Annotated in this window: 49 protein-coding genes and 3 tRNA genes (2 of these 52 cut by a window edge); 30 read left to right on the top strand and 22 right to left on the bottom strand. The window is 44.1% G+C overall.

Annotated elements, in window-relative coordinates; translation table 11 throughout:
• Both RAH45_RS09500 and RAH45_RS09495 read right to left on the bottom strand, forming a co-directional pair.
• On the bottom strand, positions 1 to 543 hold the 5' end (the start) of the coding sequence (locus RAH45_RS09500) for an efflux RND transporter periplasmic adaptor subunit (protein ID WP_306495209.1). It extends 852 nt beyond the left edge of the window; only the first 543 of its 1,395 coding nucleotides appear in the window; the start codon lies at positions 541 to 543; its stop codon lies off the left edge, out of view.
• Between the two features lie 681 nt (positions 544 to 1,224).
• The gene (locus tag RAH45_RS09495; RefSeq protein ID WP_198328746.1) at positions 1,225 to 2,154 is read right to left on the bottom strand and encodes a polyprenyl synthetase family protein; all 930 of its coding nucleotides are present in this window, start codon (positions 2,152 to 2,154) and stop codon (positions 1,225 to 1,227) included.
• A 743-nt stretch (positions 2,155 to 2,897) separates the two neighbouring features.
• Here RAH45_RS09495 and rplU point away from each other — a divergent pair.
• The 3 genes from rplU (at position 2,898) to lolA (ending at position 4,601) form a co-directional block, all read left to right on the top strand.
• Positions 2,898 to 3,209 carry a 50S ribosomal protein L21 gene (gene rplU / locus RAH45_RS09490; protein WP_144297745.1) on the top strand — a complete coding sequence of 104 codons (312 nt, stop codon included), beginning with the start codon at positions 2,898 to 2,900 and terminating at the stop codon, positions 3,207 to 3,209.
• 91 nt (positions 3,210 to 3,300) lie between these two features.
• The gene (gene rpmA / locus RAH45_RS09485) at positions 3,301 to 3,558 is read left to right on the top strand and encodes a 50S ribosomal protein L27 (RefSeq protein ID WP_055123782.1); all 258 of its coding nucleotides are present in this window, start codon (positions 3,301 to 3,303) and stop codon (positions 3,556 to 3,558) included.
• Between the two features lie 341 nt (positions 3,559 to 3,899).
• Positions 3,900 to 4,601: an outer membrane lipoprotein periplasmic chaperone LolA gene (gene lolA, locus RAH45_RS09480; RefSeq protein WP_198328735.1), complete on the top strand. Its 702-nt coding sequence runs from the start codon at positions 3,900 to 3,902 to the stop codon at positions 4,599 to 4,601.
• 119 nt (positions 4,602 to 4,720) lie between these two features.
• Here lolA and scpB read toward each other — a convergent pair whose 3' ends face one another.
• From scpB to mrdA, 8 genes are all read right to left on the bottom strand, one after another.
• Positions 4,721 to 5,266: an SMC-Scp complex subunit ScpB gene (gene scpB / locus RAH45_RS09475; protein ID WP_191689741.1), complete on the bottom strand. Its 546-nt coding sequence runs from the start codon at positions 5,264 to 5,266 to the stop codon at positions 4,721 to 4,723.
• Positions 5,267 to 5,290: 24 nt separating this feature from the next.
• Entirely contained in the window at positions 5,291 to 6,139 is an 849-nt protein-coding gene (locus RAH45_RS09470; RefSeq protein ID WP_306495940.1) for a segregation and condensation protein A, read from the bottom strand.
• A gap of 126 nt (positions 6,140 to 6,265) precedes the next feature.
• A complete protein-coding gene (gene trpS / locus RAH45_RS09465) occupies positions 6,266 to 7,345 on the bottom strand; it encodes a tryptophan--tRNA ligase (RefSeq protein WP_191689739.1) in 1,080 nt (359 codons plus the stop codon).
• 158 nt (positions 7,346 to 7,503) lie between these two features.
• Complete coding sequence (locus RAH45_RS09460) at positions 7,504 to 8,607, bottom strand: LpxL/LpxP family acyltransferase (protein WP_191689737.1); 1,104 nt, start codon at positions 8,605 to 8,607, stop codon at positions 7,504 to 7,506.
• 416 nt (positions 8,608 to 9,023) lie between these two features.
• Positions 9,024 to 9,410: a 30S ribosomal protein S9 gene (gene rpsI / locus RAH45_RS09455; protein ID WP_191689735.1), complete on the bottom strand. Its 387-nt coding sequence runs from the start codon at positions 9,408 to 9,410 to the stop codon at positions 9,024 to 9,026.
• Between the two features lie 10 nt (positions 9,411 to 9,420).
• The gene (gene rplM / locus RAH45_RS09450; protein WP_068407459.1) at positions 9,421 to 9,849 is read right to left on the bottom strand and encodes a 50S ribosomal protein L13; all 429 of its coding nucleotides are present in this window, start codon (positions 9,847 to 9,849) and stop codon (positions 9,421 to 9,423) included.
• A gap of 211 nt (positions 9,850 to 10,060) precedes the next feature.
• Positions 10,061 to 10,747, bottom strand: coding sequence for a 16S rRNA (guanine(966)-N(2))-methyltransferase RsmD (rsmD, locus tag RAH45_RS09445; RefSeq protein WP_198328736.1), 687 nt, complete (start codon positions 10,745 to 10,747; stop codon positions 10,061 to 10,063).
• 79 nt (positions 10,748 to 10,826) lie between these two features.
• On the bottom strand, positions 10,827 to 12,818 hold the full coding sequence (gene mrdA, locus RAH45_RS09440; RefSeq protein ID WP_198328737.1) for a penicillin-binding protein 2: 1,992 nt from the start codon (positions 12,816 to 12,818) through the stop codon (positions 10,827 to 10,829).
• Between the two features lie 592 nt (positions 12,819 to 13,410).
• Between mrdA and RAH45_RS09435 the strand changes: the two genes are divergently transcribed.
• The 6 genes from RAH45_RS09435 to adk all read left to right on the top strand — a co-directional run bounded on the left by RAH45_RS09435 (position 13,411) and on the right by adk (position 20,477).
• On the top strand, positions 13,411 to 14,745 hold the full coding sequence (locus RAH45_RS09435; RefSeq protein ID WP_068407450.1) for a DUF445 domain-containing protein: 1,335 nt from the start codon (positions 13,411 to 13,413) through the stop codon (positions 14,743 to 14,745).
• A 249-nt stretch (positions 14,746 to 14,994) separates the two neighbouring features.
• The gene (locus RAH45_RS09430) at positions 14,995 to 17,004 is read left to right on the top strand and encodes a heme lyase CcmF/NrfE family subunit (RefSeq protein WP_102077370.1); all 2,010 of its coding nucleotides are present in this window, start codon (positions 14,995 to 14,997) and stop codon (positions 17,002 to 17,004) included.
• Between the two features lies 1 nt (position 17,005).
• Entirely contained in the window at positions 17,006 to 17,674 is a 669-nt protein-coding gene (locus tag RAH45_RS09425) for a DsbE family thiol:disulfide interchange protein (RefSeq protein WP_102077371.1), read from the top strand.
• Positions 17,675 to 17,778: 104 nt separating this feature from the next.
• A complete protein-coding gene (locus RAH45_RS09420; protein ID WP_227697963.1) occupies positions 17,779 to 18,315 on the top strand; it encodes a cytochrome c-type biogenesis protein in 537 nt (178 codons plus the stop codon).
• Positions 18,312 to 19,592, top strand: coding sequence for a c-type cytochrome biogenesis protein CcmI (gene ccmI, locus RAH45_RS09415; RefSeq protein ID WP_068407443.1), 1,281 nt, complete (start codon positions 18,312 to 18,314; stop codon positions 19,590 to 19,592). Before RAH45_RS09420 ends, ccmI begins: the two co-directional genes overlap by 4 nt.
• A 228-nt stretch (positions 19,593 to 19,820) precedes the next feature.
• Positions 19,821 to 20,477, top strand: coding sequence for an adenylate kinase (gene adk, locus RAH45_RS09410; RefSeq protein WP_068407441.1), 657 nt, complete (start codon positions 19,821 to 19,823; stop codon positions 20,475 to 20,477).
• A 207-nt stretch (positions 20,478 to 20,684) separates the two neighbouring features.
• On the opposite strand, the gene secB is transcribed toward adk, so the two are convergent.
• The 4 genes from secB to rsgA all read right to left on the bottom strand — a co-directional run bounded on the left by secB (position 20,685) and on the right by rsgA (position 23,622).
• On the bottom strand, positions 20,685 to 21,137 hold the full coding sequence (secB, locus tag RAH45_RS09405; protein ID WP_068407439.1) for a protein-export chaperone SecB: 453 nt from the start codon (positions 21,135 to 21,137) through the stop codon (positions 20,685 to 20,687).
• A gap of 204 nt (positions 21,138 to 21,341) precedes the next feature.
• Positions 21,342 to 21,605, bottom strand: a complete 264-nt coding sequence (gene grxC / locus RAH45_RS09400; RefSeq protein ID WP_068407436.1) for a glutaredoxin 3 — start codon at positions 21,603 to 21,605, stop codon at positions 21,342 to 21,344.
• A gap of 293 nt (positions 21,606 to 21,898) precedes the next feature.
• Entirely contained in the window at positions 21,899 to 22,354 is a 456-nt protein-coding gene (locus tag RAH45_RS09395; RefSeq protein WP_068407433.1) for a rhodanese-like domain-containing protein, read from the bottom strand.
• 164 nt (positions 22,355 to 22,518) lie between these two features.
• A complete protein-coding gene (rsgA, locus tag RAH45_RS09390) occupies positions 22,519 to 23,622 on the bottom strand; it encodes a ribosome small subunit-dependent GTPase A (protein WP_068407430.1) in 1,104 nt (367 codons plus the stop codon).
• A 227-nt stretch (positions 23,623 to 23,849) separates the two neighbouring features.
• Here rsgA and orn point away from each other — a divergent pair, with 227 nt between their 5' ends.
• The gene (gene orn / locus RAH45_RS09385) at positions 23,850 to 24,437 is read left to right on the top strand and encodes an oligoribonuclease (protein WP_068407427.1); all 588 of its coding nucleotides are present in this window, start codon (positions 23,850 to 23,852) and stop codon (positions 24,435 to 24,437) included.
• A 174-nt stretch (positions 24,438 to 24,611) separates the two neighbouring features.
• On the opposite strand, the gene RAH45_RS09380 is transcribed toward orn, so the two are convergent.
• On the bottom strand, positions 24,612 to 25,091 hold the full coding sequence (locus RAH45_RS09380) for a hemerythrin domain-containing protein (protein ID WP_068407424.1): 480 nt from the start codon (positions 25,089 to 25,091) through the stop codon (positions 24,612 to 24,614).
• A 60-nt stretch (positions 25,092 to 25,151) separates the two neighbouring features.
• Here RAH45_RS09380 and RAH45_RS09375 point away from each other — a divergent pair, with 60 nt between their 5' ends.
• Entirely contained in the window at positions 25,152 to 25,589 is a 438-nt protein-coding gene (locus tag RAH45_RS09375) for a CopD family protein (protein ID WP_068407421.1), read from the top strand.
• A gap of 146 nt (positions 25,590 to 25,735) precedes the next feature.
• On the opposite strand, the gene RAH45_RS09370 is transcribed toward RAH45_RS09375, so the two are convergent.
• A tRNA-Asp gene (locus RAH45_RS09370) sits at positions 25,736 to 25,812 on the bottom strand.
• Positions 25,813 to 25,863: 51 nt separating this feature from the next.
• Positions 25,864 to 25,939: transfer RNA gene (locus RAH45_RS09365), tRNA-Val, on the bottom strand.
• A gap of 291 nt (positions 25,940 to 26,230) precedes the next feature.
• On the opposite strand from RAH45_RS09365, the gene RAH45_RS09360 reads away from it, so the two are divergent.
• From RAH45_RS09360 to RAH45_RS09330, 7 genes are all read left to right on the top strand, one after another.
• On the top strand, positions 26,231 to 27,883 hold the full coding sequence (locus RAH45_RS09360) for a cardiolipin synthase (RefSeq protein ID WP_369811337.1): 1,653 nt from the start codon (positions 26,231 to 26,233) through the stop codon (positions 27,881 to 27,883).
• A 113-nt stretch (positions 27,884 to 27,996) separates the two neighbouring features.
• Positions 27,997 to 29,475, top strand: coding sequence for a tetratricopeptide repeat protein (locus RAH45_RS09355; RefSeq protein WP_198328739.1), 1,479 nt, complete (start codon positions 27,997 to 27,999; stop codon positions 29,473 to 29,475).
• A gap of 187 nt (positions 29,476 to 29,662) precedes the next feature.
• Positions 29,663 to 31,273: a 3-deoxy-D-manno-octulosonic acid transferase gene (locus RAH45_RS09350; RefSeq protein WP_198328740.1), complete on the top strand. Its 1,611-nt coding sequence runs from the start codon at positions 29,663 to 29,665 to the stop codon at positions 31,271 to 31,273.
• A 20-nt stretch (positions 31,274 to 31,293) separates the two neighbouring features.
• Positions 31,294 to 32,055, top strand: a complete 762-nt coding sequence (locus RAH45_RS09345) for a 16S rRNA (uracil(1498)-N(3))-methyltransferase (protein ID WP_305936145.1) — start codon at positions 31,294 to 31,296, stop codon at positions 32,053 to 32,055.
• Positions 32,056 to 32,272: 217 nt separating this feature from the next.
• Positions 32,273 to 33,412 (top strand): Fe(3+) ABC transporter substrate-binding protein, encoded by a 1,140-nt coding sequence (locus RAH45_RS09340; RefSeq protein ID WP_198328742.1) that lies wholly within the window; start codon positions 32,273 to 32,275, stop codon positions 33,410 to 33,412.
• A 97-nt stretch (positions 33,413 to 33,509) separates the two neighbouring features.
• A complete protein-coding gene (locus tag RAH45_RS09335) occupies positions 33,510 to 35,192 on the top strand; it encodes an ABC transporter permease (RefSeq protein ID WP_306495208.1) in 1,683 nt (560 codons plus the stop codon).
• 153 nt (positions 35,193 to 35,345) lie between these two features.
• On the top strand, positions 35,346 to 36,815 hold the full coding sequence (locus RAH45_RS09330) for an ABC transporter ATP-binding protein (protein WP_305936144.1): 1,470 nt from the start codon (positions 35,346 to 35,348) through the stop codon (positions 36,813 to 36,815).
• Between the two features lie 46 nt (positions 36,816 to 36,861).
• Here RAH45_RS09330 and RAH45_RS09325 read toward each other — a convergent pair whose 3' ends face one another.
• Positions 36,862 to 37,755, bottom strand: coding sequence for a methyltransferase domain-containing protein (locus RAH45_RS09325; protein ID WP_198328744.1), 894 nt, complete (start codon positions 37,753 to 37,755; stop codon positions 36,862 to 36,864).
• 191 nt (positions 37,756 to 37,946) lie between these two features.
• On the opposite strand from RAH45_RS09325, the gene RAH45_RS09320 reads away from it, so the two are divergent.
• From RAH45_RS09320 to RAH45_RS09290, 7 genes are all read left to right on the top strand, one after another.
• Positions 37,947 to 39,647 carry an alpha/beta hydrolase family protein gene (locus RAH45_RS09320; RefSeq protein ID WP_198328745.1) on the top strand — a complete coding sequence of 567 codons (1,701 nt, stop codon included), beginning with the start codon at positions 37,947 to 37,949 and terminating at the stop codon, positions 39,645 to 39,647.
• A gap of 416 nt (positions 39,648 to 40,063) precedes the next feature.
• Positions 40,064 to 42,829: a DNA gyrase subunit A gene (gene gyrA, locus RAH45_RS09315; protein WP_306495207.1), complete on the top strand. Its 2,766-nt coding sequence runs from the start codon at positions 40,064 to 40,066 to the stop codon at positions 42,827 to 42,829.
• Between the two features lie 196 nt (positions 42,830 to 43,025).
• Complete coding sequence (gene rarD, locus RAH45_RS09310; protein WP_198328094.1) at positions 43,026 to 44,096, top strand: EamA family transporter RarD; 1,071 nt, start codon at positions 43,026 to 43,028, stop codon at positions 44,094 to 44,096.
• Between the two features lie 374 nt (positions 44,097 to 44,470).
• On the top strand, positions 44,471 to 45,541 hold the full coding sequence (gene rarD / locus RAH45_RS09305) for an EamA family transporter RarD (protein WP_306495206.1): 1,071 nt from the start codon (positions 44,471 to 44,473) through the stop codon (positions 45,539 to 45,541).
• A gap of 255 nt (positions 45,542 to 45,796) precedes the next feature.
• On the top strand, positions 45,797 to 46,465 hold the full coding sequence (locus RAH45_RS09300) for a glutathione S-transferase (RefSeq protein WP_068404592.1): 669 nt from the start codon (positions 45,797 to 45,799) through the stop codon (positions 46,463 to 46,465).
• Positions 46,466 to 46,557: 92 nt separating this feature from the next.
• The gene (locus RAH45_RS09295) at positions 46,558 to 46,821 is read left to right on the top strand and encodes a hypothetical protein (RefSeq protein ID WP_068404591.1); all 264 of its coding nucleotides are present in this window, start codon (positions 46,558 to 46,560) and stop codon (positions 46,819 to 46,821) included.
• Between the two features lie 68 nt (positions 46,822 to 46,889).
• On the top strand, positions 46,890 to 48,011 hold the full coding sequence (locus tag RAH45_RS09290; RefSeq protein ID WP_306495205.1) for a ribonuclease Z: 1,122 nt from the start codon (positions 46,890 to 46,892) through the stop codon (positions 48,009 to 48,011).
• 13 nt (positions 48,012 to 48,024) lie between these two features.
• Here the strand turns inward: RAH45_RS09290 and RAH45_RS09285 are convergent, their stop codons facing one another.
• Positions 48,025 to 48,990, bottom strand: coding sequence for an ATP-binding protein (locus RAH45_RS09285; protein WP_082894271.1), 966 nt, complete (start codon positions 48,988 to 48,990; stop codon positions 48,025 to 48,027).
• A gap of 96 nt (positions 48,991 to 49,086) precedes the next feature.
• Here RAH45_RS09285 and RAH45_RS09280 point away from each other — a divergent pair, with 96 nt between their 5' ends.
• Positions 49,087 to 50,109, top strand: a complete 1,023-nt coding sequence (locus RAH45_RS09280; protein ID WP_068404586.1) for a serine/threonine-protein kinase — start codon at positions 49,087 to 49,089, stop codon at positions 50,107 to 50,109.
• 82 nt (positions 50,110 to 50,191) lie between these two features.
• Here RAH45_RS09280 and RAH45_RS09275 read toward each other — a convergent pair.
• From RAH45_RS09275 to RAH45_RS09265, 3 genes are all read right to left on the bottom strand, one after another.
• Positions 50,192 to 50,276: transfer RNA gene (locus RAH45_RS09275), tRNA-Leu, on the bottom strand.
• 220 nt (positions 50,277 to 50,496) lie between these two features.
• Positions 50,497 to 52,143: a sigma 54-interacting transcriptional regulator gene (locus RAH45_RS09270; RefSeq protein ID WP_068404582.1), complete on the bottom strand. Its 1,647-nt coding sequence runs from the start codon at positions 52,141 to 52,143 to the stop codon at positions 50,497 to 50,499.
• Positions 52,144 to 52,247: 104 nt separating this feature from the next.
• A complete protein-coding gene (locus tag RAH45_RS09265) occupies positions 52,248 to 53,600 on the bottom strand; it encodes a two-component system sensor histidine kinase NtrB (RefSeq protein WP_191689711.1) in 1,353 nt (450 codons plus the stop codon).
• A gap of 135 nt (positions 53,601 to 53,735) precedes the next feature.
• On the opposite strand from RAH45_RS09265, the gene rimO reads away from it, so the two are divergent.
• The 4 genes from rimO to uppS form a co-directional block, all read left to right on the top strand.
• Positions 53,736 to 55,358 carry a 30S ribosomal protein S12 methylthiotransferase RimO gene (gene rimO / locus RAH45_RS09260; RefSeq protein ID WP_068404578.1) on the top strand — a complete coding sequence of 541 codons (1,623 nt, stop codon included), beginning with the start codon at positions 53,736 to 53,738 and terminating at the stop codon, positions 55,356 to 55,358.
• A gap of 206 nt (positions 55,359 to 55,564) precedes the next feature.
• The gene (pyrH, locus tag RAH45_RS09255; protein WP_068404576.1) at positions 55,565 to 56,290 is read left to right on the top strand and encodes a UMP kinase; all 726 of its coding nucleotides are present in this window, start codon (positions 55,565 to 55,567) and stop codon (positions 56,288 to 56,290) included.
• A 150-nt stretch (positions 56,291 to 56,440) separates the two neighbouring features.
• On the top strand, positions 56,441 to 56,995 hold the full coding sequence (gene frr / locus RAH45_RS09250; protein WP_068404574.1) for a ribosome recycling factor: 555 nt from the start codon (positions 56,441 to 56,443) through the stop codon (positions 56,993 to 56,995).
• Positions 56,996 to 57,268: 273 nt separating this feature from the next.
• Positions 57,269 to 57,671: the 5' portion of a polyprenyl diphosphate synthase gene (uppS, locus tag RAH45_RS09245; RefSeq protein ID WP_306495204.1), read on the top strand. Its footprint extends 356 nt past the window's final position; the window shows 403 of its 759 coding nt (coding positions 1-403); its start codon is at positions 57,269 to 57,271; its stop codon lies beyond the right edge, outside the window.

Here is a 57,671-nt window from a genome sequence, read left to right as displayed (position 1 = left end):
TTCGACTGCTGCTTGCGCCGTACGAACTTGGGTAACCGCTTGGTCGTATTGCTGCTTTGAGATGGCATCAATTTCGATCAAGCCTTGCAAACGATTTAAGTCATTTTGTGCTTGTGATAAAGACGCTTGGCGACTGACCAGCTCAGCTTTGGCATTGGCATTGTTTGCCAACGCCGTCTGATAGTTGGCTTCAGCTTGTTGAATGGCCGCCTGCCCACTGGTGATAGACGTCGCGTAGTTATCGGTATTGATACGGTATAAAGGTTGATCTTTTTTAACGTTGCTGCCTTCACGGAACAACACCTCATCAATAATCCCGTTTACTTGTGGGCGAACGTCGGCGGTTTGGTAAGCGGCAGTACGTCCAGCAAAGGTTTGTACTTGCGGTACGGTATCTAGAGTGACAGTCTGAACGTTGACGACGGCAGGTGGCATCTGCTGCTGCGCCGCTGCCCCAGCTGCGTCCTCATTTTTATCACAGCCGACCAATACAGCGCCAGATAGTACAGATGCTATTACAAGCGCAAGAGTAGAGTGCTTCATCAATGTCCTCGGCAATATAAATATCATATAATAATTACAGTTTAAAAAGTTTATGGATAAATCTTAACGAAGTAAATATGAAACGTAATATGTCTTTACCGCTGTTAGAGTTCATTACTAAATAGATAATATAATAACTAAACAAAGAACAATCGGCTAAGCAGATTTAAAGTAATGCATGATTATAAACTATAGGGTATACCCCACAGTCAAGATGCAAAAAAATCTTCATCTACCTTGTGATAAGCTCATTTCTCAATAAATATCTAACAAACATTGATAATACAAGCGTAACCTTCTAAATACTTTGTAAGATTGATAATCAATACAGCGACAAAATATTGTTAAATTTTGTTTTTTTAAATACGATTCAGAGATAGTAGCAAGAAAACCATATAAAAATACAGTAGAAAATGGCATGTACAGAAAAACGGTGTTTTAGCAATACTTAAGTGTGAACGCTAAAATCTCAGGGAAAAATAAGAACAATTGAACGAAGAAAGCGATGGGTAATGAAAAAGCTGCGTGTATAGCAACCTTATTCTCTCATTTTATTTATTTCATTATTATAAAGTACAACTTAACTAAAAATTAAATGGTCACATACTTTTTTATTGATGCCTAAACGTTTTAAGCATTAATAATATTTTTAAGCATCTATAATATATAGGCTAGCAATATTTACACTAACCGCGCGCTGGCAAGTTCAGTCAGCTGATATAGCCCTTGACGGTAGCGGTTGTCAGGTAAGCTGCTTAGCGCTTGCTGAGCCAGTTTGGTTTCTTCCAAAGCACGCTTTTTACAGTATTCAAGCGAACCTGACTGACGGACGAGCTCGATAAGCTGCTCAGCGTTTGGCGTTTTACCCGTTTGCACTGCAAGTCGTAATTGCTTATAGCCTGCTTTATCGCTGTCTTTTAATAATTCAAGCGCCTTGATGGTTGGCAATGTAGGTTTACCTTCTGCCAAATCATCGCCCAAATTCTTGCCCATCACTTCACTATCGCCACTGTAGTCGAGTACATCATCGACGATTTGAAAAGCGTTACCGAAGTGTTGACCAAAATCAGCCAATGCTTGCAAGTGCTCGGTTTTATTTTGCAAAATAGCCGCGCCTTGGGTCGCCATCATAAATAAGCGCGAGGTTTTGCCATCGATAATATTGAGGTAGTCTTGTTCAGTGGCTGCAGGGTTATGCTGATGCTGTAGCTGTAAGACTTCGCCCTCAGCAATATCACAGGTGCCATCGGAGAAGACCTGCAATAACGGCAAGCTTTGAAAACCAACCAACAGATTAAAAGCGCGAGCAATCAAATAGTCGCCGACCAGCACAGCAGTGGCGTTGTCCCAAGTGGCATTAGCCGTTGGTTTGCCTCGGCGTTGACCTGACTCATCAATCACATCATCATGTACCAAGGTTGCCGTATGCAGCATCTCAGTAATCGCCGCCAGATGCATCGCTTGCTGCGATGGCTCGTCGTTAAACATACGGGCGCACAATAAGGTAATCAGCGGGCGCATACGTTTGCCACCAGCATTGATTACATGCTGCGAGACGCTCATTACCAGTTGCACTTTAGAATTCAAACTGCCAAAGACTTGCTTATCCATAATCTCAAAATCGTTAGCAACGATACTTTGGATATTAGCATAGCTTAGCGTATCAGCAGAGCTTGGCGTACTGGTTAGAACGTTTAATGGCGTGGTCGAGGGTGCGGCGGCGTTCGATAAAGAATTACTGGTCATAATAAGTCGTCATACTAATGAAAAATGGGTTTAGATAGCGGTCTATTTATAATAATGCTTGCAGCAAATAATAGTTAGGCTAGCGTTTGACGCATAATAGCATAGCTGTTTAGGTCAATGGTTGATTTAAGTATAGCAGAAAGTAAGTTAGGACTTTTAATATAGCGACGTGTTGTCCTTTTGATTTCTATCATTTTTAAAAGTTAACTGGTTAGATTTTTTTAATGAGCCACTTACATTAGCAATATTTTATTAATAATAGTCGTTAATAAGGTTTATATTTACAAAAAACTGTAAGTTACTGATTATATAAGCTATAATAGCGGCTGTTGGATTTTAACCCATTCGCGTTTGATATAGTGTATCTACATAGAGCGGTTTATCTTAACATCGGTAGTCACTACCTTTGCCAGTGAAATCTATCGCTTTTTTAGAGACGTATATCAATCGCTATGATTGTTATTACCACCTTGCAAAAACAAGAGGCGCGGCTTGCTTTTATGAGCAAAAAGCCGTAAAATCTTGCCTTTAATTTTTCCCTGTCGTGTTCGTTATTGAAGCGTTGATATAATATCAGCCACGGCACACGGGTTAAACGGAGTCAGACAATGTACGCAGTAATCAAAACTGGTGGTAAACAGCACCGTGTTGTGGTCGATGAGCTTTTAAAAGTTGAATTACTAAAAGCAGAAAAAGGCGAAACAATCAAATTTGAAGACGTATTGATGGTTGTTGACGGTGAAACTGTCAAAATCGGTCAGCCTGTCGTTGAAGGCGCTAGCGTAGAAGTTGAAGTGGTTGAGCATGGTCGCGGCGAAAAAATCCGTATCATCAAGCACAACCGTCGTAAGCATTATCACAAAGAGCAAGGTCACCGCCAATGGTATACCTTGTTAAAAATCAAAGCCATTAATGCCTAATTATTCACTTAGCAATTACTGCTAAATAGCGCACTAAATGCTTAAGAGTTGTCGCATTAGCGATAAGTCACATTAACAAGGAGATTTTCTCATGGCACATAAAAAAGCTGCCGGTTCGAGCCGTAATGGTCGTGATTCAAACCCAAAAATGCTAGGCGTTAAAATCTTTGGTGGCCAAGCTATCACAGCTGGTAACATCATCGTACGTCAACGTGGTACAGAATTCCACGCAGGCGAAGGCGTTGGCATGGGTCGTGACCATACTTTATTTGCACTAAATGACGGTGTGGTAAAGTTTGCGACCAAAGGTAAATTCAACCGTCGTTATGTTATGGTTGAAAGCGCATAATTGCCCATCTAGGTTATGTAGTTATTCACTACAATAATTCGATGACTAAAAAAGCCCTTATTACCCTTTGGTAGTAAGGGCTTTTTTATGGCGCTCATTTATACGAAAAGTAAAGAATAAACAGCGCCATATGCCGTGTAACGCTATCGGTTACAAGCGTGTATGGCAGCGGTAGTAATGATTGCAAATCATGACTAGGCGTGTAATAAAAAAACTGGCACACTGTCTGCATTGTTTACTGACGTCGATTTTTTGGCGCGAGATAAGCACTTATTGAAAACAAAAAATTTAATTAACACGTATTATTTTTATGCAACTTTGCATTTGAGAGAGGATTTATAATGACTGTATTAACGAAAAAGCCACTTACTAAAAAGATCACTTTAAAACAAAAATTAATGGGCGGTGCTTTAACGGGCGTATTGATGACTGCACTTGGGGTGGCAGCGCCGATGGTAGCATTGACCCAAACAGCAAGCGCTGCTCCTGCGGATAATTTAACGGCTGCTAAACGCTTAAATAAGCTACTAAGCAACACCAAAAGCATGTCTGCTAATTTTAGCCAAACCACCAAAGGTGCGAATAGCGGTACTTTTAGTGGCACCATGAGTGTTCAGCGTCCAAATAACTTCCGCTGGGAAACCAAATCACCGTCAGAGCAGCTTATTGTAGCGAATGGCAGCTCAATGTGGGTTTATGACAAAGACTTGGAACAAGCGACCAAGCAAAATGTCGATAGCCAAGTAGGTAACACGCCAGCGTTATTGTTATCAGGTGACCCAAGTAAGATTGATAAAAACTTTAAAATCACCCAACCTTATGCCAATAAAAACTACTATGTGCTCTATCCAAAATCAGATAGCGCCAGCTTTAAGAGCTTATCGATGAGCTTTAGTGGTGGCAAACCTGTGATGATGGTGCTGAATGATACGCTAGGACAGACCACGACGATTAAGTTTAGCGGTATTAAAATGAACCCAAGTATCAATAGCAGTCAGTTTAAATTCACGCCGCCAAAGGGCGTTGATATTATTAATCAATAATTCTTTTACTGATTAAGCCTATAAAAAAAGGACACGCTTATAAAGCCTGTCCTTTTTTATTGCTATAAGTCCAAGATATACAGATTTTACTTTAATCAATAGGAAATAACGACTTGGTACTAAGACAAAGCTTTGATGGCTTCCATATCGGGCAGTGGCGGTAGCTCATCTAAATTGGTCAATCCAAACGCATCTAAAAATTGCGCTGTGGTATGTAGCAATGCAGGGCGTCCCAAGGTTTCTTTATAACCTTTCTCTTCAATCCAGCCTTTATCAAACAGTTGACGCAAGATATTACTTGATAGCGTCACACCGCGCACATGCTCGATGTCACTACGGGTCACCGGCTGCTTATAGGCGATGACACTCAAGGTTTCAAGCAGGGCTTGGCTCAGGCGCTCTTGACGCTGAGGAAAGACACGCTGGATTAATGCACTATAGTCGTCGGCAACTTGCAGTCGATAGCCGCTAGCCGTTTCATGTAAGGTCAGCACACCAGTATCTAAACGTTGTTGTAATAGCGCTAACGCTTGCGTAAGCTCTTTAGTGTTTAATGACAGATATTTTTTTAAAATACTGGCAGTCAGAGGCGCTTCTGAAGCGTGCAGGAGTACTTCGATATGCTTGCTGATTTCTTCTAAATCTTGATTTTGCTTATCTGTCATTGCACGTATTCTCTGTTAAAACCATTAAGCTAGCCACTGTAACGTTAATTGTCCTATATGGCGGTCTGCTGCGGTTTCATTATGGGCAGCTGATTGGCTTTCTGGGTTATTATTCACGACACCAACCAACTGCCGTTTCATTAGCTCAAGTACCGCGACAAAACTGACTACGACGCCTACTTTACCTTGGGATTTATCCAGTAGCTCATAAAACGAGCGCGCACCATACGTGCTTAGTTGTCTGCTAATACTGGCGATACGATCAGAAAGGGGTACGGCATCAACTTTAATGGTATGCATTTGATAGTCGGGCTGTAGCTGCATTTTAAATAAGCTATCAATCAAAAGGTTTGGCGAATAATTGGGTAATTCGGCATTCATAACGTCTTGACTTGGCATACTGACCAGCGCTAAAAATACATCGCGCTCAAGACGCACGAGATTGTCCAAACGCTGACTGGCCACTTTGATTTGCGCATACTCTTCAAGGCGTTCAATCAGCTCAGCTTTTGGGTCGCGCTCATCGCTTGGCGTTTCAGGCTTTGGTAGCAGCAGCTCGGTTTTAATGGCAATCAAGGTCGACGCCATCAGCAGATAGTCACCGGCCAATTCAAAATGTTCGGTATCCAGCTCACCGATATAAGCCAAATACTGCTCAGTAATCGGCAATATCGGCATTTGGGTGAGATCGACATTGTTCTTTTTGACCAGATATAATAAAAAATCTAAGGGTCCAGCAAATTGCTCAAGCCAAATGGCAAAGGCTTGCGGTGGTACATAGAGATCTTCTGGTAGATGCTGCACCGGCGTCTGATAAATACGCAGCGCCATATCATTATTGATTGAAATACGATGTTTGCTATTGTTATCCATAAACTTAGCGTTTTCATCCACGCTTACGGAAAATGCGGCCTTTGGTAAAGCCGCTGTTTTATTTTTCAATACTGTCTGCACCTTTAGCATCCGCCCTGATTACTGTGAGTAAAAGCAATCAAAGACTTACTTAAGCTTAGCGAGGGGGCGAATGCCAATAGCACGGCGAGTTTTATCGAGCTGTTTACGGCTATGGCGACGGGCTTTTTCTGCGCCCATTTGTAAGATTTCTTCTAGCTCTTTTGGATTGGCCATTAGCGCTTCGTAACGAGCACGGAATGGGGCAATCTCGCTATTGATTTTATCAAACAATGCTTGCTTGGCATCACCCCAGCCAATGCCAGCTGCATATTGATCACGCATATCAATAATCTCTGCAGGCGTCGCAAAAGCTTTATAAATCTCAAAGAGGGCAGAATCATCAGGGTCTTTTGGCTCAGCAGGCAACTGCGAGTTAGTCACAATTTTCATGATGGCTTTATACATCTGCTTTTCAGGGCTGACTTGCGGATTAGGCTCACCAAATAAAGGAATGGTATTGCCATAGCTCTTACTCATTTTACGGCCATCAAGCCCTGTTAATAGTGGGATATCTTCATCAACAACCGCTGACGGTAACGTAAAGAGAGGTTTATAACGATGGTTAAATGTACCAGCGATATCACGTGCCATCTCGATATGCTGTACTTGGTCACGACCGACGGGTACATGAGTCGCATTGAACATCAAGATATCAGCCGCCATCAGCACTGGATAGCCAAATAGACCCATATTAATACCTTGATCTGGATCAACGTCGGCTTTTTCGGTATTGATATCGACTGCCGCCTTATAAGCGTGCGCGCGGTTCATCAGCCCTTTGGCGCATGAGCAATTTAAAATCCAAGCCAATTCTGGAATCTCTGGCACATCTGACTGACGATAAAAGGTCACACGTTCAGGGTCAAGACCGCAAGCAATCCAAGTCGCGGCAATGATTTTGGTCGATTCATGAATGACAGCAGGGTCATAACAGCCGATAATGCCATGATAATCGGCCAAAAAGAAAAACGCCTCATCATTACTATCTTGAATAGATTGAATGGCTGGGCGAATAGCACCAACGTAATTACCTAAATGAGGAATGCCCGTCGGTTTGATGCCGGTTAGGATACGTTTACTTTCTTGTTTAGAACTGTCTACAGCTGCGTCAGTTTGAGTACTCATGAAAAATCCGTTATTTTATTTCTCACATCGTTATTTATGCAGATGAGTTATTGATATGAGTGAGTTATTAATAAGTTATCGAGGTAAGTAATAGGGCTGATAAAATACCAGCTGCAAAGTATAGCAAATTTCGCAGCTATTTTTTGGGGAATCAAAACCTACTTATAAATATCGGTACGACCGTTAGGGCCGTTTTTAAAGCGACGATGGAACCACATCCATTGGGTAGGATCGATACGAATCAAGCCTTCTAGCACCTCATTAACGCGGGTCGCGTCAGCAACCTCATCATCGCTTGGATAATTGTCTAGCTCTGGTGTGATGGTCAGATGATAATGCGGACGTTTGCCTTTGGGCAGGTTATCAGGTGTTTGCCGATAAGTATGCAGCGCCATGAGTGCGGGTGGGTTTTGCTTGTCACCCAATTTTGCCATCCGCCGAGATGCGGTAATAGTAGCAGCGGGCACACCAAAGAACGGCGCCATGACACCTTGTTTTAAACCATAATCTTGGTCAGGTGAGTACCAAATCACGTGCTTAGCTTTAATAGAATTAACAAGGCTACGCATGTCACGGCTGGCAATCTGCTTGCCAAAAATCTTAGTACGTCCGTTATAAATGAACCAATCAAGAAGCGGATTGTTTTGCGGGCGGTACATACAATCGGTGGCAAAAAACTGCGTACAGAGCATGCCGCCAAGATCGAGCATTGTATAATGCGCCCCAAGTAAAATCACTGGACGACCTTGGTTTTGGGCATTCACTAGGTGCTGTAAGCCCGAGATAGACACCGTACGGGTAAAAATATTGGGACGATACCAAGCGCACAAGGTTTCAAACACACCGATACCTTGATTGACAAACACTTGCTTTGCCATCAACTCGCGCTCAGCTTCGGTCTTTTCTGGAAAAGCCAATCTTAAATTAATTAAGGTATCACGTCTGCGCGAGCCGGCCAGTTTATAGATTGAAATACCCAGTTTACGACCCAACCAAAACTGCCAACGCAGCGGCAGATATATCATCGGCATGATAATTGCCAATAACAGCCAGATGCCCCAATATTGCGGCAATAAAAACTGCCACTGAAAGGGTTTTTTTTCTGCTTGCGCTGTTTGCTTATGCGTTTGCGTAATTGTAGGCATGCCAGCAGGAATGGCGGGCGACTTAACCATGTCGTTTTGTTTATCATGCTTACCTGTAGGCGGCGGCATACCCATTTTTGATGGGTTACTAGGATCGTATTGTTCGGGGGCTTTCATAATGAGCACAGTGTAATAAAAGTTATTATTATGATGGGGGAGCGCGTCCAAGTTTGCAAGCAAGTTTTAATAAACTAACGACAACGAGAGCTAAGGACTTTTAAACTATTAGGCATTTAAACAATATAGTCAAAATATCCTAAAAACACTACGGTACTGCTGATATCAATTTTTTTTAGCCTCTGTCTGCGCAGGCACAGCAAGCAAGAAAAATTGATATCAGCAGGGCATGATGTATCGATATTACTTTTCACTCACTATAGAATTAAAACAGCAGCGCTAAAAAACAGCCATAAAAAAACCTTATAAACTGTGACCAGCTTATAAGGTTTTGCAAATCTACTCTTTTGCTTAATACGGCTGCAGCGACTCTGAGAAAAAGACGCCAGCAGTAAAAGCCAAAGAGATAGCTTTGATTAACGTTTTGAGAATTGTGGACGTTTACGTGCTTTACGTAGACCCAATTTCTTACGTTCAACTTGACGTGAGTCACGAGTAACAAAGCCAGCTGCTTTTAGAGCAGGTTTGTTGGCTTCGTCAAGCTCAATCAATGCACGCGTGATGCCGTGACGGATTGCGCCCGCTTGACCACTGATACCGCCACCTTTTACAGTGATGTATAGGTCATAAGCAGTAGGTGATTCAAGGAGTTCTAAAGGCTGACGAACAACCATGCGCGATGTTTCGCGGCTGAAGTACTCATCAAGTGGTTTGCCGTTAACAACGATAGTACCAGTACCTTTCGCTAAAAAGACACGAGCGGTAGAAGTTTTGCGACGACCAGTTCCGTAATTGCGTTCCATAAGTATATCCTTAGATGTCTAGTTCTTTAGGTTGCTGAGCTTCATGTGGATGTTCTGTACCCGCATATAGTTTCAGCTTTTTGATCATCGCGTAGCCAAGAGGACCTTTTGGAAGCATACCCTTAACCGCTTTATGTAGAACATCTTCAGGCTTATGTGCAATCAGCTTGGTGAAGTTGGTTTCTTTAATACCACCTGGGTAACCACTGTGACGATAGTACTTTTTGTCTTGCGCTTTTTTGCCCGTTACCGCGATTTTTTCTGCGTTGATAACAACGATAAAATCACCAGTATCTACGTGCGGCGTATAACAAGTCTTGTGCTTGCCACGTAAGCGACTAGCGATTTCAGTAGCTAAGCGACCAAGGGTTTTGCCGTCAGCATCTACGACATACCAGTCATGGGTCACTTCAGCTGGTTTTGCACTAAGTGTTTTCATGATAAAACCTTAAAATTAGAATTCGTTGAGAGTTTAGCTGGGAACGGGGCTCTCAAAAAACAGACTGCACATTATAAGCAGTAGCGCCTACGCTTGCAAGCTGCATTGGGGTTTATTTTCGCCTTATATACATTAAACTGCAGCGTTGGCCAGTTTTTTAGCGGTTTTAAACATTGATGAAATTTGTTAATGGCTTTTATTAACCCGACAATTATGATGCTGAAAGCTGATAAAGTCCAGCGACAACTTGCCCAACTTTGGTTTGTTTTAGGCACTCAAAACGTATCAAGCCTTGCGTTATCTCTATTTGCGGCTCAGCGCTTTCGTTGATACTTGCTACCAATTGATCCAGTTGCAGGGTTAAATCTTTATCCGCCTCTAAATAAATCAGCGTTTTTGTGTTGATTAAAGACTGTTTAATAAGTGCTGTCAAAATCGGCTGCCATAAATCTTGCGCATACGGCGGGTCGATAAAGACGATATCAAAATGCTGCTTTATCGTTTGGTTTTGCGTCAGTACTTGCTCGGCGGTGCCTTGAATAATCTGATAGTTACGGGCGTCTAAGCGTAAGTTCTCCGCACTTTTGCGCAGCATAGTGACTTGCGCCGAACTTACTTCGATAAAGGTAGCGTGCGCGGCGCCACGTGATAACGCTTCAAAGCCTAAAACGCCGCTACCAGCGCAGCTATCAAGTACTTGAGCGTCATGAATATCGGCAATCAACCAATTAAACAAGGTCTCACGCAGGCGATCTGGTGTCGGGCGCAAACCTTCGGCATCGATAAAACTCACAATGCGGCGTTTAAACTGCCCGCCAATGATACGTACGTCGCCTGCTGCGGCCTGTTTCGCATGATGGTTGTTTTTTTGCTCACGATGTTTTGAAGATTTTTTCATAATGTTTTTTAGGTATTGCCTTTTGTTCATTTATTCTGAAGTATTTTATTGCTGAACTTTTTATTGTTTAGCTTTGTCATTACTCAGCAGTGGCAGCGCCGGTTGTGGCTGCCGCGCTTTGCGCTTCTTTTTGCTCAGCGAGTGCTTGTTCTTTATCACGTAGGGCGTCACGCATGGCTTTTTCAAAGGCCTTTTGGCGCTTGATAGCTCTTAACTCATCGGCGGTTGGCGGCAAAATAGGGTCGGTTTTACGCTGTAGCATCCAATAATCAAATAAGGCACGACCAATAGGCGCGGCGACAGCACTACCGCCGCCACCATTTTCGACCAGTACCGACAGGGCGATTTCTGGCTCTTCTACAGGCGCAAAACCATTAAACCAAGCGTGATCCCAGTGACGTTTATCGAGGGCCGCTTTATTATAGCTTTTACCTTGGGCAATTGATTTGACCTGTGCGGTACCGGTTTTACCAGCGATGCGATAGCGCGGGGTATAAATGCCACGCCCTGTACCCGCCTTGATCGTTTGTTCCATCGCATCGTGCATACGCGTCCAGTCAGAAGGTTTGCCATTGTAGTCAATTTTGCCATCAGGCTTGCTAATCACGTTAACGGCCGCCGCGCCATCGCTGCTTTTTAATAAATGCGGGGTGATGTGATAGCCTTTATTGGCGGTCATGGCGGTGGCATTGGCAATCTGTAATGGCGTCGCTAAAAAATACCCTTGGCCGATACTGACAGAGATGGTTTCACCCGGTAACCAGCCTTTATCATAGGTGTCTCTTTTCCATTTTGGTGACGGCATAACGCCTGGTTTTTCATTGGGTAAGTCAATACCGGTCTGCTCACCAAAACCAAAGCGCACCATCCAGTCATGAAGGCGCTGAATGCCCATCTCATACGCCAACTTATAATAATAGGTATCGACCGACATCATGATGGATTTCTTTAAATCTACCGTACCGTGGCCACCGCGTTTCCAATCGCGAAAACGGTGCGAATCGCCGGGTAGACTGAAATAACCCGGGTCATAAATGGTCGTTTCCCAATCTCGTAGGCCGTAATGAATACCGCCCAAACCCTCAAAAGGTTTAATGGTCGAGCCGGGCGGATACGTCCCTTGTAGCGCGCGGTTATAAAGAGGCTGATCAAGGTCATCACGCAGAGCGCCGTAGTCCTTAAAAGAGATGCCCGAAATAAAAGGATTGGGATCGTAGCTTGGGTTACTAACAAAAGCCAAAACATCGCCGTTTTTTGGGTCGATAGCGACGATCGCGCCGCGGCGACCATCAAGCTGCTGCTGCGCAATGGTTTGTAAGCCATAATCTAGACTAAGCGTGATGTCATTGCCCGCAATGGGCGCTTTGGTATCAAGTTGACGTAGAATATTGCCATGGGCATCGGTTTCTACCGACTGATAACCGGGCTGTCCGAGCAAGATATCTTCATAAAAATCTTCAATACCAATCTTACCGATAAGATCGGTGCCCGCGTAGCGATCCTTATTAATTTGCTTGGATTCTTTATCGTTAATACGTCCGACATAGCCAATCACGTGGGCAAATAGCTCATCGTAAGGGTACGAGCGCGTGAGTTTACTCTGAATACTGATACCACGAAAAAAAGGCTGACGCTCACTAAACTGCGCCAATTGCGCTTCGGTCAAATCAATTTTGATGGTCACCGGGTCGTTTTTGGTTTTGCTAACCCGTGCCAAAATATCGGTAATGTCTTTTTCGGTAAGATCAAAAATGGGCGCGAGCAGATTTAGCGTGCGCTCTGGATCTTCGACTTCGTCAGGGCTGAGCATAGCGGTAAATACGGGCTGATTGTCAGCGAGAATCACACCGTTACGGTCGTAAATATAACCGCGACTGGGCGGCGCAGAGATGAGCTTGATGCGATTGTTATCGGCTTGGGTAGTGTACTTATCATGAGCATACACTTGCAGATAACCGTACCGCGCGATCAAACCCAACAAGCCCACAAACATAAACAGCCCAAGGATAATAATGCGGCTGGTAAAAATACGATTGACCTGTTCAGTATCGGACGCGAGCGGTTTGTTCATATAAAGTCAGTACCCAGACGATCAGTAAAACGGTCGTTGATAAAGTGATGGTTGATTAAGCACAGATAAATAAAGCCAAGAAAGATACAGTCATTTTTTTGTTTATCTAAAGCGGGGTGAGCATAAAGGATAAGACAAAGTATTTCAATAACATAGCGCGATGATTTATCAATAAAAAGGTCAAATAATTTACTTACCGTCTTCAGCTAGCCAGTAGCATTAAGCAACCGCAAATTATAACAGAACAAACACTTGCGCGCAGTAGGCAGTCGTCTATTTTGTGAGGATCGTTATTGCCATGATCGACAGTGTTCTTTAGCCATTTTTAACATCATTAAATGATAGTAAAGGTTTAGGGTGGTGAGTAGGGCGCAAAACGTGTCATCGCTAGTCACAACTTGCCAAGGCTTGATATGTGCTAATAAATAGCAAGTATGCTAAAATCAGGCGATTTATTTTAGCCACTTATCGCATCTATAGCGTTATTTAATTTAGTGGTTATTGAGGATAGAGCGTTTTTATTGAGCGTTCTTAATCGACTAAGGATATTTGCTTAACAACGACCATCATCACCTCAAGGATAATTAGAGTCATGGATGCAAATTCATTGTGGCAGACGATAGCGGAACACCCCGAGTTTTTTGCTATGTTGACCATTCCACCAGTGACTGCATTTGTCACTTGGATACACGTGTGGATGGCACTCAAGATGCTATTTTATCCGATTAAATTTTGGGGTATTCGGATTCCAAACTTTCCATTCTTTGGTTTGCCGGGATTGGGTTGGCAAGGGATTGTGCCACGTAAGGCAGGCAAGATATCGGGCGTGATTGTTGATCAGACGCTCTCAAAGCTGGGTTCGCTCGATGAGTTTTTTCAGGCGATGGAGCCAGAACAGATGGCGGTATTTATCACCGATACGGTCGATGAAAACCTTGAGAGTTTGATTGATGAGATTATGCTTGACCATTCGCCAGCGCTGTGGGGCAATCTGCCTTATGCGTTAAAGCGCCGCGTCTATGCCCAAGCGCATCAAGAGTTGCCAAATATCATGCAATCCTTGGTGACCGATTTGACCTATCACGTCGAAGATTTGGTCGATATGCGCAAAATGATTGTCAATAAAATGGAAAGTGACCGGCGTTTGATGGTCAATATGTTTTTAAAAGTTGGGCAAAAAGAGATTGATTTTATCTGGCATATCAGTGCTTTGATTGGCCTTGTATTCGGTATTATCCAAATGTTTATATTTTTGGTGGTACCGCAGCATTGGACGGTACCGTTTTTTGCCGCTATTTGGGGATTTTTGACCAACTGGATTGCGATTTGGATGGTGTTTAACCCAGTTGAGCCACGTTTTATTCCGTATGTGAAGTTTTTTGTGCTACAAAGCCGTTTCCCATTTATTAAGCCGCAACTGCCGCATATCGCGCAGTACCGTTTCCAAGGCGGTTTTATGAAGCGCCAAGAGGAAGTGTCTGAGGTTTTTGCTGAGATTGTGGTCAAAGATTTGGTCACTTTAGAAAACATCATGAATGAGATGATGTATGGTGACCGCGCCGCCGAAACGCGTGAGTTGATGAAATCGCATTTGTATAAAGTGTTAGAATCGCCGGTCATTAGTACCACATTGCGGGTTGGACTGGGTCGCCGCGAGTTTGGGCAATTGAAAAATACCATTATCGACAAATCCATCGTCGCGACTATGGTGCCACTGCGAGACCCTGAACTTAATGAAAGCCGTGCCAGTAAAATATTTGGGCTATTTCGCGATCGTATTCGCGCGCTATCCCCTGATGAGTTTCAAAACCTATTGCGTCCCGCTTTTCGCGAAGATGAGATGACGCTGATTATACTCGGCGGTTTGACAGGTTTCTTGGCAGGTTGGTTGCATCTGGTCTTGGTGTTTTTCCCTGCCATGCAGTGAGAAAGGGTTTTTATGTTCTTTACACATATCGCCTACAGAGTGGATACAGAAACGTGACAAGTTGACGCTAATGTACCATGCTGTAAGTCTTCTAAGCTACAATGGCTGATAGCTACAGATGCAGAAAAAAGCATGACAATGACGGCGTAATGTCTAAAAGTAACGACTATTGACTATTCTCAGACGCATTAAAAATACTGCTTTCTAAAATAAACAATGACCGTATTAAGGTAAACAAGGTTAGACCGTATGTTAATCACAGAATTGGGTTATTTTGCCTTGCTGGCCGCCTTTGTATTGGCGATTTTGCAGGTGGTATTACCAACCATGGGTGTCATGAACGACCACGTTGCCTGGCAGCGCCTTGCTCCGAGTTTAGCGTGGGCGCAGTTTGCGGCCATGATTGTCTCGTTTGGGTCATTGATGGCAGGCTTTTATTTTAATGATTTTAGCTTGGTTTATGTCACCCAGCACTCTAATACCTTGTTACCTTGGTATTATAAATTGTCGGCGACGTGGGGCGGACATGAAGGTTCGCTGCTACTATGGATGACCATTATGGCCACTTGGTGTGCGCTGGTCTCCTACTTTAGCCGTGGCTTACCATTGACCATGCGCGCCCGCGTACTGGTAATATTGGCTGGCGTGCAAGTGATGATGCTGGCGATGTTAATCTTTACCTCATCACCGTTTGATCGCACTTTACCAAATTTACCCGTCGATGGCGCCGATTTAAACCCTCTGCTACAGGATTTTGGTTTGGTTATCCACCCGCCGATGCTGTATATGGGCTATGTGGGTATGGCTGTGCCATTTGCATTTTGTATGGCAGCATTATGGGAAGGACGTTTGGACGCTGTCTGGACCCGCTGGTCGCGTCCATGGGCACTGGCTGCATGGGGCTTTTTGACCGTTGGTATCGCACTTGGTTCTTGGTGGGCTTATTATGAGCTTGGCTGGGGCGGTTGGTGGTTTTGGGATCCAGTAGAGAACGCCTCATTGATGCCTTGGTTAGCTGGCTTAGCTTTACTGCATTCATTAGCCGTGACCGAAAAGCGCGGGGTCTTTAAAGCGTGGACCATTATGCTGGCCATTTTTGCTTTTGCCTTGAGTCTTTTGGGCACCTTCCTTGTGCGCTCAGGCGTCATTACTTCGGTGCATTCGTTCGCTGCCGACCCAACGCGCGGTCTGGTTATTTTAGTCATTCTGGGTATTATCGTCGGTGGCGGGCTGTTGATGTTTGCCGTACGCGGTTGGCGTCTGACGGTTGAAAGTCAGTATCAGCTGATATCGCGTGAATCATTTTTAGTCATTAATAACGTGATTATTTTAATCTCAACCTTAGTCGTACTGCTTGGTACGCTATATCCTATCATCGCTGACTCCTTTAATTTAGGTCAGGTCTCTGTTGGTCCTCCGTACTTTAATGCGCTATTTGTACCTTTGGCTTGGCTGTTATTAGTAGCGATGGGCATGGGTTCTAATATTCGCTGGAAAAAAGACAGCCGTCCGCTCTTAGGCGCCGGTATGGTCATTGCGGTCAGCAGTTTATTATTAGCAGCGATTATTGCCTACTTTGTTAGCCCGTCTGATATGTTAAATATTGGCGTGACGCTGGCGGTTAGCTTTTGGGTTTTACTTTGGATGGCAGTCGATTTTAAAGACAAAACCAAAAACGCCCCAAGTTTCTTTAAAGGACTACGTCAGCTACGTTTGAGCTACTGGGGGCAGCAAACTGCTCATATTGGCGTAATCGTCGCCGTCATCGGGGTGGCGTTTACCAGCACCTTGAGTGTCGAGCGCGATGTGGCATTGGGTGAAAATGAAACTGTGCACGTACAAGGCTACGACTTTGAGGTCAAAGATTTTCATGAAGTCAGGGGCAGCAATTTTGATGGTATGCAAGCACAGGTTGAGGTGACCAAAGAAGGTCGCGCGGTGACAACTTTGTATCCGGAAAAACGTACTTATATTATTAGTGGTATGCCAATGACCGAGGCGGCAATTGATGCCAGTCTCATGCGTGATGTCTATGTAGCGCTGGGCGAGCCTATCGCAGAAGACAGTAATAAGTGGGCGGTACGTATTTATGTCAAGCCGCTGGTGCGCTGGATATGGCTTGGGGCGATTATCATGGCCTTAGGCGGTCTGCTAAGTATGCTCGATAGCCGTTATCGTTTTAAAAAGGCTAAGGCATCAACGCAAACGGCAGCCAACAAAGCAGGATTTATTACCGAAGCTCACGTAGGGGAGAAGTAACATGAGTCAGTCAAATAATTCTTCCCAAAAAGCGCCTGACAATAAAGGTGATGCAAACCACAAAACGACCAAGACCATGAAAAAAAGCCAAATAAAGATATGGTTTTTGATTCCGCTGATTGTGTTTGTTGGTTTTATTATTATGCTGTACCTGCGTTTGGGTCAGCCGACGGATATCGTCACCAATACTGCGCTTGAGCGGCCGGTACCGTCATTTGAGTTGCCATTATTGTCCGATACTAGCCGTATGATGACCAATGACAATTTGCCCGAACAACCATTTTTGATGAATATTTGGGGCTCGTGGTGTCCAACTTGTATCATTGAGCATCCTTTTTTAATGCAATTAGAGGAACGCGGGGTCAATTTGGTTGGCGTTAATTACAAAGATGACATCGGTGATGCGCTAGGATATTTAAATCGTGGCGGCGATCCATTCTCCATGTCTATTCAGGATTTATCTGGGCAATTTGCTTTAGATTTAGGCTTAACTGGCGCGCCTGAAACCTTTGTGGTTGATGGGCAAGGTATTATTCGTCAGCATATTGTTGGTGAGATTAATGAAAGCAACTGGCAAAGCCGCATCATGCCCTGTCTGATGGTGCTCAATGAAGCGGATAAGAAAAATGTCAGTCCCGATCCTAGTCAGGTTCAGGAGGTGTGTAAATGAACGCCATACCTTTAACAGTGATGTCATCAAAAAGCACGTCATCAAAAAGCCTGTCAGCACAAAGCATAAAACCAGCAAATTTTATAATAAAGTTAGCCGGCTTAATGCTTGCGTGCTTGCTTAGTTTTATCCTCAGTTTCAGTGCGCATGCTGCCATTGACGTTTATGACTTCGATTCGCCGCAGCAAGAAGCGCAGTATCGCGGACTTATCGAGGAGCTGCGTTGCCCCAAATGCCAAAACCAAAATTTGGCAGGTTCTGATGCGCCCATCGCACAAGATTTAAAGCAAAAAACGTACGACATGATCAAAGAGGGTCGTAGTGATGCTGAGATACGCGCTTATATGCAAGAGCGTTATGGCGACTTTATTACTTACAAGCCGCCTGTGCGCCCATCGACTTGGATACTGTGGTTTTTTCCGCCATTATTATTGATTGTGCTAATCATTGGCTGGTTTTGGCAAAGTAAACGTAGCCAGCGCGTGGCGCGCGGTGAAAGTGCGATTAATATAGACAGCGCCGCAGCGTTATCGGCGGCAGAAAAAGCGGAGCTTGATCGTTTATTGTCGCGTAGCAATAGCAATAGCAATAGCAATGCTAAAAGCGAAGCTGTTATCACCAGTACAGAGGACAAAAAATGACCCTATCTTCTACTTTTGGCTTATTTATTGCCCTAAGCTTATTTATTGCGCTGCTACTGGCCGTTATCGCTATCATGCCATGGCTACGCGCCTCACGCTTGCGCGACAAGCCCGTTGACAACCAACTGCTAGACATCAACGTTGCCGTATTCCGTGAGCGTCTAACAGAGCTGCAAACCGATAAAGACAGCGGCACCATCGATGACGTCCATTACCGCAATCAAAAGCTCGAGCTTGAGCGCCAATTACTGGACGCGCAGCGCACAGTCACGCCCATGGTAGCGCCAAGTTACAAAAGTCGTTTGATTATCATGATATGGGTGCCGGTATTGGCAGGATTGGCTTATTTTTTAATCAGTGACCGTACGTCAGTATTTGACTTATGGGTGGCTGAAGATAAAGTCGGACAAGTGGCAGATGACTTATTGACTGGTAAAATCGATCAGCCGCCTGCTTGGGCGATTGAAGACGGTACGCAGCTTATCAGTGCCATGCAGACCAACGTCTATCGTCATGCTGATGATCCTGATCGCTGGATGCGTCTGTCTGAGCTGTTTTTATCATTAGAAGCAACCGACTCAGCGCTTGAAGCCTTATCGCGTGCTTATCGTTTGTCGCCAGGCAATGAAGAGATCGCCACCACTTATGCGCAAATCAGCTTTTTTGCCAATAAAGGCCAGCTCGATGCCAATAGCCGCCGCGTCTTACAAGACGTACTGGCAAAAAATCCACAGCATGAAGGCGCCCAAATGCTGATGGCAATGGGTGAGGCGCGTGGCAATAATTTTGAGCAAGCACAAGGATGGATTAAGCGTTTGCGCGCCAGTATTGCCGCCAAACCGGGCGACCATAGCCAAGCGCTGGCAAGCCTTGATGAATTGAGCGCCAATGTCAGCGCTCAGCAGCAGCAGGCATCTGAGGGCGTTGAGGTTACGGTCTCTATTAATGCAAGTTTGCTACCATTAGTAAAAGCAGACGATGTGTTATTTGTCGCTATTCGTGATGTCAAAGGTGGGCCACCGTTCGCTGCCAAGCGTTTACCGATTAGCGTCATTAAACAGGGAGAGGCGACTATTAGCCTAAGTGATTTAGACGCCATGATGCCTGAACGTACGCTTGCGTCTGCTCGAGGCGATAAAGTCCAGCTTGCTGTCATTGCGCGTATTAGCCATAGCGGCACCGCCGATGCTGAATCCGGTGATTTAACCGGTAATCCTGTTGTCATTAGCGCTGACCAAAATCAGGTCAATGTGGCGATTAATCAACAAGTTCCTTGATAGATATATTGTAAAAATTGAATACTTAGTAAATGTGCGCCGTCATACTTTTGGCGGCGCACAACCCGCACAATCTTATCTGATGAACAGATAAGTCATCGTAACTTGCCGCATCAAGACTAAAAATACTTGAGCTTTTGAAAGCCACAAGGTAAGGTAAGCTCTGCAACCCACCAATCCCTAAGTTTTATTAGTCCCAAAATCCTATCTATTAAGGAGAGTCGTATAATGATGCGTATTATTTTGCTAGGTCCACCAGGCGCCGGTAAAGGTACCCAAGCCCAGTTCATCTCTAAAGAGTATGATATCCCGCAAATCTCAACAGGTGATATGCTACGTGCCGCCATCAAAGAAGGTACTGAACTTGGCAAACAAGCAAAAGATGTGATGAACGCTGGTGGTTTGGTTTCTGATGATCTTATCATTAACCTCGTGCAAGAACGCATCGCCAAGCCTGATTGTGTCAACGGCTGTATTTTAGATGGTTTTCCGCGTACCATTCCACAAGCCCAAGCGCTTGCTGATGCCAACGTAGCGATTGACCATGTGATTGAAATCAGCGTGCCTGATGATGAAATCGTTAAGCGCCTATCAGGCCGTCGTCAGCATGCTGGTTCTGGTCGTGTTTATCATATCGACCACAATCCACCTAAGGTCGAAGGTATCGATGATGTGACGGGCGAGCCGTTGATTCAACGCGAGGACGATAAAGAAGCGACCATTCGTGATCGTTTAGCGACCTATCAACAGCAGACCTCTGCTTTGGTTGGTTACTATCAAGAAAAAGCAGCTGAGGGCGGCGATGCTCCTAAATATGACAAATTCGATGGCACCCAAGGCATTGATGATGTTAAGCAGCAAATATTATCGGCACTAAAAGGCTAAAGTTTTTTAAACGTCGCCGATAGACGTGTTGATTAACCGTTATATTCAAAACCCTGCCGCTTGTTATTAATAGCAGCAGGGTTTTTTAGTGCGTAAAAGCAAATACTAAAAAACGTCCATAAAAAAGCCGCTTACTTAAATTCAGTAAACGGCTTTTAGATACTATTGTTTAAATGCAGCTTAGCTCATACTTTAGCAGATTAAAACTTACGCGTTACCTTGGGCATCAACTTGCGCTTGCTGCTGGCTTTGCGCGTATGCTTGGTCAAAGTTGACTGGTGCAAGCAATAACTGCGGGAAGCTACCACGCGTAACGATGTCGCTAATCACTTCGCGTGCATATGGGAACAATACATTCGGGCAATAAGCACCCAAGATTTGACCGATTTGGTCTTCTGGAATGTCTTTTAATAAGAAAATGCCCGCTTGATGCACTTCGGCGATAAATGCCGCTTCTTCAGCGTTTTTGGCGTTGACACTGACCGTCAATACTACTTGATAATGATCGTCATCAAGCTTTTCAGCGTTGCTTGATAGATTGATATCAAGCTCAGGGTTCCATTCTTTAGTAAATACAGCGGCGCCTGGGACTTCAAGTGACATGTCTTTTACATAAATGCGTTCTAGTGCCAATTGTGGTTGTGCTTGTTCTTCAGCCATGGTCATTCCTCTAAAAGTTAATCAAATAATGGGGCAGATTGTCATTGTAACAACATATCATTGTAATATAAATGCAGACTAAGGTTTGAGATTTATCTCAAGGTCTTTTACGCAGTTTTTTTAAATGTTTTTTATCACAACGCTTTATTCTTAACGCTGTCTATTTTTACACAATAAAAATAGACAGAAAAGGACAATAGCAAATTAACCGGCTAATAGCTCGTCAAGCTTGCCTTGTTGGTTCATTTGGTTAAGCTCGTCAAAACCACCGACAAAGGTATCACCGATGAAAATTTGCGGCACAGTGCGATAGTTATTGGTCTTTTGCATCAAAGCTTGGCGCTCTTCGCGGCTGATGTCATGCATGCCGATTTCTTCGTAATCAACGCCTTTAGATTGTAATAATTGCTTAGCGTTTGAGCAGTATGGGCACATTGGAGTGGTATAAACTTGCACAGAAACAGTCATGGTCATTCCTTATTTATAAATTTATGGGGGAGCAATTTTGTTATAAGTAATAGGATAAATAGTAAGATAAAAAAATTATAGGGTAGTCATTAATATAATCCGTTATCAATACGTAAATAACCCCTATATTTGCTGCTGCTCCGTATAAAATGGGGATGGCTATGGCAAATTCAAGCAGTGTTGGTTAAAAAGTGCTGACGGTAGCATAGTTAGCGTATAAAAAAAGACACCTGATAAAGAGGTGTCTTTTTAATTGGTACTGCTGGTCAATAAGACCAGCTATTAATATTGTCTTACTTATGCAAACTTGGCTTGGCTTTGCCTTTGTTTTTAGACTTAGTATCTTTTAACCCAACCAATGGCATACCAGCGCCTTGCCAGCCGCCGATACCGCCCTCTAGGCGATAGACATTGTCTTTGCCAATCATTTGGACAGCAGCACCTGCTTGGATACCCATATCACAGACGATGATGACTGGCTGCTCAATCGCACGAATTTCCTCAATGCGGTCTTTGAGTTCAGTAAAAGGTATGTTGCGGCTGCCTTGGATATAACCAGTTTCAAATTTCTTTTTGGCGCGAATATCGATCAGCTGCGCATTTTGCGAGTTGACCATCATACCCAAGGTGTTGGGCGATATTTTTCTGCCACTACGTTTGTTTTCAATAGCAAAAAACAGCACGGCAAGCACGGCTAATATACCAAATAAAAACGGGTGGTTGCCCACAAATTCCAGCGCACGATCCAAACCATACCTCCAAAAATATAAGTGTTCGGTCAAACTGAGATAACAGCCCAACGATGGTGAACAAGGCGCTATTATACCGATAAGGTCATCTATAGTAAACGGGCGATGGCTTCGTCGTTACTTTATCTCGTCGTTCCTTTATCAGTAACCTTTAGACATATCTGCTAATAAGGCTTAGTATCCGCCTCTTCTGTTAGCGTGACAAGGTTTTCGACCCGGCGCTGCAACACTTCGCCGTCCGCAACCGCTTGCCACAAGGCGCAGCCTTTACTGTTATGGGTATGGCGACAATCGCGGAACTGGCAATCACCTGCCAGTGGCGCAAGCTCGATAAAGCCTGAGATAATATCATCAGGCGTTAAATGCCAAATACCGTACTCACGAATACCAGGGGTGTCGACAATGCCGCCTTGGGTTAAGTCATCTGGATTAAATGGTAATAAGCGACTGGTGGTGGTGGTATGTTGACCGAGCTTTGAGTTTTCAGAGATAATATTGACGCTTTGTGCTGATTCAGGTAATAAGGCATTAATTAAGCTGCTTTTACCGACGCCTGACTGACCAGCAAAAATAACCAGTTTTTTATCGATATAGCGCTTTAGCTCATCAAGCCCTTTTTGCTCGTCACTATCAGCGATGTTTTCAGGGCATGCAACCGAGGTCAGTACGCTCTCGTAACCAAGCGCCGCGTATTGTGCCAATAATTCACTGGTATCGACGCCGTTTTCTTGCGCCAGTAGATCAGCTTTATTAAGTACCAATAGTGGCTTTACGCCCGCATGATGACAAACGACCAAATAGCGATCAATCAATGTCGGCGCAGCGGCAGGCAAGGGTGCAAATACAATGGCCAAAATATCAACATTGGCGGCGACAGGTTTGAGCTTATGATAACGGTCAGGACGCGAAACGAGCGAGGTGCGGGGCTTGACGGATTCGATACGTCCAAAGCCGGTATTAGGGTCTGCAGTCCAGCGTACTTGGTCGCCCGCTGCTAGCATGGGCAGATTGGTACGCACATGACAGCGCCAAATATCGCCTAACGTTAATTCCTGCCAAAACGGCTCAGGATCATCAGGCGCAATCTCCGGCTGCACAGGAATTACTGCCGGCAAGCTGGTCACTTGTACTTCTAGCTGCTTACCATAATGCGCCATGACCACGCCATCCATCAAACTGTCATCGATGCTGTCTTGGCTATCAAGCTGTTGTTTGTCGATGCGACGAATCTGTTGTTTAGTCAGTTTGCGTTGCCGGATTAATGCCATGGGTTGTGACCTATTAGAAAAATATTGCTAAGTGTAGCGTGAAAATTTGCTAACATACAGCCTAAAGCGCCGCTAGCAGATAGTGGTTTTGTAATGTTTTCGTTTTATTAGGCATTATAGCCAACCAAGTGCAAAGCATATGATTTTAGCCTGACCATTTAGAGTCAGTTTAATTGATTAACAAGGCTCATAAGTTGTGCCAAAGTTTATTGACCATAGGATATTTTATGAGTACCGACGACCATCCCAATAAAATTAAAATCAAAAACCAAGGTAAAAAAGGGTTGGTGTGGATTGACCTAGAAATGACCGGACTTGATACCTTAAATGATGAGATTATCGAGATTGCGACCGTAGTGACCGATGAGGATTTAAACGTCCTTGCCGAAGGACCTGTTTTCGCAATCAAGGTATCCGATCAAGTGTTAAATAAAATGGATGACTGGAATACCAAGCAGCATGGCCAGTCAGGCTTGGTCGACCGCGTGCGCCGTAGTACCGTGACCTTAGCAGAAGCAGAAGCGGAAACCATTAAGTTTTTGAATAAATGGGTCGATAGTGGCAAGTCGCCGATGTGTGGTAACTCAATCTGCCAAGATCGCCGCTTTTTAGCCCGCCAAATGCCCGAGCTTGAGCGCTTCTTCCATTATCGCAACCTTGATGTGTCGTCGATTAAAGAGCTGTGTTTCCGCTGGCGTCCAGATATTTTAAGGAACTTTGAAAAAGGCGGCAGCCATTTAGCCTTAGATGATATTCGCGATTCTATTCGCGAACTAAAACATTATCGTCAGCATTTCTTTAAGTTGATGCCTTAACGTCATGTTTAAAGATTGGTGCCTTAAAAATCAATCTTTAGAAATAACCATTTAAGAACAAGTAAAAAGCCCGTTAACGAAACGAAAGCCGAAATATGGCTCGTTTCTTTGCGGGCTTTTTGTTTCAATGATACTTTGAATGAAAGCTTATTGGGATAATCCTTTAAGAGTATATTAGCGACTCTCATCAGGTCGCTTAATGCTATCAGGGCTGGCTTCATAAACCGCATCTAATTCTGCTTCCGACAAATATTTTTCTACCGTCGGGTATAACTCGCGCTCTTCAAAGCGAATATGGTCGTATAATAGGGTGCCAAGCTCATGAACTTGTGCCACGCTGACCTCTTTATTGCCAGATTTTTGCGATTGTTCGACCATATTTATCAGTTGATGTAATTGCTTATGCTGTCCATCAAGGGTATTGAGTACTGACGCCACATCGGATTCAGTAGCGCGGTACGGCTCTAGCGCATTAGCAATTAAATTGTCTTCAATTTGGAAGTGATAAGCCATATCGTTAATATAAGAGGTGAGATTGTCCCAATGTTTGGCAATTTCTTTGGGTTCATCCAAGCTTTCTTTGGCATGGCGAGACAGATTAAGCCCAAGATGGTGTTGGCGTGACAGCGGCTGCAATTGATTGGCGCGTTTCATAATTAAATACCTTAATGCTTCGAGAAGTGATGATTGATTAATTATTTGGAGTAATACTCTATGTTCAACTATCTTTTAATTTTGCATTTACTCGGGGCTGCAATTTGGACAGGTGGTCATTTAATACTAGCATTAGTGGTGTTGCCAAAAGTGCTATCTTCACGTAATTTAGACGCATTGTTACAATTTGAGGGGCAGTTTGAAAAAATTGGTATGCCGGCATTAGCCATTCAAATCATCACTGGATTATGGATGGTATATAAGATATTACCTAACATAGAGATGTGGTTTGCCTTTGATAATGACATCAGTGTCTTGATTGGTATAAAGCTGAGTTTGTTATTACTGACGGCACTAGTCGCGATGCATGCGCGCTTTTGGGTCATACCACGCTTATCCGCTAATAATTTGAATGGGTTTGCCATCAATATTATTCTGGTGACGTTATTTTCAGTGGCGTTCGTCGTGGTTGGTACGCTGTTCCGTACGGGATTTTAAAGAGAAGTTTTTAGATAAAATGATATAGGCTAAGTAGCAATTAATAGCTAATACAAATCAACAAACACAAAAAAACCTCAAGTAAATGAATACTTGAGGTTGAAACTTTGTACTTAATAATGCAATTAAAAACCAAGTTTTAAATATGGCGCAGCGGACGGGACTCGAACCCGCGACCCCCGGCGTGACAGGCCGGTATTCTAACCAACTGAACTACCGCTGCTTAGGTCGTCTTTAGCATGTCGTCTTCTAAAAGACCCACTCGCTAAATGAGTGGTGGGTGATGACGGATTCGAACCGCCGACATTCTGCGTGTAAGGCAGACGCTCTACCAACTGAGCTAATCACCCTTGCTGTGGGTGTGTATTATATACATTTACACATGGCTGTCAAATATTATTTTAAGTATTTTTAAAATTATGGCTAATAAATTTTATTAACCGTCACATTAAGCCGTAATTAGGGTGTTTATAGACCATATAACCGCTACATAGTTGGCTATTGCGTGCTCGCTAAAAGCCACTATACTGATAAAGCTTTTTGCATCTAACGAACAATACGTCTACTTATAGGGCGTCTACTTAATAAAACAGCGGGCTAATAACTAATTAATAGATGAATGATTTGAGTGATATAGGGTCATGGAGGTGAGCATAGATAATTTTAATATAGAAGCTCTGTCTATTGAAGACTACTTTACGACATGGTCGGTAGGAGACTTTGCGGGATTGGGTTTGATATTGCACGTGATTTTGATGATCGTCATGACCCTGCGTATCGTCTCGGTACAGCGCAATATCGGGGTATCGATTGCTTGGGTTGCCGTGCTTTATACTTTGCCTTTGGTTGGCTTTATTGCTTATATCTTATTGGGTGAGCCGATGATTGGGCGGCGTTATCGTGCGCGTATGAATCAGGCGCGGCTACTAATGAATGATATGGCTAAGCGTGAGCAAATGGTGTTTGATGAAGGTCAAGAGCTGCTACCCGATAATTATCGTGGGGTCAGTAAAATCGGTACGCGCTGGACAGGTTTTGGGGTGTTTCCCGGCCATCAAATGCAATTATTGACCACACCGAGTGCGATCTTTGGGCGCTTGATTGAAGATATTAATGCCGCTCAGCGCATTATCCTGATGGAGTTTTATATTATTTATCCAAAAGGTCAGATACTCGACGTCATGGATGCGCTGATGGCAGCGGCGCGGCGCGGCATAGAGTGCCATATTTTGGCGGATAGTGTGGGCAGTTTTAGCTTTTTTAATAGTAAACAGCATCGCATGTTAGAAGAAGCCGGGGTTTTTGTGCATCAGTCGCTACCGGTTGGTTTGTTTAAAACCCTATTTAAACGCTCAGATTTGCGTAATCATCGCAAAATTATCGTCATTGACGAACATATAGGCTATATCGGTAGCTTTAACTTGGTAGATCCAAAGTTTTTTAAACAAAATAAAAATGTCGGTCAATGGATTGATGTGGCGATACGCAGCGTCAGTCAAGAGCCGATAAATATTGCCACAGCGATGGCAAAAGTAGTGGTCACCGATATTGGCGCAGAAAATAAAGACAATCTCGATGCGCTCAATCACCGCGTGAATAACTATACGCGTAAGCTTTATGTCATGAGTCCGACTATTAATGATATCAATAGCCGCGTTAAAGTATTAGACGAGATTAGCGATACAGATGAGCTACCCGAGATTGGGTCGACATCGATTGTGATACCGCGTATGCCAGTCGTTGAGAATGTGTTAGCGCAGCTGATACCTTCGGCGCCGCAAGTGACGGCGCACGTGATTTATAATACCTTGGTGACGGTGATTCATCGCGCCAATAAACGCATTCGCATTACCACGCCGTATTTTGTCCCCGATGAAGCCTTGTCAGGGGCGTTGACTACGGCGGCTAAACGTGGGGTTGAGGTGACGATTATTGTGCCCGAAAAGGTAGATTCATTTTTGGTGCAGCATGCCTCGCAAGCGTATTATCAAGAGCTACTCGAAGCCGGGGTAACCATTGCTTTATTTAAAGGTGGACTGCTGCATGCTAAAACCGTGGTTATTGACGATGATTATTGTCTGTTTGGTACGGTAAATATTGATATGCGCAGTTTTTATTTAAATATGGAGGTCAGCTTAGCGATTTATACGCCAGAAATGGTCGCGCAGGTTGCTGATTGCCAAGAAGTTTACTTGCAGAGTTGTCGGTTTTTAAGCTTAGAAGAATGGCAAGAGCGCCACGGGGCAGAGCGCTTATTTGATAATGTGGTGCGCTTATTTAGTCCTTTATTGTAGCGCTTTTGATTTTAGGTTAAGGTAAACTACTTATTTTTATTACCATCTTATTTTTATTATGATTTGAAATGTTGGTTTTCAAAACGCTCAACTTTAAAAGATAGGCTCGCCTTATGTCTGCATCGCCCTTAACACCGCTTGATTACATCGCAGCAGGCTATTGGCAAGATTTTTTAGCTGGCCGTTTTGTTGCCGGCGGCATGGCTTATGAAACGGAATTGCATCGATGCACACTCGATGAGTCGCTGGCAAGTTTACAGCGCGTAGATACTTTGCTGTCGCAGATACGCCGCGATATGGTTAGGTCGGGCAGCTGGGATGAAGCGGCGCTATTAATAGATGAGCGCTATCGTAATTTTATGGTATTTTTGGCATTTTATGCCGGGCGCGTATTGGCACAGCAATGGCAAAATACGCCGCATTGGTTCGGTGAGTTTGAGCTACGTAAGCGCTATCCGGCCTTACCGCTACTGACCGATGATTTTTATCAGCATATGGCCGTAGTTTATCGCGATGATGGTGAGGTTAATAATCAGTTTAATATGACTGACTCGCTATTTTTTGCTTTAGAGCCGATAGGACTGCGGCTGTTTGGTCATATTGATAGAGCGTTTCAAGCAGTGCAAGGTGGTCAAGTGGCAAGCGGGCTATATCAAGCAGTGAGTGCAAGACTACCAAACGCCATTGATAATACCCATATATTACCCGTAGACAGCGCACCACCTGCTGATAAAAACGTGACTGAAGTAGGAACGACTCAGCATAACAGACAAGACATTTATACAAATCGTGTTAATAGTAATGCTGATAACGGGCTGCAAACAATACCTGAAGTTGTCCAAACAGAGGCGGTATCAGCAAAGCCTAATTTATCGACCGCTTCATTAGAAAGCTCCACTGTACAAACTATAACGGCAGAAACTGCGTCAGTAGCATCTTCACAAGCAGCGTTAAAAGAAGTTGCAGTAAAACCAACAGTAAAACCCGCACCAACTCCAGAACTTTTTACTCAATTGCTGATAGAGCTTGATGAAATAGACGTCGCCCAAAGCGCTGGCAAGACAGAGTATGAGCAAGCCCGTAAAGTTTTAGATCAATTTGAGCAGCATATTGCTAAGCAAGAGAAACCGCGCGCGCAAGTTATGTTTTCAGCAAAGCATTTGGTAGCAAAGCAGCAAGCCCTAACAAGATTGCAAGACGCTGCCCATGCAGGTAATAGCGCGGCGATGCTACGTTTGGCGATGTATGAGCTGCTTAGTGAAGGAATAAATACGGATAAAGTGGCTGGTATGGAAGTAGGCGTAGAATGGGTTCAGAAAGCCGCGAGCAAAAACGACAGCCGTGCCCAGCGCCTATTAAGTAAGCTCTACTATCAAGGATTTGGCGTGCCGCAAGATATGACTAATGGGAAATACTGGCTTGAGCAAGCGGCCAAAAATGGTCATCCAGAAGCGGCCAGTTTGATGAGCCAATGGCGGCAAGCGCAAACGTTAATCAGCACACAAAAACAAGAGCAGCATAGCCTCAAACGTTATCAGCTATTGTTTGCGGTAATCATTGTTATTGCTATATTAATCTTCATTATTGTCTAAATACTTATTTTAAATTCTAGCTCTTAAATCCTCGTTTTTAAATCTTTGTTTCTGATAGCAAGTGCTTTAAAACTATTGTTTAGCATTAAATTCAGGTAGAATTGGCGCGTTTTTTATTGGCATTTTTTATTGTCATTTTATAACGTCACCTCCTATCGTCCGATCCATTACTAATCTGGGCTTCTTCATGCCATCTTCTGATAATTCCTTACCCTCTTTTGATAAGTCGACTCAGCCGATACAAAGCCGAGCTGTTTATAAGCCGCCTGTTTATTACCAAGTAACGATTGGGTTGCTAAAACCGCTCTATCGTCTGCAAGTATGGCGCCGCTCGCATAAGCGTGATAATTATCAGCAAGAAGTCGAGCAGCGTTTTGGTAAGCGCTATCCTGCGCCGCCTGTACCTAATGCCAAAGTTAAACCTAATGCGACTGCCAACGAAAATGGCAATCTTAAAGAGAGCAATGGCAAAAAAGTCATTTGGTGCCATGCGGTCTCTTTAGGCGAGACCAATACTGTCGCGCCTTTGCTGGATGCGCTATTGGCAAAAGGCTATCAGATATGGTTGACCAATACCACGCAGACTGGATATGCGCGCGGTGCCAGCCGCTTTGCCGATGATATTGCCCAAGGTCGCTTAAGCCATAGCTATGTTCCTGTCGATAGCCCTGCGGTGATTGAGACATTTTTAGGACATGTACAACCCGTCGCCGCCCTGTTTGTAGAAACCGAGCTTTGGGCCAATATCTTAACCAAACTGTCCGAGCATCATATTCCAAGTGTTTTGGTCAATGGACGGCTGTCGGCGTCTTCTTTTAAAAGCTATCAAAAAATTGGCGCTGTCAGTGCCAGTATGATGAAGAATTTGAGTTTGATTATTGCGCAGGATAATGAATCGGCAAAACGCTTTCGGCAATTGGGCGCTCATAGCGCGCAAATTCGGGTGGCAGGTTCGCTAAAATGGGTAATCAATACGCCAAAGCCAAAAAATGACAATAACAATGACGATAATATAAAAACAGCTGAAATAATAAACGATGGCGCAGACTTGGACTTAGATTTAGGCATAGCAGATCGTCCGATTTGGGTGGCAGCAAGCACCCATAGCGGTGAGGAAGAGATCGTATTATCATGGCAGCAGCAAATCCTATCTAACCCTTTATTAGCTAATAGTTTGCTGATTATCGTGCCAAGACATCCAGAGCGTTTTGATGAAGTGGCAGAGCTGATTGAAAAATCAGGATTGGCGATGGCGCGGCGTAGTGCTGAAGATGCCATTAGCGCAAATACTCAAGTCTATCTCGCTGATAGTATGGGTGAGTTGATGCGCTGGTATGCGCTTGCCGATGTGGCATTGGTAGGCGGCTCATTAGTCGATATTGGCGGACATAATCCCGTTGAGCCGGCAAGCGTAGCAACGCCAGTATTGATGGGTGCTTATACCCAATCTTGTCAAAGTGTGGTTGATAAGCTTGCTAGCGTTGGAGCGTTATATCAACCAAATAATGTGTTTTATAGCGCGATTAGTGCGAATGGCCAAGTATCTCAGCCGCTATTACAGCCGCATCGCTCTGAGAGTAAACAATCTTCTTCAGATGATGATGACAATCTTCTTTATCAGCAGCTAAAGTATTGGCTCAGTCATCTATCCTTAGCAAAACAGGCAGGGCGAGCGGGTGCAGCAATGACCGAGCAGCAGCAAGCAGTCTTGCATCGGCAGCTATCGATGATTGAAGGTGTTATTGAACAATACGCTCAACCATCTTTTGAGCAAGACCTGAGCCAAGACGTGAATTAACAGCGGATATAAGTGACGCTATGAACTGTATATTATTACCAGCGACCAACTTTCAACATGATAACGCGTCTGCGTATATCAATGATTTGGCGCAAATTGCTCATGTGAATAAAGTGCTAAATGCCCAAGTAGGCGATAGGTTGAAAATTGGTCAGCTTGGTGGTCAGCTTGGTAGCGCTATCATTAAAAATATTACGCCTGACAGTATTCAGCTAAGTGATATAAAGCTGATCATCAATCCGCCACCAAAGCTTAATCTTACGGTGGTGTTGGCATTGCCACGGCCAAAGGTGTTACGCCGCCTAATCATGGATATGACCGCACTCGGCGTTAACGATATTATTCTTATCAATAGCTACCGTACGCAAAAAAGCTATTGGCAAAGTCCAATGCTAGCTCGCCTTGACGAGTTTGTGTTAGAAGGGTTGCAACAAGGCGTGGACACAATTGCGCCGCGCATTAGCCTGCAAAAACGCTTTAAACCCTTTGTCGAAGATAAGCTTGCAAGTTTAATCACCAATCGCGCTATCGTTGCTCATCCTTATAGCGCGCTGTCATTTGCGCAATATGTCCAGCAACCACTGGCAAAACCTAAGACAGCTCATGAATCGGTTTTACCAAGTATGGTATTTATCGGTGCTGAAGGTGGCTGGAATGATTATGAGATTGAGTTGCTTGCTGAGCAAGGATGTACGCTAGTTAATATCGGGCCACGCATCTTACGTACCGAAGCGGCGGTCAATGTCATTTTGGGACAATGGCTGCTACAAGGTCGAGATTAAGCTCAGGCAGATACATAAATCATTGATATCTTGTTAAAAATTAGACCAGTTTATCGGCACAGCAGGGCCAGATAAATGTATTGATAATTAATCTCATTTCTATTAGTATAATGTGTCTTAGATATTAAGGTCTTATTAATCCCGCTGTTTAATCATTTTCTAATGATTTTAATGTCGTCTTATCTCACTTATCCGTAGCACCATTATGGGGAATGCCATGTCATTAACTGCTATCAGTGCAAATCTATCTTCTAGTAAGCTTACTTTACCTATTGCTGTATTTAGCATGATGTTGGGTCTTGCGGGCTGTAGTAACTCATCGACGCCAGAAGAAAACGTAGATGCTGACACTACAACCACTGCTGAACAATCTGGCACTGAGCAAGAAGTGGCGAAAAATGATGACGCAACGGCCGCTGGTGGGCAAACCGTTACTATTTACTCATCACGTAATGAGCAGTTGATTAAACCGTTATTGGATAAATATACCGAAAAAACAGGCGTTAAAATTGAGCTGGTCACCGATAAAACCGGCCCATTGATGGCGCGTCTGCAAGCGGAAGGTAAAAACACGCCTGCGGATATGTTATTAACCGTTGACGCGGGTAATTTATGGCAAGCAGCGGAGCAGGGCTTATTGCAACCTGTGTCTTCTACTATTTTAGAAACCAATGTTCCTGCTAAATACCGTGATCCAAAAGGTCAGTGGACAGGTCTGTCTTTGCGCGCGCGTACAATTTTTTATGATCCAAGCAAAGTTAGCGCCGACCAACTATCTACTTATGCAGATTTGGCCGATCCAAAATGGAAAGGCAAACTTTGTCTGCGTTCATCAAAAGCTGTTTATAACCAATCATTGGTTGCAAGCATGATGGAAAATCTGGGCGAAGAAAAAACAGAAGAAATTATTCGTGGTTGGGTAGCTAACTTAGCAACAGACGTCTTTAGTGATGATACCAGTATGTTAGAGGCGATTGCCGCTGGTCAGTGTGAAGTGGGTATTGCTAACAGCTATTATTATGGTCGCCTGCTTGATGAAAAACCAAATTTCCCTGTAAAAATATTTTGGGCGAACCAAGGTACGACTGGTACTCATGTCAACATCTCTGGCGCTGGGGTTATCGCTAACTCAGACAATCCAAATGGTGCGCTTAAATTGATGGAGTGGTTATCTTCTGATGAGGCGCAAGGTCTTTATGCCAGTTCTGATAAAGAGTATCCTGTAAAAGTAGGTATCGATGAGTCAGAGCTACTCAGATCTTGGGGTCCGTTTAAACAAGACAGTATCAGCGTGCAGAAGTTTGGTGAGCTACAAACCCAAGCCATTCAAATGATGGATAAAGCGGGTTATAAATAACAGGCTACAAGTCGCTGAGCGGTTGGTTTTTAGCGATTAGATGTTTAGTCATCTAGCATCTAATCGCGTCATTATGCGTATGACTCGGTAACAATTTATGATAACAATGCCAGAAGCGTCTGCTAAACAAGACAATACTGTCAATGAAGCTAATAACGACAATAATAGCCCGTCTATCAGTCAAGACCATGTCGTCCGCAAACGTATTATCTCGAAATCAGTCTTAGGACTGATTTCGTTGTTTATGCTAGTACCGATTTTAATCGTACTATTATCGTGGACGCAGCCGGTCGCTGATATTTGGACCCACATGCGTCAATATGTGTTGCCGCAAGTGTTAAAAAATACCGTCATTTTATTGCTGATGGTGACACTGATTTCTGGCATTATCGGCACGGCACTTGCGTGGGTGACCAGTATGTACCGCTTCCCGGGACAGCGGTTTTTTGCGTGGGCGCTGATGCTGCCATTAGCGATGCCCGCTTATGTCTTAGCATTTGTCACTGTCGGTATCGTTGACTTTAGTGGACCGCTGCAAACGGCGTTAAGGGAGTTTGGTTTTACCACCGCTATTCCCTCGGTACGTAATGTTTGGGGCGCAGGTTTGGTATTGTCGTTGGCATTTTATCCTTATGTCTATTTGCTGGCACGCCAAGCGTTTTTATCGCAAGGCAGGCGCGCGATTGAAGCGGGGCAGATGCTTGGCTTAACTCGTAGTAAGGTGTTTTTTCGGCTGGCATTACCACAGGCGCTGCCTTGGGTCATTGGTGGTTTGCTGCTTGCTAGCATGGAAACGCTGGCAGATTTTGGTGCGGTATCGGTCTTTAATGTCGATACTTTTACCACGGCGATTTATAAAGCATGGTTTGGATTTTTTAGTCTAACCACTGCCGCGCAGTTGGCCGCATTATTAATCGGCGTGGTTTTTATCGTCGTCTTGTTTGAGCAGTATTGGCAAACCAAGCGTGGTAATACGGTGACGCAAGGTAGTAGCCAGCGTTTTGAAGCCAGTAAACCTGCGAAGTGGGGCATGGCGCTACTTTGTACGCTGGTATTTTTAATAGCGTTTTTGATTCCATTTTTGCAGCTGCTTTATTGGACCGCTTTAAACTTCCAGCAAGACTTTGACGCGCGTTATATTGATTTTGTTAGCAATAGTCTTATGGTTGCCAGTATGACGACGATATTTATCGCATTTTTGGCGATTATTATTGCGTGGGTCAAGCGTCAATATCCGGATAAATCGACCAAACTCATGACTACTTTAGCCAATTTGGGCTATGTGGTGCCGGGTACGGTCTTGGCGGTTGGGATATTTATTCCGATTGCGTGGCTTGATAATCAGCTGATAGCTTTTGGTATTACCTCAACGCAGTTTTTTTCTGGCAGCGTGATTGTGATGCTGCTCGCCTTGTCGACACGCTTTATGACAGTAAGCTTTCAGCCGGTCGACCGTCAGCTACAACGCTTGACCGTCAATCAAGAAGCGGCAGCGAAATTACTCAGTGATAGCCCATATCAGCGCTGGCGGCAAGTGATGCTACCCGTACTTAGCCCTGGGGTGTTAACTGGGTTATTAATGGGTTTTGTCGAAGTTATGAAAGAGATGCCGATTACTTTGATGACGCGGCGACAAGGCTGGGATACACTGGCAGTACGAGTGTTTGAGATGACCAGTGAAGGCATGTGGGGACGCGCCGCCTTGCCAAGTTTGTTGATTGTACTGGTTGGTCTTATTCCTGTTTGGTTATTGCTGCGTCAAAGTGATAAACAAGGTTAAACGCCTTTATCATTAAGCAACCATAATCGAAGCGCTATAATCAAAGAGCCTTAATCAAAAAGCCCTAGTTAAAAAAGAAGTATTTTAAAAAAGCCATACCAAATACCGCGTCAATGATGGGTTTTATTCACTAATAGCTTACTGGTACCGTCTATGTATACTAACTTGATGAACGATTCAACCAATCCAGCAGCGCCTAAATCCGTCAAGGTGGGCGGCAAGCCAAGACCGGAGCATGTGAAAAAACCACCGACGACTTTATTAACCAAAGCTCAAGTAGCAAAGCTGCAAGCAGATAGAAGCTTGCCTAAAAATACAGCAAAACAAAATATATTAAAACAAAGCATATCAAAACAAGGTACTTTAAATCAAAGCGTTATAAATCAGACTGTCTCAAATCAAGAAGCAGCAGAACAGAGCCAATCGCAAGATAACCAAGCTATTAAAGCATCGACTAACAACACCAGCGCTGATGACGCTTACTTTAGCGTCCAAGATTTAATCGTTGGCTATAACGATACGATTATCGTTAATGGTTTGACGCTCGATTTACAGCAAGGTGAAATAGGCTGTTTTTTAGGTTATAGCGGCTGCGGTAAAACCACGGCGTTAAGGGCAATTGCTGGTTTAGAGCAAAGCCGCGGTGGCAAAATTCGCTTAAGTAATCAACGTCTGACCGAGCAGACAGCGCGCACCACCTTTGCGGTCGCGCCAGCCAAGCGCGGTATGGGCATGGTCTTTCAAGATTATGCGTTATTTGGCCATTTAAGCGTGGCAAAGAATATCGCTTTCGGTCTTAATAAATGGTCGGCTGCTGACAAAAAAGCGCGTGTTAAAGAAATGCTAGCACTTGTCGAATTGACGGAACATGCCGATAAACGTCCTAATGAGCTATCGGGTGGTCAGCAGCAGCGGGTGGCATTAGCACGTGCGTTGGCACCAAAGCCTAAACTCTTGCTACTTGATGAACCGTTTTCTAATTTAGATGTGGTACTACGTGAATCACTGGCGATGAGCGTGCGTGATATCCTTAAACGTACCAATACCACCGCTATTTTGGTCACCCATGATCAAAACGAAGCCTTTGCTTTAGCGGATAAAGTCGGGGTCATGGATAAAGGTAAATTGGTCCAGTGGGCCACGCCAAGTGAGCTATATCATGAGCCAATCAGCCCATTTGTCGCTGAGTTTGTCGGCGAAGGGGCAATGATAGACGGCATTATCAAAGAAGGTCATGTCGAAACCGCACTTGGTGATATTTATCGGCGCATGGAAGTCTATGACGAGTTAGGGCAGCCACTATATTGCGAGTACGACTATCCGAACGGCACACCGATTAAAGTATTGGTACGTCCTGATGATATCGTCCATGACGATGAAAGTGCGCAGACGGCTTTAGTCGTCGGACGCGTATTCCGCGGGGCAAACTATCTATATCGCTTACAGCTTGCTGACGGTCAAACCGTATTGTCCTTAGTTGCCAGTCATCATAACCATGAGATTGGCTCGCAAATTGGTATCTTGCCTATCTTAGAGCATGTAGTAGTGTTTGATGAAAAAGACATCAATGCCACCACCTGGTCAGAGTATGATAGATCCGAGCGCGTGGAAGAAATCAGATAGTTATCAGTTTTAAAGTTAACGCTGCTCTTTAAGCGTAGCGAGAGCCTTAAACTTGGCGCGTTGCCAATATATGCAGATAACGTCCCAGCCATTTATACGGCTCGAGTTGTGAGTAGCGTAGCTCCATACGTATTACCGCATCAGGGTCATTATGACCGCCACGTTTGAGCGGCGCATAATCGTGAAATACGCGCAAGCCACTGGCAAGTATGGTTTGATACTCATGCGTCTTTAGCCACGATTCTACTTCTTCTTTAGCGACCGGATGATTGGGTGTGAGGCTTTTTTTATTGTCCGCTTTATACTCTGTATTATCTAATAAGTTAAAATTACCCATAATAAGATTGCGATAATCAAAACTTGCCGGATTATAAAAGCACAGCGATAGCGCGCCATGTTCAGTTAAGTGCTTATCAAAAAAATCCATCACAGCGGCCGGTTCTGCCAACCATTCAAGCAGCGCATGACACATAATCAAATCAAACTTTTCCGTGTTACTCGCGAGCTTTTCTTCAAGCGCTTGATACGGACAAATATACCACCTAATATCTAAATCCTTTTCGACGCTTTCAGCGTTTGCTTGCGCTTTCTCCAGCATATTGGCTGAAATATCATTGATCACCAACTTATGTCCCTGAGCCGCAAGCTCAATGGCGATTTGCGCCAGACCTGCGCCGACATCTAGAATACGTAACGGTCGCCCAAGCATTTGGCTCATCTGCGTACAATAGATAAAAATATCACGGCGCAATACGGCCAAACGAATGTCGCCCTTTAAGCCGCCATAAACCTTTTTTTCAAAATGATCGGCAATCGCGTCAAAGCTGCGGTCTGTGCGCGTATCAGATTGTGCAATGGGCGGTATGATAGCTTGTTTGCTTGGCTGGCTAGTTGCGTGATGAATGGATGGACTGCTTGCTTGGCTCTCTTTTTGTTTCATAAAGTGCTCTGTTTTATCTAAAGTATTTGCAAGGGTTGTTTATAACTTTTATTGGATTTTAATAGGGTTTTAGCGTATAAATAGTACGGTTGAAGTATAGTTTTTTATTAAAGTATCTAAACTAAACTACACTTGTCCATTGCCTAGGATTTCAGGCAATTTTCTGTTTATCACTGCTAAGGATAGCAATCATGGTCTTACCCAATTCATCCATTATAAACAAACCCGCCATGACGCGTGGTCTATTATCGATCGCCATTGCCAGTAGCTTATTGCTCGTTGGTTGTAATGACGATAATGATAAGATTGGTTTTAATAATACGCCCCAACATATCGCCTCTTTTACTGCTGCTCAAATAGATCAAGAGTTGGAAGAAGCCTCAGAAATAGGTAAAGCAGTAACACCAGATGCTATTTGCGGTGTAACCGTAGAAAAAATTAGCTACCAAACTAAAGGGTCAGCAGGTGAGGCAACCAATGCAACGGCTGCTTTGATGCTACCCAGTGGTAGTGCTGATAAGTGTCAAGGTGACCGTCCTGTATTATTACATGCCCACGGTACAGCGACTGAAAAAAACTATGATTTCACGCAAGTGGGTAATACTGATAATCCAGCAGGTGTTAGAGCCACGCTGATGGCCGCGAACTTCGCAGCGCAAGGTTATATTGTAGTCGTACCAAACTATGCAGGGTACGATACCTCTACTTTAGATTATCATCCCTACTTAAATGCAAAGCAGCAATCAGAGGAGATGGTCACTGCACTAGATACGGCGCGTGCGCTTATTAAACAACAGCAAACTGCCAATAATGCTAACTATGTCAAGGTCAAAGATTCTGGTAAGTTATTCATAACCGGCTATTCACAAGGCGGGCACGTAGCTATGGCGACGGCTCGTTTATTACAGGATCAAAATAGAGTTGTTACCGCCATTGCACCATCATCAGGGCCTTATGCCCTAGCTGCTTTTGGTGATGCTATAGTTTCAGGTAATGTGAATGCTGGCGCCACTGCCTTCGTTCCGTTATTAGCTGTGAGTTTGCAAAAAGTAGATAATAAAATTTATCGCAATCCAACGGAAATTTTTTCCAAACAGTATGCGGATACTAAGCTACCAACAACATCAAGTTTTGAAGACTTGATAAAGACTGGTAAATTACCAAAGACCGCTTTATTTCAGTCAGCACCGACAGAAATACCTCAGCTTGACCCTGTTTCACCCAGTGATAAATTTGGTTTTGCAGAAGAAAACTATTTGATTCAAACCAGTTTTCGTGCCGCTTACCTAGCAGATGTTCGGTCAAATCCTGATGGTTTAGTGGGAGGGAATGGTTTACTACCAGCGGCTAGCCCGCAAAATGAATTGCGTAAAGCTCTAAAAGATAATGATTTGCGTGACTTCATTCCTCAAATGCCTACGCTTATCTGTGGTGGTAATCAAGATCCAACTGTATTTTTTGATCTGAATAGTGGCTCAATGGCTGCCATATTACAACAAGCAAACGCTGATTCTGCGAATAAACTTAACGTTACAGTTCTAGATGTTGATACTACTAACAATGATGATCGTGTACAAAATCCAATAACCCCGATCGGTTCAGCACTAGATAACCCATGGATGCTCACCTCAGCAATAACTGATGTCCAAACTAAATTTACAGGTACGGTTGATCAAGTCTCTACAACGGCTTATACAAAAGCTTACACCAATGCTTATCAAAAAGCGCTTGCCGACGGTAAAACAGCCGCTCAGGCTGATCTATTGGCTGTTAAAGTGGGCGAAGATGCTGCGCAATTTACTGTAGCTAGTACTTACCACGCTGGTCTGGTCAGCACTGCTTGTACACAAGCCACCCGTAAGTTCTTTGAGCAAAATTTTAATCAATCGTAAGATTGTTTAAGTTTGAGTCTAATATTCATACTAATAAAAAAAACTGTATCCTTTGGATGCAGTTTTTTTATGAAATAGCCTTTAAAAACAGCAAAGGCAATGCCCAATTATTAAAGTCGTTTTTATCCTTATCGCTAAAGATAAAAACGAGCGCTAATCAGCTGTTTTGCTTGATTTTAATAGCATCTACAATCCCCTAAATAGACAAAAATGTGTTAAAATAGCTTCTTCAATTAAACGTTATTTCTAACAAAAACCGTATCGCCATTTTCCTATTGTTTAGCCTGTTTGATAACGCTTTTTATAGTCTGTATATCATGGATAATGACGCTTTTTAGCGCCTTTATTTTTGTACAACTATCAGCATTTTTAACCGAGCCAAATACTAGAAAAAGAATGTGAATAAAGGAGTGTATATGAGCGACTCGATCAGTCCTATTGCCATCGTGGATGAATTAAAGCAGTCCTATCTGGATTATGCGATGAGCGTGATCGTCTCGCGCGCGCTGCCTGATGTGCGTGATGGGTTTAAGCCAGTGCACCGCCGTGTGATGTACGCGATGCATGTGTTGTCCAATGATTATAACAAACCTTATAAGAAATCAGCACGTGTGGTCGGTGATGTCATCGGTAAATATCACCCGCATGGTGATATTGCGGTCTATGATGCAATTGTACGGATGGCACAGGACTTTAGCTTGCGTTATCCGATGGTTGATGGGCAAGGAAACTTTGGTTCGATTGACGATGATCCACCGGCGGCGATGCGTTATACCGAAGTGCGTATGACCAAGCTGACTCACCAAATGCTAGCGGATTTGGATAAAGATACGGTCGATTGGGAAGACAACTACGATGGCTCTGAGCGTATGCCAAGCGTCTTGCCTGCGCGTATTCCAAACTTATTGGTCAATGGCGCAACCGGTATTGCGGTTGGTATGGCGACCAATATGGCACCGCACAACCTGACTGAGGTGATTAATGCCTGCTTAGCGTATGCCGAAAACCCGCAAATATCAGCCGAAGAGTTGATGTCGCATATATCAGGGCCTGACTTTCCTACCGGCGGTGTGATTTATGGTCGGGCGGGTATTTTAGACGCTTATCGCACGGGTAAAGGCCGCTTGCATGTACGCGGTCGCTATATCATTGAGCCAATGAGCGATACGGGCGTCAACCGTGACCGTGAGCGCATTGTCTTTACCGAAGTACCTTATCAAACCAATAAAGCCAAACTGATTGAGCGTATTGCTGAGCTGGTACGCGACAAAAAAATCGAAGGCATTACGGAGATTCGTGACGAGTCTGATAAAGACGGTATGCGTATCGCCATCGATTTGCGCCGCGGTGAAACGGCAGAAGTGATTGTCAATAACTTGTTCTTGCAAACGCCGCTCGAATCTAGCTTTAGTATCAATATGGTGGCGCTTGATAACGGTCAGCCAAAGCTGTTGACTTTGCGTCAGCTAATTGCCGCCTTTGTCCGCCATCGTCAAGAAGTGGTGACGCGTCGTACTATTTTTGAGCTTAATAAAGCCCGCGTTCGTGGTCACTTATTAGAAGGCTTAACTGTTGCCTTAGCCAATATTGACGAGATTATTGCGACGATTAAAGCCTCTGCAAACCGCGGCCTTGCTCGTGAAAACCTACTCAATAATACGTGGGGTTCAGGCAGCGTCGTTGCGATGCTAACTGCGGCAGGTAGCCAGTCGGTACGTCCAGACTTCATCGAAGGTGAAGACCCAAAAGCGCCGTTTGGTCTGATTGACAATCAAGAAAGCTATCGCTTATCCCTTGAGCAGGTCAATGCCATTTTAGACATGCAGCTGCATCGTCTGACGGGGCTTGAGCAAGACAAATTGACCGAAGAATACCAAGATTTATTACGTGAAATCGCTCATTTAGAGTCAATTCTTGGTGATTTTGATAAATTAATGACCATTATCTCAAACGAGATGATTGAGATTCGTGAAAACTTCGGTGATGAGCGTCGTACCGATATCATTGATTCCCGTATGGACTTTAATCGTGAAGATCTGATCCCAGAGCAAACCGTTGTGATGACGGTATCGCGTACGGGCTATGCAAAAACGCAGCCGATTGACGATTATGTGGCGCAAAAGCGTGGCGGTAAAGGCAAATCTGCAACCGCGATGAAAGAAGACGATGTGATTGATCACTTAGTTGTGACCTCAACGCACGCAACGGTATTGTGTTTCACCGACACAGGCCGTGTATTTAGCTTACGTGGTTTTGAAGTGCCGATTGCCAGCCGCGGTTCGCGTGGTCGTCCGCTAGTGAATTTGATTGGTTTAAATGCTGATGAAACGGTCACCACGATATTGCCAATACCGCAAAATACCGCGGATGTGAGCGGGCATTTTGTCTTCTTTGCCACGGCAAATGGTACGGTTAAGCGTGTTGAGCTTGAACAGTTTGCCAATATTCGCTCGAACGGTTTGATTGCTGTTGGCCTAGAAGATGATGATAAATTGGTCAGCGCCCGTATTACCAATGGCAGTCAAGAAGTGATGTTATTTGCTTCGAGCGGTAAAGCCATTCGTTTTGATGAAAATGATGCGCGCGTGATGGGCCGTACTGCTAAAGGTGTGCGCGGTATGCGTCTGGCAGCCGATGAATTTATCAAATCGCTGGTGGTTATCGAAGATGATGTGCGCGAAATCCTTATCGCTTGTGAAAATGGCTTTGGTAAACGTACCTTTGTCGAAGAATTTAATACTCAAAATCGCGGCGGTGGCGGTGTTATTGCTATCAAAACCAGCGCCCGTAATGGCGCCTTGGTTCGGGCGACCAAGGTTGAGCCTGAAGACGATATTATCTTAATCTCTGATAAAGGCACGCTGGTTCGTACGCCCGTTGAACAAGTGGCAAGCTCGGGTCGTAATACCCAAGGCGTTACCTTGATTCGTCTGTCAAAAGATGAAAAACTGGTGGCCATGGCGTGCGTTGAGAACGAAGAGGGCGACGACGAGTTGGTCGAGGCGATGAAAGAAGATGGTACTTTTGGCGTAGAGGGTCAAGAACAAATCGATATTGATGCCGAAACTGGCAACAGCGCGACGACCGACGTCAACGATGTTATCGATATTGCCAATGACTATACGTTAGATGATGAAACGTCAAATGATGTAGCTGATGAAAACACCGACGATGACGAGTAACCATATCAGTTGTTAGCTTTTTAGTTTAGTGAGTAATACTGCTCTAGAATAAGCCTCTGACGTCATCGTTGGAGGCTTTTTTCTGAGCGCTGTTTATTCTTACAGCGTGTTTTTTAGCTTTTAACTTTGTATGCTTAGCTTCTATAAAATTATGATAAATAATATCTATTAAGCGCTATTTTTTAAGGCCGTTGTTATGCTTACGACCAATCAAACTTTTCAAGGAACGTTAGCCGCAATATCATCGAGTTTTTTATTCTCGATGATGTTTTTGTTTGGGTTATTTATGCTGCCCTTGACAGGAACACAGGTAGCATCATGGCGCATATTGATGATGCTGTTGAGTTTGCTTATATTGGTCAGCTTTACTAAGCAGTGGCAACATGTCTTTGACTATTTAAAAACCTTAAAAACGCCAAAAGAATGGCTGATATTTATCTTGCCGACGCCGATTTTGGGTGGGCAAATTTGGCTATTTATGTGGGCGCCGGTCAATGGCTTTGGGCTTGACGTCACTTTGGGCTATTTTTTATTGCCGCTGGTGATGATCATATTGGGGCGCTTTTTTTACTATGAGCATATGAGCGCGCTACAGTGGTTAGCGGCACTGTTGGCCGCTTTAGGTATCGGTCATGATATTTGGCAATATGGCACCATCTCTTGGGTTACGTTGTTTGTCTGCTTGGGTTATCCGCCTTACTATCTGCTGCGGCGTAAGCTTGCCGTACCGCCGATTACTGGTTTGTTGTCAGATTTGACCTTGCTGACGCCAGTGGTACTTATTATGTTATACAGCAGTGGCGGCTTTAGCGTGGCGGCACAAAACATGAAGTTTTGGTATTTATTACCGCTGCTTGGCGCGTTTAGTGCGCTTGCGATGTCATTGACCATGATTGCGAGTAGTAAATTACCCGTCTCGTTATTTGGTGCCCTAAGTTATGTAGAACCAATGCTATTGTTTGTGTTATCTATCACCGTGTTAAACCAGAGCATTGAGGAAGGCGGCTCGTTATTTATGTACGGCATGATTACGCTGGCGCTATTTATTATGATTGCTGATAGTGTGATGGGTTATCTTCGTCGCCGCCGCGACAACCATTTGCATGGCTACCGCGAGCCACAAGTGGGCGGTTTTCCGCCGCGTCGCCGCTTGATAAATTACCGTATCGATGGGGTGTTAGCCGCACATCGTTTCCGTAAGATGCGTCGTTATCAAAGGAAACTCGATAGCATACAGCGTAAAATCGAGCAGCTTGATAGCAAATAAATCTTTACATGTATGGCAAATGAATAAACCTGATTTTTAAATGAACAGACGGGTTAGGCCAATGTATTGCGTATCTATGCCGACTTTGACATAATGCTGAGCATGAGATACAGAAGCGTTTATCTTAATTTTATTTAGTTAAAGGATATAGTCACAGCACTTTTAAACCGCTACGGTGTTGCCCACCCTAGATGTACTCAATGTACTATCTGCGGTCGGTCACCTTGTAGCGATTCTAAAATTCCTTGACTATAGATAAAAATTTCTATCAACAATAGAGCTGATAGACAAAAGGCCTCCGACGTTCGCGTCTGAGGCTTTTGTTTTTTTTCAAAATTGCCAAGGACGTGCGCTTATTTTTAAAGGCAATTGTTATGCTCCTCACCAATCAGACGTCGCAAGGCACCATCGTTGCAGTCGCCGCAAACTTTTTATATGCAGGGTTGTTTTTATTTGGTCTGTTGATGCAGCCATTATCAGGGACACAAGTTGCTGCTTGGCGCGTGCTGATGATGCTACTCAGTTTGGTGTTACTGGTCAGTGTGCTGAAACAGTGGCAGCATATTTTTGATTATTTAAAAACCTTAAAGACGGCAAAAGAGTGGTTTTTATTTATCATTCCCACGCCGATTTTGGGTGGGCAAATTTGGCTATTTATGTGGGCGCCGGTCAATGATTTGGGGTTGGAGGTGACATTAGGTTACTTTTTATACCCGATGATTATGATTGTCGTGGGGCGCTTTTTTTATAATGAAGACATGAGTTTGCTGCAATGGCTTGCGACCATTTGTGCGGCGCTCGGTATTGGCTATGATGTGTGGCAATATGGCAGCATTTCTTGGGCGACTTTATTTGTCTGTTTGGGTTATCCGCCTTATTATCTGCTGCGGCGTAAGCTTGCCGTACCGCCCATCACCGGACTTATCTCGGATTTGGTATTATTAACGCCGGTGGTGTTGGTGATATTATACTTAAGCGGCGGTTTTGAGCTGGCGTTCGCGACCGATAAGTTTTGGTATCTATTGCCGCTACTCGGTATTATTAGTACGGCGGCGATGGCGCTGACCATGGTTGGCAGCCAAAAGCTACCCGTGTCGCTATTTGGCACGTTATGCTACCTTGAGCCGATATTTTTATTTATATTTTCCATCACCATTTTGCACCAAAGTATCAATGACGGCGGCTCGCTGTTTATGTATGGCATGATTGTCATCGCGCTGCTGATTATGATTGCTGATAGTGCGCTTGGCTATTTGGCACGTAAGCGTCACGACCGCCTGCAAGCGTACAATGAGCCACAAGTCGGCAGTTTCCCGCCGCGCCGCCGCCTAAAAAATCGCCGTATTAAAGGGGTTTTGATTGCGCATCGCTTTCGTAAAATTAGAAAATATCAGCAAAAAATAGATAAGATAACGCGTAAAATTGAAGAGCTACATGCCAAATAAAACTGTCCTGCCAAGAAGCTAAATTAAACTTAGCAGATGTTGTTTTTCATTATATTTTTCGTTATTGCTCTACATAGTTTCTGTATTAAAGGGCGATTAATTGCGCTATTATCGACAATAAGGGCGCCTTGCTCAATCATGTTTCGTAACGTTCAATTGTGCTCAATAAAAGTCAATAGTGAAGGGCGGGCGTAGCCTATTAATATATGTCTTATTTAAGATTATCGCTTATTCACATTATAACTAGGATGGTTTATGTTACATCTTCATCATTTAGCAAACTCACGCTCGTTTCGTATTTTATGGCTATTAGAAGAGCTTGGACTCGATTATAAATTGACCTGCTACGAGCGCAACAAGGCTTATCGCGCCCCAGACAGTTTAAAACAAGTACATCCGCTCGGTCATGCGCCCATATTAGAGGTAAACGATCGTGCGCTCGTCGAGTCGGGATTTATCATTGAGTACTTGCTTAAGCATTACGATAAAGAACGCCAATTCAAGCCTGCTGATGACAATGAAGCGGCATGGGATGCTTATACGTTTTGGCTACATTTTGCAGAAGCGTCACTCATGCCGCCATTGGTCATGCGTCTGGTCTTTACCAAAGTGGTTGAGCAATCGCCGATGCTGATCAAACCTGTGAGCAAAAGCATTCGCAATCAGGTGGAAAAAAGCATGATTAGCAAAAGTTTGGATACAATGCTGGCCATGATGGAGCAACATCTGCAAGATAATCATTGGTTTGCAGGCGCAGAGTTCAGTGCCGCGGATATTCAGATGCATCTTGCGGTCGTCGGTGCCAATGCGGGAGCAGGTTTAGATAGCAGTAAATATGCCAATATCTTAAACTGGCTAAAACGCTGTGAAGAGCGCGACGCCTTTAAACGTGCAGAAGAAAAAGGTGGGCGTTTAAAATTTTAGATGCAGCACACTTCATCATTAATAAATGACTGAATTCATATTAAAATAAAGGTTTTGTTTATTTATAGACAAAACCTTTTTTAGGATAAAAAATGACAGACTTAAATAAAACAAACAACCAGAAGACGGATGCTGGTGCGGTTACCGAACAACCCATTAATATGGCTGAAGGTCATAGCAATAACCAGCAAGTCTCTATCAAAGCGTGGTCACAAAAGCTGCTGGTAGTACTCCTATGTCTTGCGAGCTTTTATGGTGGCTGGAAATCCTATGAATCTAATATGGTCAATGAATGTACGGCCAATGGCGGTAAAATGATTGAGGGTCAAAGAACCATGCTATGCCAGTCTTTATAAAGTCGTCTTTATAAAAACATCACTATAAGAACGTCGCTATAAAAAGTATTTAGATAAAGAGTTTGCCTATGTTAAAGCTTACCTTTTTGGGCACCTCAGCGGGCGTGCCAACCAAGCAGCGTAATGTTACCGCATTAGCTGTTGAGTCTCTTAATCCCTATGCCTCAAACACCCAAAACACGACTCAATCTAAAAAATCACGGCCTTGGGTGTTGGTTGACTGCGGCGAAGGCACACAGCAGCAGCTCTTACATACTAAGTTATCTTTACATCAGCTCCAAGCAATTTGCATCACTCATGTGCATGGCGACCATTGTTATGGTCTGCCAGGGCTACTAGCGAGTACAGCAATGTCAGGTCGCCGTGAGCCGTTAATCATCGTTGCGCCAAAAGCAATCGCCACGTTGCTTGAAGCGGTAACTTTGACGACAGAGCTATATTTTCCATTTGTTATTAACTTTATGGCGATAGAAGATTTGCTCTCTGAATCAGATGAGGGAAATAAAACTCAAGTAACGATTACACTAGACAATCAGCATCAGCTGACGATAGGTATTTATCCTTTATCGCATCGCGTGGCCTCTTATGGCTTTGCCATCACCCAAACTATCAGCCGCCGTGCGCTGAATACTGATAAATTGACAGCCGATGGTATTCCAGCAAGCGCGCTGTGGGGCAAGCTGCAGCAAGGCGAAGATGTTGTGACCGAAGACGGACGCACGCTTTATTCAGCCGATTACGTCGATAATAACAGTCAGCGCACAAAGGTTATAGTGGCGGGCGATAACGATACGCCAGAGTGCCTAAGTGCTGCGGTAGTCGATGCCGATTTGTTGGTACATGAAGCCACGTATACTCATGAGGTGTTAAATAAGATTCAGGCAAAAAATCCAGACTTTGATCCGATGCACAGTAGCGCGCAATCGGTCGGTCAATTTGCCCAAGAAAACAGCGTTAAAAATTTAATTTTGACCCATTTTAGCGCCCGTTATCAAAGATTTGATAATCCTCATAGTGATACGCCCAATATGGCGCATATCCGCTTGGATGCCCAAAGTGCTTATCAAGGCAATCTATGGTTAGCCGCTGACTTTGATCAATATATGGTGAATGGCGCAGCTGACTTAGTAAGCGCAGAAGAGGGGAGCCGCGTACAGTATCTAGGCTCTGCACGCGACAATCATTCATGACTTATAGTCATATTTAAGATTGATTGTCCTCAGCTGCTAATTGCATTTGTCCTATCCAGTAACGGCTAAATTGATAGGCCACGCGCCCCGAGCGGCCACCGCGCTCTGATGCCCAGCGTAACGCCGCTGCTCTAATGACGTCAGGCAGCGTATTATTTTCCTCTGCATGATGATTACTTTCTTTAACGTCATTCGCATTATCTAGCTTGCGGTTTGGCGAAAGTGATAAATAATGGCGCACAATATGTAAATACGTGTTTTGATCCATCGGGTGAAAGGACAACCATAAGCCAAAGCGATCAGACAAGGAGACCGTTTCGTCAATGGTTTCATAAGGGTTGACCTCGTCAGTCTGACCGTTATAAATATTGACATTGTCTTTCATCAACTGCGGCAAAAGATGGCGACGATTACTGGTGGCATAGACGAGTAGCTTGTCTTGCTCGGAATCCAGTGCGCCGTCTAACACACTTTTTAGCGTCCGATAACTTTCATCTTGACCGTTAAACGCCAAGTCATCACAGTACACCACATAACGGCAATCACAGTCCGCTGGTAGCGCATTAATCGCAGCGCGTATCTTATCAAGCATCCGCAGGTCATCGCGAGCGATTTCGATAATACGTAGCCCTTCGCTATGATAGGCTTGTAGCAGTGCCCGAATCAGCGATGACTTGCCAGCGCCGCGTGTGCCTGTCATCAGGACGTGATTGGCAGGATAGCCCTTTAAAAACTGGCGCGTGTTTTGTACCAGTTTTGCCTTTTGCGTATCGATACCATGCAAGTCATCTAAACTTAAAAACAAATTCACTGCCAACGGCTCCAGGTGCCCTTGTTGACCGCCAACCCAACGATAAGCAAGCTGGGCAGGATCAATCTCGATAGTTGGCGTGACCTGCTCTTGCAAATACTGCTCAAGTAAATTTAATACATGGTCGGGTAGGGCGTAATTCATAACAGGCGTAGTAGATTGGGGCATAATACATAGTCGCTTATAATTTAGTTACTTATAATCATAAAAATGGCAGATTGCCTATTACATCTATCAAGTACATGCATCGAGGCAGCACTTATCATGAAAAATAGTGCCAGTAATCAAGCTGCAATTCAAGCAAAGCCAAAGCAAGACTTGGCAAAACAAACGTTGCAAACGGATGCGCAGCAAATTCTGCCTGTATTGACCATAGCATTCTTGGACTTGAAGTATAATAAGATAACACATCAGCGTATCAGTCAGCAGAGTGTCACTAATGTGCTTGAATATCAAGGTTTAACACGCGCCAAGCATCCCCAGTTTGGTGAGGCCATGATGAAATGGCAATTAAGTACCGATGCTCATCGATACGGATCTGATTTATCTTATGAGGCCGACGTTCTAAAATCTATCAATCAGTTCTCGAACCATCAGGGTAGATTTTCTTCTATCGCGCCGCCGCTATTAGCCAGTCATCATTTACAGCTACAAGTATTAAATAACAGTCAAACACTCACCATTGTTGTTATGCCAAATTATGCCAACGGCAGTGTCGCGCGCTATTTAAGGCAAAGCCTGACTGCCGAGCAAAAGCAGCAATTAATCATTCAAGCAGCAAAACTTATTGCCAATTTGCATCACATAGGTTGGCTGCATAATGATATTAAGCCGAGTAATATTTTGCTAGATGCTTTCGTGCCAAATCATAGGGCTATTGGCGGTATCGTACCTAATTTATTATTAACTGATTTTGCTTTGGCAGAACCCATTAATAATGGTATTACTCAAATAAATAAGAAAAATAGTACGGAAAATAATGCTGGCACGCCCGCTTACCTTGCCCCTGAACGCTGGCAAGGGCAAGGCGCAACGCTGCAAAGCGATATTTATGCGTTTGGGATAATGCTATATGAAATATTGGCAGGCGAGCGACCGTTTAAGATTGATAATCCGAGTGGTGCGCCGTTAAGAGAATGGGCGACTCAGCATTGCCAACAGCCAATTGCAACATTGCCGTTAGAGTATAGGCGCTATCAACGTATCATCAATAAAGCGTTGGCGAAGAGAATTGAAAAACGTTATCAAAGTATGGAAGAAATCGTGATGGATTTAGAAAGGTTATAATCATGAACGCTAAATGCTAGACACAAAAAAACCTGCTAAAAAGCAGGCTTTAATATTTGGTCTAAGATGTACTATCCGAAAATGGTGGGGCTGGAGAGACTCGAACTCTCACACCTTGCGGCGCCAGAACCTAAATCTGGTGCGTCTACCAATTCCGCCACAGCCCCATTTTCGTTACTCTATCATCAAAGGCAGTTAAATTCAAATGCCATCGAGATAGTTAACTGATTCGGTAGTGCGTCTCAGTGGTTGGCTATTATATAGAGTTTGAATCGTTTGGCAACCCCTATTTGCGATTTTTTTTAATTATTTAGCAATTATTTTCGATGTATTTCATAAAATACTGATATTTATAGGAATTTTTTATAATGATTTCTGGTTTTAATTTCAATTATTTTGCTCTGATGCGGTAATCTCTAATTGCTGTAATTTGCGGGTCAAAGTATTGCGCCCCCAACCCAGTAAGTTGGCGGCGGCTATCTTTTTACCGCCGCTATGATTGAGAGCAGCTTTAAGCAATACACGTTCAAACTCTGGCGTTGCGGTTTGTAAAATATCGGTTTCACCAGTTTGTAAAGACTGCTCAGCCCATATAGCCAACGCTTGCTGCCAGCTTTGCTTATCATTCGTTTGGGTCAGTTGACTGTTCTGGCTGTTTTGCATGTTTTGATGCACGTGATATGCCGCATTGCTTTGTTGCTCTACATTAGGGGTAATATTGTCTAGCAGCTCTGGCGGCAAATCCTCAATCATAACGATGTCGCCCGTGGTCATTACCGTCAGCCAAAGGCAAACGTTTTCAAGTTGACGCACATTACCGCGCCACGCAAAAGATTGCATCATCTGAAGCGTGGTAGGATGCAGCTGCTTTTCGGCGCTATTTAATTGGTTGGCGGCGCGCTGCATAAAGTAGTTTGCTAATGCAGGAATGTCTTCAGGGCGCGTCCGTAAGGGCGGCAAGGGCATACGAATCACATTAAGGCGATAAAATAAATCTTCACGAAATTTGCCTTGTTTGACCAATTCTTCTAAGTTTTGGTGGGTAGCGGCAATGATGCGTACATTGACTTTGACCGGCTGCTGTCCGCCGACGCGAAAAAACTCACCGTTGGCCAATACGCGCAGCAGTCGCGTCTGGGTACTGTATGGCATATCGCCGATTTCGTCTAAAAATAGCGTGCCGCCGTCCGCTTGCTCAAAACGACCTTGCCGCGTCGTCGTTGCGCCCGTAAAAGCGCCTTTTTCGTGACCAAACAATTCCGACTCAATCAAGTCATGCGGTATCGCTGCCATATTCAGCGCGATAAAAGGTTGCTGCGCTCTTGGAGAATGCGCATGAAGCGCGCCTGCCACCAGCTCTTTACCTGTGCCTGATTCACCAGTAATTAAAACGGTAATAGGAGAATGCGCTAAGCGTCCAATCGCGCGAAATACCGTTTGCATCGCTTGTGATTGACCGATGATACCGCTCGGATTGTTATTAATACCGCTACCTGTTGGGTTTTTAGGTTTAGGTTTAGATTTAAGTTCGGTGGTCGTTTTGGTTTCCTTTTTAGCTTTCTTGACAGTCTTTTGAGCAGGATCATCTGCATGACTTGCTATTACTAAATTCGGCTGATAATTAATGGCTTTATAAATTGTGGCAACCGCTTCATCTAAATCAAAGGGTTTAGGCAGATATTCAAACGCGCCAGTTTGATAGCTATTAATAGCAGAGCTTAGGTCGGAATGCGCGGTCATAATGACAATCGGTAGCGTAGGAAAATGCTGATGTACCCAATCACTAAATGACAGACCGTCCATCATTGGCATACGAATATCAGTCAATATCACATCTGGCAGTTGGTCAACTGATACGCGCTGTTGCAAGATATCGTTCAGGCGCGTCCACGCTGCTTGCGCTTGGGTAAAGCCAATAACCGTTAAGCCTGCCTCTTCAAAGGTATCTGCCAATACCAAGCGCAGCGCCGCATCATCATCGATAAGCCACAATGTCGCGGGAGTAGCAGCAGGATTATTGCCCACGGTGACCATAGGGATTTGCTCATTGCTCGTAAGGTATTTTGTGTCATTATACTGAGTCATGGGTTTCGCCTGATAAGCAGTGAGAAATGGAAAATGAATATAAAATCTTAGCCTTAACGGTCAGCGCTTGGCTGAGAAAAAGGCAGGTAGAGGGTAAAGCGGGTTTGATTGTGCTGATAATGACTTTTAAAACTGCCGCTAAAATCTTGCGCTTGCTTTGAGCTAACGTCAATCATACCATGATGGCGGCTGATGATATCTTGGACGATGGATAAACCTAGACCTGTACCAGCTGCGCGGTTGGTCACCATCGGGAAAAATATCTGACCGATTAATGCGTCGTCTATCCCTGAGCCGTTGTCGGTAATGGTGATTTGCAAGACTTGTTTGTGCTGCAAGCTACCGATGGTATGCTGAAAAACAACCCGCGTTTGGATATGCAGCTTAGGTTGATAGTTATCATTAATATCAGAGTGTTTCTGCGCAATAGCTGATGGAAAGTTGCCAAACGTGGCTGGCGTATTTTGTTGCAGCGTTTGCTCAAACTCAGTCATCGATTCACATGCATTATTCATCAGGTTTAAAAACACTTGGATTAATTGATCTTTATCCGCGCATAACTCGGGTAACGATAAATCATAATCACGTTGTAGCATCACGTCTGGATATTGATGAATGATTAAAGCCAAAACGTGCTCTAGCGGTTCATGGATATTGAGCATTTGCCAATTTGGCAATTGATGAGAGCCAAGAAGCTGCCCAATCAACTGGGTCAGACGATCGGTTTCTGAGATGATAATATCGGTATAACTCCGCAGCTTTGTCGCATTCTTTGTCAGGTTATTTTCATCCGCTACATTCAAATTTTCATTCACAATAGCAGAAAATTCATTAAACTTAATAAATTGCCGCTGTAATAATTGCGCCGCCCCGCGAATACCTGCCAATGGATTTTTAATTTCATGGGCGACCGAGCGTAACATATGACGGGCGACGCTATATTGCTGCTGCTGGCGCTGTTCTTCTGAAATACGACTTTGCCGGTCTTTGCCCCATATCTCTATAATAAAATAAGACTGCTGCTCATCGCTAACGGGCGTCACGCTATAATCCACAGATAACGTCAGTCCGCCGTTTAGCTGGGTGTGTATAAGGTGATCATGATCAATAAACGGCTGTTGATAGTGTTTTGCTTGACTAAAACGCTCCGTCAAAGAGTAAGTTTTGTCTTCTCGATTATTATTCCTAATAAGACTGTCTTTCAACGTCAACTCATCGGGCGCAAGCAGGGTCAAGATTGATTGACCTCGCAAACGTCCGCTGCTAATGGCAAGCAGCTGCTCGGCTTGCGCATTTAGCCACCTAATGGTCAGCGCTTCATCAACGCATAAAATAGCGGTAAATAAATGCTGTAATATAAACGTCGAATCTGGGTTCGGTTTGGCAATGGACAAATCAGCCGTCATGGATAATGCCTAAAATTAAGCGATACTGGGGATAATATTTAACCATAAATCAACACACTAGCGCGGCAAAACTGGCGATTATCACAAAAAAAACGTACAATGCGCACAGCCAATTTATCTCTAGCAAGGTCAGCCATGCCCAACACTTCTACCGAGTCGCTTAATACGACTGTTACCACCTCATCAATTTCTACATCGTCAGCTTCTGCCTCATCAGCTTCTATGCCAAAAAACACTGCCACTATTTTTAATCCTGCAAAGCCAAATATAGCGCAAGAAAGCAGTCAGGCAGATGTCAGTCAAGCAAACACTAACCAGCCTTACCACCATAAAGCCAATCACAATCAAAACCGTAGTATTGAGCAAAGTAGCGATGTGACGTTAGCCAATTCAGCGACGATTGATGCGCCCGTGAACGCTGCGCCAAAGATTGGCTTTGTATCGCTTGGTTGTCCAAAGGCGCTGGTCGATAGTGAGCGCATTATCACCGAGCTTAGTCGTGACGGTTATCAAGTTGCCAGCGACTATGAAGGCGCAGACTTGGTTGTGGTTAATACTTGCGGTTTTATTGAGTCAGCCGTGCAAGAATCCTTGGACGCCATCGGTGAAGCGATTAGCAAAAACGGTAAAGTGATTGTCACCGGCTGCTTGGGTAAAGAGGCCGATAAAATCCGTGCCATGCACCCAGCTGTGCTATCGGTTACCGGTGCGCATGCTTATGATGAGGTAATTACTGCCGTCTCGCAGCATGTGCCCAAACCCAAGCGCGATATAGATAGCAACTATGATCCAAAGATAGATTTGATTAATGAGGCGGGGATTAAATTGACCCCCAGTCATTATGCGTACCTTAAAATATCAGAAGGCTGCAACCATCGCTGTACTTTTTGCATCATTCCAAGTTTGCGTGGCGATTTGGTTTCGCGGCCGATTGATAGCGTGATGAATGAAGCAATGGCGCTGAAAAACGCTGGCGTGAAAGAGCTGCTGATTATCTCACAAGATACGTCTGCTTATGGGCTGGATTTAAAATATAAAACCAGCTTTTGGAATGGCATGCCGCTAAAGTCGAAATTTTATGACTTATGCCAAGCGTTAAATGATTTGGGTATTTGGGTACGCCTGCACTATGTTTATCCTTATCCGCATGTCGATAAAGTGGTTGAGCTGATGGGCGAGAAAAAACTACTGCCTTATCTTGATATTCCATTCCAACATGCTAGCCACAGTATTTTAAAAGCGATGAAACGTCCGGCGCATAGCGAAAATACTTTGGCGCGTATCAAAGCGTGGCGTGAGATTTGCCCTGATATTGTTATTCGTTCAACCTTCGTCGTTGGTTTCCCAGGCGAGACCGAAGAAGATTTTCAGTGCTTGCTTGATTGGCTGGTCGAGGCGCGCCTTGATCGCGTCGGTGCTTTTACGTATTCAGAAGTCGAAGGTGCGGTCGCCAATGATTTGCCAAATCATGTACCTGAAGACGTTAAGCAAGAACGCTATGAGCGTTTGATGACACTACAGCAAGAGATTTCGGCACAAAAGCTGCAAGAAAAAGTCGGTAAAACCTTGATGGTATTGGTCGATGAGATTGATGATGAAGAAGGCATCGCGATTTGTCGTAGTTATGCTGATGCACCTGAGATTGACGGTCACGTCTATGTCGATGATATCACCGCGCAAGTCAAAGTTGGACAGTTCCTAACCGTCACGATCGATGACGCCAGCGAATATGATTTGTTTGCCAGTTATAAAGGTTAGAGAGCCACAACGATAACCGAGTGAAAGTTGCCCAATCGTGGGCAGTTTTTGCTACAATTAGCGCAATTTGGCTTTTTACCTATTTGACATCGTTTTTGGCGCTTATTATGCCATTTAGGATAATTTGAAAGGGTAAGCTAAAGTCCAATGCAATTTGTGTTTTACCGCTTATTTTCATTATAATTTCATGCTAACAAGGTGACCTCATGTCTGACAAAAACCCGCGTTACTCTCGTATCTTGCTAAAACTTTCTGGTGAAGCCTTAGCTGGTGGCAAAGAGATGGGGATTGATACCGAAGTGCTCGATAAGATGAGCTTGTCTATCGCCCACTTACGCGGACTTGGAGTACAAGTCGGTATCGTCGTCGGCGGTGGTAACTTGTATCGCGGTGCCCAGTTGCAACAAGAAGGCTTGGTCGGCCGTGTCACTGGTGACCAAATGGGCATGCTAGCCACTGTGATGAATGGTCTGGCCATGCGTGATGCCCTCGAGCGCCGTAATATTAAAACGCGTTTGATGTCAGCATTGCCAATTGGCGAAGTCACTGAAAGCTATAGTAGCCGTAATGCCATTCGTTATCTTAAAAATGGCGAAGTGTGTATTTTTGTCGCGGGCACGGGCAATCCGTTCTTTACCACTGATACCGCCGCTTGCCTGCGTGGTATCGAAATCGAGGCGGGCTTAATTTTAAAAGCCACCAAAGTAGATGGCGTTTACGATAAAGACCCAAGCCTCCATGCGGATGCCAAAAAATATGACGGTTTAACCTTTGATGAAGTGCTCGAGCAAAAACTTGGCGTCATGGATTTAACAGCGATTGCTTTATGCCGCGAGCATAACGTCCCACTACAAGTATTTGATATGACCAAGCCTAATGCGCTATTAAACGTCATTATGGGCGAAAATGAAGGCACGCGCGTTTATCATTAAGCGCTCGCTTATTTTATAGATGACTAAATGATTATATGAATAAAGATCATTGATGTTGTAAGCATCAATCGTTGCATAAGATTTATACCTAACAACTTTATACCTAACAATAATGAGTGATTTATCGATAGCGATAAATAAGGATACATGATGATTAAAGAGATTAAGCAAGACGGCGAAGCACGCATGCAAAAAACCTTAGAAGCGCTTGAGACGACTTTTAGCAAAGTACGTACTGGTCGCGCGCACCCAGGTATGCTATCTGGCGTGATGGTTAGCTACTACGGCGCCGATACGCCATTGAATCAAGTTGCCAGCGTCAACGTCGAAGACTCACGCACCTTACTGGTACAGCCATTTGAGCGTAGCATGGTGCAAGCGATTGATAAAGCCATTCGCGAAGCAGATTTGGGCTTAAACCCGATGACCGCTGACGTCATTCGTGTACCGATGCCAGCGTTGACCGAAGACACACGCCGCGATATGCAAAAACTTGCGCGCAGTGAAGCAGAAAATAGCCGCGTGTCTATCCGTAATATCCGCCGCGATATGATGAATGACATCAAGGAGTTGGCAAAAGAAAAAGAAATCTCAGAAGATGACGAGCGCCGCGCCAGTGATGATATCCAAAAAATCACTGACAAATATATTGAAACCATTGATAGCCGCTTGAGCAAAAAAGAAAGCGACTTGATGGAAGTATAGGCGATAGGCAACCGTCTTTTTTTTTGATTAAAAACGGCACCTTAGCATTATCTTTTCTCTAAAAACAGTCAGTGTTAAATAAATACTGACTGTTTATTGCCGTATAAGAAATTAAGCCATTCTTAAGTAATTGTTTTGTTAAAAACTCTTTATGAAAGCGTTTTCTGCTGAGTTTAGGTTTTTCATAAGTCATTTGCTAAATGTGCAATATTTTTCTTAACAGGCGATAACGCGCGTCACATTACTTTACCCAAACCACAAGCAAGTCAGCCTATGTCTATTTCAGATGCTTCAACTCCCGCTCTTCTCCCGCGGCATATCGCCGTCATTATGGATGGCAATAATCGTTACGGTAAAATCAATCATTTAGGCAAAGGTCAGGGGCATATCGCTGGCAAAGATGCGCTAGACCCTATTGTCGAATATTGCGTTAGCACGGGCATTGAAGTCTTAACCGTTTTTGCCTTTTCTAGTGAGAATTGGCAACGTCCACCGAGCGAGGTGGCATTATTGATGCATTTGCTGAGCTTAACGATTAATGAGCAATTACCGCGCATGCAAAAATATCGCATTCGCTTGCGCTTTATTGGTGATCGCAGTCAGCTTAGTGAAGATTTGCAAGCATTGATGGTAGATGCGGAGACAAAAACCGCTGACTTTGAAGCGATGACCTTGG

The organism is Psychrobacter sp. van23A (assembly GCF_030845275.1).
GTDB classification, from domain to species: Bacteria; Pseudomonadota; Gammaproteobacteria; order Pseudomonadales; family Moraxellaceae; genus Psychrobacter; species Psychrobacter faecalis.
The sequence above is the reverse complement of the archived record's forward strand: the minus strand, read 5'-3'. Positions and strand labels throughout refer to the sequence as shown.

What these genes read in the sequence shown, in the direction of transcription:
- RAH45_RS09495 (WP_198328746.1), bottom strand. Translation starts at nt 2,154, where the DNA reads ATGGATAAGCAAGTCTTTGGCAGTTTGAATTCTAAAGTGCAACTGGTA.
- rplU (WP_144297745.1), top strand. Translation starts at nt 2,898, where the DNA reads ATGTACGCAGTAATCAAAACTGGTGGTAAACAGCACCGTGTTGTGGTC.
- rpmA (WP_055123782.1), top strand. Translation starts at nt 3,301, where the DNA reads ATGGCACATAAAAAAGCTGCCGGTTCGAGCCGTAATGGTCGTGATTCA.
- lolA (WP_198328735.1), top strand. Translation starts at nt 3,900, where the DNA reads ATGACTGTATTAACGAAAAAGCCACTTACTAAAAAGATCACTTTAAAA.
- scpB (WP_191689741.1), bottom strand. Translation starts at nt 5,266, where the DNA reads ATGACAGATAAGCAAAATCAAGATTTAGAAGAAATCAGCAAGCATATC.
- RAH45_RS09470 (WP_306495940.1), bottom strand. Translation starts at nt 6,139, where the DNA reads ATGGATAACAATAGCAAACATCGTATTTCAATCAATAATGATATGGCG.
- trpS (WP_191689739.1), bottom strand. Translation starts at nt 7,345, where the DNA reads ATGAGTACTCAAACTGACGCAGCTGTAGACAGTTCTAAACAAGAAAGT.
- RAH45_RS09460 (WP_191689737.1), bottom strand. Translation starts at nt 8,607, where the DNA reads ATGAAAGCCCCCGAACAATACGATCCTAGTAACCCATCAAAAATGGGT.
- rpsI (WP_191689735.1), bottom strand. Translation starts at nt 9,410, where the DNA reads ATGGAACGCAATTACGGAACTGGTCGTCGCAAAACTTCTACCGCTCGT.
- rplM (WP_068407459.1), bottom strand. Translation starts at nt 9,849, where the DNA reads ATGAAAACACTTAGTGCAAAACCAGCTGAAGTGACCCATGACTGGTAT.
- rsmD (WP_198328736.1), bottom strand. Translation starts at nt 10,747, where the DNA reads ATGAAAAAATCTTCAAAACATCGTGAGCAAAAAAACAACCATCATGCG.
- mrdA (WP_198328737.1), bottom strand. Translation starts at nt 12,818, where the DNA reads ATGAACAAACCGCTCGCGTCCGATACTGAACAGGTCAATCGTATTTTT.
- RAH45_RS09435 (WP_068407450.1), top strand. Translation starts at nt 13,411, where the DNA reads ATGGATGCAAATTCATTGTGGCAGACGATAGCGGAACACCCCGAGTTT.
- RAH45_RS09430 (WP_102077370.1), top strand. Translation starts at nt 14,995, where the DNA reads ATGTTAATCACAGAATTGGGTTATTTTGCCTTGCTGGCCGCCTTTGTA.
- RAH45_RS09425 (WP_102077371.1), top strand. Translation starts at nt 17,006, where the DNA reads ATGAGTCAGTCAAATAATTCTTCCCAAAAAGCGCCTGACAATAAAGGT.
- RAH45_RS09420 (WP_227697963.1), top strand. Translation starts at nt 17,779, where the DNA reads ATGCTTGCGTGCTTGCTTAGTTTTATCCTCAGTTTCAGTGCGCATGCT.
- ccmI (WP_068407443.1), top strand. Translation starts at nt 18,312, where the DNA reads ATGACCCTATCTTCTACTTTTGGCTTATTTATTGCCCTAAGCTTATTT.
- adk (WP_068407441.1), top strand. Translation starts at nt 19,821, where the DNA reads ATGATGCGTATTATTTTGCTAGGTCCACCAGGCGCCGGTAAAGGTACC.
- secB (WP_068407439.1), bottom strand. Translation starts at nt 21,137, where the DNA reads ATGGCTGAAGAACAAGCACAACCACAATTGGCACTAGAACGCATTTAT.
- grxC (WP_068407436.1), bottom strand. Translation starts at nt 21,605, where the DNA reads ATGACTGTTTCTGTGCAAGTTTATACCACTCCAATGTGCCCATACTGC.
- rsgA (WP_068407430.1), bottom strand. Translation starts at nt 23,622, where the DNA reads ATGGCATTAATCCGGCAACGCAAACTGACTAAACAACAGATTCGTCGC.
- orn (WP_068407427.1), top strand. Translation starts at nt 23,850, where the DNA reads ATGAGTACCGACGACCATCCCAATAAAATTAAAATCAAAAACCAAGGT.
- RAH45_RS09380 (WP_068407424.1), bottom strand. Translation starts at nt 25,091, where the DNA reads ATGAAACGCGCCAATCAATTGCAGCCGCTGTCACGCCAACACCATCTT.
- RAH45_RS09375 (WP_068407421.1), top strand. Translation starts at nt 25,152, where the DNA reads ATGTTCAACTATCTTTTAATTTTGCATTTACTCGGGGCTGCAATTTGG.
- RAH45_RS09360 (WP_369811337.1), top strand. Translation starts at nt 26,231, where the DNA reads ATGGAGGTGAGCATAGATAATTTTAATATAGAAGCTCTGTCTATTGAA.
- RAH45_RS09355 (WP_198328739.1), top strand. Translation starts at nt 27,997, where the DNA reads ATGTCTGCATCGCCCTTAACACCGCTTGATTACATCGCAGCAGGCTAT.
- RAH45_RS09350 (WP_198328740.1), top strand. Translation starts at nt 29,663, where the DNA reads ATGCCATCTTCTGATAATTCCTTACCCTCTTTTGATAAGTCGACTCAG.
- RAH45_RS09345 (WP_305936145.1), top strand. Translation starts at nt 31,294, where the DNA reads ATGAACTGTATATTATTACCAGCGACCAACTTTCAACATGATAACGCG.
- RAH45_RS09340 (WP_198328742.1), top strand. Translation starts at nt 32,273, where the DNA reads ATGTCATTAACTGCTATCAGTGCAAATCTATCTTCTAGTAAGCTTACT.
- RAH45_RS09335 (WP_306495208.1), top strand. Translation starts at nt 33,510, where the DNA reads ATGATAACAATGCCAGAAGCGTCTGCTAAACAAGACAATACTGTCAAT.
- RAH45_RS09330 (WP_305936144.1), top strand. Translation starts at nt 35,346, where the DNA reads ATGTATACTAACTTGATGAACGATTCAACCAATCCAGCAGCGCCTAAA.
- RAH45_RS09325 (WP_198328744.1), bottom strand. Translation starts at nt 37,755, where the DNA reads ATGAAACAAAAAGAGAGCCAAGCAAGCAGTCCATCCATTCATCACGCA.
- RAH45_RS09320 (WP_198328745.1), top strand. Translation starts at nt 37,947, where the DNA reads ATGGTCTTACCCAATTCATCCATTATAAACAAACCCGCCATGACGCGT.
- gyrA (WP_306495207.1), top strand. Translation starts at nt 40,064, where the DNA reads ATGAGCGACTCGATCAGTCCTATTGCCATCGTGGATGAATTAAAGCAG.
- rarD (WP_198328094.1), top strand. Translation starts at nt 43,026, where the DNA reads ATGCTTACGACCAATCAAACTTTTCAAGGAACGTTAGCCGCAATATCA.
- rarD (WP_306495206.1), top strand. Translation starts at nt 44,471, where the DNA reads ATGCTCCTCACCAATCAGACGTCGCAAGGCACCATCGTTGCAGTCGCC.
- RAH45_RS09300 (WP_068404592.1), top strand. Translation starts at nt 45,797, where the DNA reads ATGTTACATCTTCATCATTTAGCAAACTCACGCTCGTTTCGTATTTTA.
- RAH45_RS09295 (WP_068404591.1), top strand. Translation starts at nt 46,558, where the DNA reads ATGACAGACTTAAATAAAACAAACAACCAGAAGACGGATGCTGGTGCG.
- RAH45_RS09290 (WP_306495205.1), top strand. Translation starts at nt 46,890, where the DNA reads ATGTTAAAGCTTACCTTTTTGGGCACCTCAGCGGGCGTGCCAACCAAG.
- RAH45_RS09285 (WP_082894271.1), bottom strand. Translation starts at nt 48,990, where the DNA reads ATGCCCCAATCTACTACGCCTGTTATGAATTACGCCCTACCCGACCAT.
- RAH45_RS09280 (WP_068404586.1), top strand. Translation starts at nt 49,087, where the DNA reads ATGAAAAATAGTGCCAGTAATCAAGCTGCAATTCAAGCAAAGCCAAAG.
- RAH45_RS09270 (WP_068404582.1), bottom strand. Translation starts at nt 52,143, where the DNA reads ATGGTCACCGTGGGCAATAATCCTGCTGCTACTCCCGCGACATTGTGG.
- RAH45_RS09265 (WP_191689711.1), bottom strand. Translation starts at nt 53,600, where the DNA reads ATGACGGCTGATTTGTCCATTGCCAAACCGAACCCAGATTCGACGTTT.
- rimO (WP_068404578.1), top strand. Translation starts at nt 53,736, where the DNA reads ATGCCCAACACTTCTACCGAGTCGCTTAATACGACTGTTACCACCTCA.
- pyrH (WP_068404576.1), top strand. Translation starts at nt 55,565, where the DNA reads ATGTCTGACAAAAACCCGCGTTACTCTCGTATCTTGCTAAAACTTTCT.
- frr (WP_068404574.1), top strand. Translation starts at nt 56,441, where the DNA reads ATGATTAAAGAGATTAAGCAAGACGGCGAAGCACGCATGCAAAAAACC.